Here is a 47819-nt window from a genome sequence, read left to right on the forward strand (position 1 = left end):
GTGGTGTGGCTCACCTTGGATGCCCCGGGGGACACCCGCGCCATGGACAGCGGCACGCCACCCGAGGTGACCGCCTCTTCACCTGGCCCGATGGCAGCAGAGGCGCCGGTCATCAATCAGGCCGTTGTCGCCGAGGTGATGACAGGTCAACAGGCCGCAGCCTCGGAAATCGAGCGCCAGCCGGCCATCCAGCCCCTGTCCGGTCCCATCACGGAAAGGCCGGCCTTTGTCTCTCGCATGGAATGGGCCATGCTGCAAGGGGTTGCCCAGCAACATGCACACCCGACGCAGGAGCTCACCCGCCTGGTCAATTCGCTGCGCTTCACCAAGCAGCTGGAGCTGTGGCAAGACATGTCGTCCACAACGCCCCATGCCAAACGCCAGGCCCTGGCCAACGAGCTGCTCAGTGATCTGCCACAACGGCTGATCAACGACGAGATGGACCTGGAGGCGGCCAAGAAGCTGCAACTGGCCTTGCTCAACGATGCCGAGCCCGATCCCGGGCGCCGCAGCGTGCGCGCAAGCAAGGAAGCCAGACGCCTCATCGTGCCGGCCAGCAGCGAGGCGGCGTCGCGATAAGATCCTTGGGCAGGGTCGGCAGCCGGATGCGACACCACTAGAATGATTTTTCCCCACGTGTCCTGTCGTTCAGCCAGTCGCCCGCTGCCCATGAAGTCTCCCTCCGGTCCTCCTGTTCTGGCCCGTCCCTACCGAGGCATATCGGCCGAGGAACGACGGCGCCAACGACACGAGCAGTTGATGGACGCCGCCTTCGAGGTCTTTGCGACCTTGGGGCTGGCCCGGGTCACCATGCGCGACATCTGTGCCCAGGCCCGCTTGACGGAGCGTTACTTCTACGACTCCTTCCGCAGCACGGAAGAGGCCTTTGACGCGGTCCACCAACGGCAGGAAGAACTCCTCTTTGCGCGCGTGGCTCAGGCCATGATGACGGCGCCCAGAACCATCGATGGACTCGCGCGCGCGGGTCTGCGCGCCTTCTATGAGTTCATCCAGGAAGACCCACGGCGAGCCCAGGTCTTGCTGATCGACGCCTTCAGCGCCAACCAGCAAAGCATCGATCGCTCGAAGAAGGCCGTGGGACAGTACGTGAGCATGATCGAGCATCTGGCTCGTGAGCTTTTCCCGAGCCTTCCGTCCGGCATCCACATGGACATGCTGGTCTGGGGCCTGCTGGGCATGGCCATCCAGGTCGGCACGATCTGGGCTCGCGACCAATTCCGGCAAACCATCGATGAGGTCCTGGAATACAACCTCTACGCCTGGCAGGGGCTGCAGGGCCTGGCTGAACGCATGAGTGCCCAGGCCGCGTCATCCGTCGACCGCGCCCCCTGAACGCCTGGCACGCGCCAGGCAGGATAATGGTCTCCGTTGCCATTTCATCCATCTGCCATGTGCCAACTACTCGGCATGAACTGCAATGTCCCCACGGACATCATGTTCAGCTTCTCGGGTTTTTCTCAGCGTGCCTGTGAGCACGCCGATGGCTTTGGCATCGCCTTCTTTGAAGAGCGCGGCGTGCGCTGCTTTGTCGATGCCCAACCGGCCAACCAATCGCCCGTGGCCGACCTGATCAAGGCCTACCCGATCCACAGCAAGCATGTGGTGGCCCACATCCGCAAGGCAACCGAGGGGCATGTGGCCCTGGAGAACTGCCACCCCTTCACGCGGGAACTCTGGGGGCGCTACTGGGTGTTCGCTCACAATGGCGACCTCAAGAACTATCACCCTCGTCTGCATGGAGCCTTCCGCCCGGTGGGTGACACCGACAGCGAACGGGCCTTTTGCTGGCTGCTGCAGGAGATGGCCAAGAGCCACGCCAGCCTGCCCTCGGCGCAGGAGCTCACCCGCACGCTGCGTGAGCTGGTGCCCCAGGTGGCACAGCACGGCACCTTCAACTTCCTGCTGAGCAACGGCGAAGCCCTGTGGGCCCATGGCACGACCAAGCTGCACTATCTGGTGCGTCAGTATCCGTTTGCCCAGGCGCGCCTGCAGGACGCCGACATCACCATGGATTTCGCGCAGATCGCTCAGCGCGACGACCGTGTGGCGCTGATCGCCACGGAACCCCTCACCAGCAACGAGCCCTGGACGGCATTCCAGAGCGGTGAGCTCAAGGTCTTTGCCCAGGGTCAGCTGCTGGACAGCGACTGAGCGGTCAGGTACAGGCGCAGGTCGAACTCCAACTGGTGGTAGTGGGGCTCCATGTGCAGGCACAACTGGTAGAAGGCCTTGTCATGGGCTTTCTCTTTCAGGTGGGCCAGCTCATGCACCACGATCATGCGCAGGAAATCGGCTGGCGCCTCCTTGAACAGGCTGGCCACGCGGATCTCGCGCTTGGCCTTGAGCTTGCCGCCCTGCACACGCGAGATCGCCGTGTGCGTGCCCAAGGCATGCTGGATCACCTTGAGCTTGTTGTCATAGGCCACCTTGCTGATGGGATCGGCGTTGCGCATGTAGCGCTGCTTGAAGTCCATCACGTAGTCGTACAGGGCCTTGTCCGTGCGCACCTCGTGCGGATCGGGGTAACGCCGTGCAAGCGTCTCGGCCAGCTTGCCCGCATCGATGAGGGAGCGCACCTGCAGCAGCAGATGCTCGGGGTAGCCGCCCAGGTACTTCAGCGCCCCCGCCGGGTCTGCCGCGCTCATGGGGCGATCTGCTCGGCGTAATCGTAGAGGGCGCCCAGGATCTCCTGGCCGCGCTCGTCGTCGTCGCTGAGCTGCTCACTCAGGGCATCGATGCGCTCGAAGAAGCTGGCCAGCGACAGGCCGCCACCCGCCCCCTCGTGCAGCCGCCGGCTGCAGTGCTCGCGCCAGCGCGTCTGGTCCTGCTCATTGAGGGTGTCAGGAAAGTTGCGTGCGCGGTAGCGAAACAGCAGCTCTTCCAGGCGCTCGTCGGCAAAGGCCGGCTGGCGGTCTGCCAGCTTCTCGGCCAGTTGCCCGGGGCTCAAGGCGCGCAGGCGCTGCAGCAGGCGGCGATCGTCCGGGCCAACGAAACCGCCATACAGATCTTCATCGACATCCGGAGCCTCGGCGGGCGTCTCACGCGCAAACACATCGGGCCAGATGCCGGCCATGGTGTGCCCCTGGGCCGCCGCGATCTCGGCATGGTGCAGGGCCTGATCGACATCCAGCCCCCAGCGCGCACGCACCTCAGCCGTCAAGGTCTTGAGGTTGCCGATCACAATGGGCGACTTGTTGATGTGCACGCTCTTGACAGGCAGACGGCTCACGCCTTCGGGCAGGTCTTCGGCCCGCGTGTACATGCGCTGGCGGATGGTGGCCGCATCCAGAGAGAACAGCTCGCTGGGGTCATGGGCCAGATCCCACACGATGATCTCGTTCTTGTTGGTCGGGTGCGGTGCCAGCGGCCACACGATGCCAATGCAGCCACGCTCCACACCGTACATGCCCGAGATGTGCACGAAAGGCTTGCCCACGCCGATCTCGGCCAGCACGGCATCCTTCTTGCGCAGCTTGAGACAGAAGTCCCACAGCTTGGGCTGGGCCTGCTGGATCAGGCGTGCCAGGGCGATGGTGGCCCGCACATCGGACAAGGCGTCGTGCGCGGCCTCGTGGGTCAAGCCATTGGCTGCGCTGAGGTGCTCCAGCTTGAAAGACGGGCGGCCGTCGTCATGCTGAGGCCACTGGATACCTTCAGGGCGCAGGGCCCAGGTGCAGCGCACCACGTCCAGCAAGTCCCAGCGACCACAGCCGTTCTGCCACTCGCGGGCATAGGGGTCCATCAGATTGCGCCAGAAGAGGTGACGCGTCACCTCGTCATCGAAGCGGATGGTGTTGTAGCCCACGCCAATGGTCTGAGGCTGGGCCAACTCCTGCTCGATGCGCTCGGCAAAGCGGTGCTCGGGCAGGCCCTTTTCCAGACAGGTCTGGGGCAAGATGCCCGTCAGCAGACAGGCTTCCGGGTTGGGCAGGTAATCGGGTGCCGGCTGGCAGTACACCATCACGGCCTCGCCAAGCTCGTTGAGGTGGGCATCCGTGCGCACGCCGGCAAACTGCGACGGGCGGTCGCGGCGGGGCACGACACCAAAGGTTTCGTAGTCGTGCCAGAAAAAAGTGAAATCGCTCATGCCCGAGACGATACATCACCAGGGAAACACGGGGCCTCACACAGGCCTGTATCCGTTAAATTGCTGGTTTTAGCCGTACTGCCCATGTCCAAGATCCCGTCACAACTGGTGTCCACCAAAGTCCTCAGGAGCGGCGTGCAGTGCGAGCAGCAGTACCTCTCTGGTGTGGACATCCTGACCTCGCACATGGGCATCCCCGTGATCCAGGTCTACAAGCACGGCCTGGATGTCGAGGTCCTGGAACGATCCCTGGTGACCACGCTGGCACGCTACCCCCTGATCACCGGGCGCATGAAAAAGGACGCCCAGGGCCTGCCCTACATCATCGGCAACGATGCAGGCATCACCTTCACGGTACGGCGCTGCAAGGGCCCCCTGCCCGACTACGGCCCGCACCACCACATGGCCGATCACCTGGGCAGCTTCTACACCCCCATCTACCCCTGGCAGGTGTTCAAGGACAGCACCGCCCTGGCGCATGTCAACATCTACCAGTTCGACGACGGCGGTGCCATCCTGGGCATCTGCATGGTTCACTCGCTGATCGACGGGCAATCCTTCTGGCAGTTCATGGTGGACTGGGCCGATGCGGCCAAGGGCAAGGACACGCCGGCACGCCCGATGGACCGCAGCCAGATCATCCAGATCGGGCAGCAACACATCGACCAGCCCTTCACCAAAGGCTATGCCTATCAGGCCACCTGGAGCCAGTGGCTGCGCACCGCCGCACGGCTGGGCTGGGGCCACCTGTTCAAGCTGGACAAGGGCGTGTTCCGCATCCCGGCCAGCACCGTGCAGCAATGGAAGGCCCAGGCTCAGGCTGAAGGCCAGGGGGCCGAGGGTGTGATCCCCTCCGAGCTGGTCACGGCCCACTGTCTCAAGGTACTCTCACCGCTGTGGGCGCCAGACAAGGTCCGCTATCTGGGCATGGTGATCGATCTGCGCTACAAGCGCAGTCTGCGCATCCCGCGCTACTTCTTCGGCAATGCCCTGGGGCACCGTGATGTGCCTTACACAGCACAAGAGCTGGCCCAGGATTCACTGGCCACCATCGGACTCAAGAGCCGCACCTCTCCCGAGGGGCTGGACACCCAGGATCTGCAGGCTTACCTGGGCATGATGGAGCGTGCACGCCAAGCCAAGAAGGCTTCCCTGCTGATGATGCGCTCGGTGGCCAGCTCGCCCGATGGGGGCTTTGTGCTCAACAACTGCAGCCACTTTCCCATCTATGACATCGACTTCGGCACGGGCAAGCCCACCTGGCACGACCCGATCCGGGTGGTCTTCCGGATGCTGATGGTGATCGGCACGCCCGAAGGCGATGGGGGCTTTGACATCCACCTCACAGGCACCCGCGCAGAGCTCGCCGTGTTCAAGAAGCTCTACGGCTGAGGGCTGAGGTGGGCGCCGGTTCAGCGCTTGCGCACGACCACACTGCCCACCGAATAGCCCGCGCCGAAAGAGCAGATCACACCCAGGTCCTGGGACTGCAGACCTGCCCGATGATGGTGGAAGGCAATGACGGAGCCCGCCGAGGCGGTGTTGGCGTACTCGTCCAGGATCAGGGGGGCCACATCCTCCGTAGCGTCGGTGCCGACCAGCTTCTTGATGACGAACTGGTTCATGCTCTGGTTGGCCTGATGCAGCCAGTAGCGACGCACCTGCGTGGTCTCGAACTGCAGGCTGGCCAGGTGAGCTTCGATGTGCGCCGCCGCCATGGGCACGACGTCCTTGAACACCTTGCGCCCTTCCTGACGGAAGGTCTTGTCGCGGGCCAGCGGGTCGCTGTCCTCGCTGCGGTTCATGAAACCGAAGTTGTTGCGGATATTGTTGGAGAACTGGGTGACCAGGCGGGTGCCCAGCACGTCCCACTGATCGCTGGATGTGGCCGTCTCGGCGCGCTCGATGATGAGGGCCGTGCACACATCACCGAAGATGAAGTGGCAGTCACGATCACGCCACTCGTGGTGGGCCGAGGTGATCTCGGGGTTGACCACCAGCACACAGCGCGCCGTTCCGGCACGCACGGCGTTGACGGCTTGCTCGATGGCGAAGGTGGCCGACGAGCAGGCCACGTTCATGTCAAAGCCATACCCACCGGCGCCCAGGGCTTGCTGGATCTCGATGGCCATGGCCGGGTAGGCTCGCTGCATATTGGCCGCCGAGCAGATCACGGCATCGATGTCGGCACCCTGCTTGCCCGCCTGGGCCATGGCCTGGCGGGCCGCCGCCACGGCGATCTCGGCCTGCAGCGACAGCTCGTCATCGGCACGCTCCTGGAAGCGCGGGTACATGCGCTGCGGGTCGAGCACCCCGTCCTTGTCGATCACATAGCGCTGTTTGATGCCCGAGGCCTTCTCGATGAACTCCACGCTGGAGGGTTGCAATGGCTCGCGACGGCCATCGGCGATTTCCTGGGCGTGCTGGGCGTTGACCTGCTCGACGTAGGTGTTGAACGAGGCCACCAGTTCGGCATTCGAAATGGTGTGCGGCGGCTGGTACAGGCCTGTACCGCTGATAACAACAGCGCTCATGTCAATTCCTGCCTGCAGCACCGCATCGACCAGACGACACCCGTGCAACAGGCCATGTTGCAAAGAACCGCAGCACACGCGGTGCTGCCAGAAACCCCATATGGTAGCCGGCAAACCCGCCCATATCGTGAAAACCGCCCGCTGGCACAACCTCCGTTCAGAATGGGTTGACCGAGCGCACATCCAGGCGCTCCCCGCTCACCGGATGCGGCAGGCTCAGCGCCGTGGCATGCAGCATCAGGCGCTCACAGGCCTGGCGGGAGGCGTCGGGGCCATACAGCGGATCACCCAGGATGGGATGACCGATCGCCAGGCAGTGCACTCGCAATTGGTGCGAGCGTCCGGTCAGTGGCATCAGATCCAGCCGGCTGCGCCCCAGCACCGTGTCCCGCATCAGGACGCGATAACGCGTCTGCGACGGCTTGCCATGTACCCGGTCCACCATCTGACGGGGGCGGCTGGGCCAGTCGGTGATCAGGGGCAGATCGATCTCGCCCTCGTCATCGGGCACGATGCCCTGCACCAGGGCCACATAGCGCTTGTCGACCTGACGGTGCATGAACAGACCACTGAGCGCGCGCTGCATGTCACCACCCCGCGCCAGCAGCACCAGGCCCGAGGTGGCCATGTCCAGACGGTGCACGATGAGGGCCTCGGGAACATGGCGCTGCACCCGATGGATCAGGCAGTCCTGCAGATGCTCGCCACGCCCGGGCACCGTCAGCAGGCCGCTGGGTTTGTCAACCACCAGCAGATGCTCGTCCAGGTAGATGGGCTGCAGTCCGCGATCCGGCGGGGGATCATAGACAGCGGCCTGGTGGGCAAAGGGTTCGTCGTTCATGGCGGGGCGAGCATAGCCCAGAGACTGTCAAATTAGGTACAGATGAGGCCCTTGATCGCTCTATGCGAACCACGGCCTCGGTGTCACGATGTGCGAACTCATCACACACCCCAGGCTGAGGGAGGTCGCACCATGCGCATGAATCTGCCCGTCACAGGCCAGGAGCACGGTCTCCCAGAGCAATCCATGCTGGTCTCCATGACGGATCGGCAAGGCAAGATCACCCATTGCAACGCGGCCTTTGTGGAGGCCAGTGGCTACAGCTATGAGGAACTGCTGCATCAGCCGCACAACCTCATTCGCCACCCGGACATGCCACCCGAGGCCTTCAAGGACATGTGGGCCACAATCGGCAACGGTCGCCCCTGGGCTGGCGTGGTCAAGAACCGCCGCAAGAACGGCGACCACTACTGGGTGCATGCCCATGTCACCCCCCTCATGAGCCAGGGCAAACCCACAGGCTACATGTCCGTGCGGACCACCCCCAGCCGGGATCAGATCCGCTCGGCCGAAGCGCTCTATCAGCGCATCAAGGACGAGTCGACATCCGGACGCCCGACGTTTCGCATCCATGCCGGACGCGTGCGCCACTTTGGCTGGCGTGACCTGGTCGGCAAGCTCGGACGCATCCATCTGACCGGTCGGATGATGATCCTGCTGGGCACACTGTTTCCCGTGATCGTGCTGACCCATGCCCTGGGGCTGTCTCCCCAGGCCTTGCTGTGGATTCAGATGGTCGTGATGGGTCTGTGGGGGCTGGGCATGGTGGCCTTGCTGCACCACGCCATCACCCGCCCCCTCAACAAGTCCATCCGCTTCATCGCCGGGATCGCCGCAGGTGATCTGACCCACACCATCTGGTCCGAACGCACCGACCAGATCGGCGTGCTGATGCGTAATCTGCGCCAGGCCAACCTCAATACCCGCGCCTTCGTGCACGATGTGCGCGTCGAGACGGTCGGGATCCGTCATGCCATCAGCGAAATCGCCACCGGCAACAACGACCTGTCCTCGCGCACGGAGTCTCAGGCCAGCAATCTGGAGCGCACCACGGCCGCCATGTCCACCCTGACGGACAACGTGCGCCAGACCGCCGACACGGCCCGGGAGGTCGCCCAGGTCAGCACCCAGACCTGCCAGGTGGCCGAACTCGGTGGCCAGGCGGTCGAGCAGGTGGTCCAGGCCATGCAGGGCATCCAGGACTCCTCTCAGCGCATGAGCGACATCACGCAACTGATCGAGAGCATCGCCTTCCAGACCAACATCCTGGCGCTCAATGCCGCCGTGGAAGCCGCCAGAGCCGGAGAACAGGGGCGTGGCTTTGCGGTCGTGGCCTCCGAGGTGCGCGCCCTGGCACAGCGCAGCTCCCAGGCCGCCAAGGAGATCCACGCCTTGATCGGGGCGTCCATCGACAAGATCGGCGATGGCTCGCGTCAAGTGTCGGAGACCGGCGCCACCATCCATCAGGTGGTCGACGCAGTCAATCAGGTGACGCAGTTGATCCAGGGCATCACCACGGCCACGGCCGCACAGTCCCATGACATCGCCCAGGTCAATCAGTCCATTGGCCAGATCGACAGTGGTACCCAGCAGAACGCCGCGCTGGTCGAGCAAGCCGCGGCTGCGGCCGAATCCCTGCAACGGCAAGCCGAGACCCTTGTGCGCGCCGCTCAAGTCTTCCGCGTTGCGTAGCGGCGCGCCATCACGGCGCACACGAACAGCTGGATCTGGTGATAGAGCATGATGGGCAGCACCAGCACACCCATGGCGGCGCTGCCGCCGAAGAGCAGCTTGGCCATGGGCATGCCCGAGGCCAGGGTCTTCTTGGAGCCGCAGAACACGGCCACGATCTCGTCCTCGACCGGGAAACGCATCCAGCGCGCCAGCGCACGCGTGAACCACAACATGGGCACCAGAAAGAGCACCGCGCCCACGGCCGCCTGGGCCAACAGGCCCCAGCCATGACGTGTCCACAGGCCGTCGGCCACGGAATCACTGAAGGCCGACCAGACCAGCAGCACGATGACCGCGCGGTCGAAGACCGTGGTCACCGGCTTGATGCGCGCGAACCATGAGGCCAGCCAGGGGCGCAGCAGGTGCCCCGCCACGAAGGGCAGCAGCAGCATCTGCGCCACCTTCAGCATGGTCTGCCCGACATCGAAGCTGTGCCCGGCACCGCTCATCACCAGGCTGACCAGCAGCGGCGTGAGGAAGACACCCAGCAGGGTCGACAAGGTCGCATTGAGCACCGCCGCCGCCACATGCCCCCGCGCCAGCGCCGTCATGGCCACCGACGACGACACGGTGGAGGGCAGCACCGCCAGGTAGAAAAAGCCCATGAGCAGATCCTGGGACACATGCCCGCCCGCCAGACGCGCCAACAGGGCCCACCACAGCGGGAACGCGACATAGGTGCACAGTTGCACCAGCAGGTGCAGGCGCCATTTGCTGGCCCCATCTCGCAGATTCGCGGTCGACAGGCCCATGCCATGCAGGAAGAACAGGGCAAAGACACCGATGTCGGTGACGGCATCCAGGTGCAGCCAACCACCGCTGCGGCCGATGTCGGGGGCCAGGGAGGCCAGAGCCACGGCACCGATCATGCCCATCAGGAACCAGTCCATGGCGCCATGGCTGTGGCGGGCAGATGGGTGAGGGCAAGGGCGGCGAGAGAACAACATCGGCAATGCCCCGGCAGCAGCAAGGGGGCTCAGGCAAAAACGCAAGCCTACCGCACTCGGGCCTGGACTGCTGTCCAGCGCGCGCGTTGTCCGCACAGCGCCTGGTGGTGCGCCTGCTGTGCCTGCGCCGCCTGATGATCGCCTGCGGTGGCCAGGGCCACACTCAAGAGGCGTGAGAGCTCGATCCAGGCCGGACTGAGGGCCTGGGCCTGCCTCAGGGCAGCGATGGCCTCCGGGCCCTGCCCTTGCCGCTCGCAGGCCTGCGCCAGATAGACCAGGGCGGTGACCCGGGTTTCATCCTGATCCAGGGCCTGCGCCAGCCATGGCAGCGCCTGATCGGCCTGGCCCGAAGCCAGACACAGTCGAGCGATGTCGACCGACAGTTCCGCATGCGCCTGCCCGGTGAGGGCCTGGAACTGACGGGCACAGGCCACGGCCCGCTCCGTCTGGCGGAACGCCGCGTGAAGCAGGCCCAATGCGGCCCAGGCCAGGGCCTGTCGGTCCGGTGGGCCGGACAGGGTCTGGACACGGCGCGTCAGCGCCAGGACCTGACCCAGATCACAGGGCAGGCGACGGGCCCGGATCTGACAGATCTCGCGCAGGACATCGGGGCGATAGGCCTCGCACCGCACCTGGGCGGCCGCCAGCCACTCAGCCGCCTCTGCTGCTGCGCCCGGCGTCTGGGCCAGGGCCAGAGAAAGCAGGTACAAGGTGGCGGCGCAGTCGGGATGGGCGGTCTGTTCGGCGCGGCAGCCCGTGACGGTGGCATCAGTCTGCCCGGACTGGAGCGCGCGATCCAGCGCCAGCAGGCGGCCCAGGTGCGATGCCTGCACCTCGTCACCCAGCCACAAAGCGGCCAGCAGATCACCCACAAAGCGATGCCGCAAGGGGGTGAAACCGCTGCTGACCGAGCGGCTGACCGTCACGCTCAGCGGCTCGACCGGCAAGGCGCGCAGCACACCCATGACCTCGGCCGGATCCGCCCACACGGCATCACCGGGGATGGCCACGAAATAGTCCACATCGATGTCCAGCACCCAGGGATGGGCCAGCGACAGGCTCGGCACGTGCTCCAGCCGGCCGATGAGCAGGGACAACCCCAGCAATTGCCCCTCGATCCAGCCATCGGGCCGCCGCACGAAAGAGCAGAGGTCCTCCGGGCTCACCCCTTCCATCTGCTCCAGCCGCGCCAGGGCCCGTCCCAGATCGCTGAGGTCCACGTGCGGCGGTGCCACCCAGATGAGCCGACCGATCAGGCCCAGTTGCACAGCAGGGTAGAGAAAATCTTCGATGCCGTAGGCACCCTCCGCATCCAGGCACAGGGGATGCGGCTTGACCAGGTCGGCCACCGCCAACGCTGAGGTGCAGGCCCGCAGTCGCGCCAGGCGCTGCGGGTTCACGAACTGAAGATCCAGGTGTGCGTCCAGGTACAGCACATCCAGGGGGCCCTGCGCCTTCAGCGCCCACCAGTGGGCCAGCACGGCCGCGTGCTCTTCAAAGACCTGCACCTCGCTCACGCGGGCTGCTCCGGCTTGCGGGCCACGAAGCGCCCCACCGTGAAGGCCCCGGCCTCGGTGGCCTCGCCCAGACGCAACAGCCCGTCCATGATGACGCGGCGGATGGGGTCTGCCGTGGCGCGCATTTCCATCGCCACGACCGCCCGGTCGCGCGGATGCACGATGAAGCCTCGGTGCAAAGCCATCTCCTGGCGCATGTCCACGGCCTCGGTCACCGTCAGGCCTGCCGCCTGCATGTCGGCGGCATAGTCCGACAAGGTGCCCAGCGCCGGGATGCACCAGGTGTGGCCGATGGCGCGGACATGGCGCTCGATCAGCGATGCGCTCAGCCCCTCGCTGGCCAGCCAGTCCTCACCCGCCAGCCGCCCTCCGGGCTTGAGCACCCGATGGGCTTCCCTGAAAAACGCCCGCCGGTCGGGGAAGTGACAGGCCGACTCGAAAAAGAGCAGGACATCGACACTGGCATCCGGGCAAGGCAAGGCATCCGCCCGCCCCTGCACGAAGCTGACACGCTCGTGCACGCCCTGCTGACGCGCCAGCTCGCACGCCAGATCCAGCTGCACGGCATTGGGCGTCACCCCCAGGATGTGGGCACCGGTGAGACGCGCCAGATGGCAGGCCGGACCGCCCATGCCACACCCCACGTCGATCGCCCGATCCGTGGCCGACAACTGCACGCTGGCGGCGATGACCGCCTCCATGCGCCACTGATCGCGCGGCCCGATGGGCCCCTCGGCCTCATAGAAGCCGGTATGCCAGTGCGCCCCGAGAAACTCTCGGTAGAAGGGAATGCACAGGGTGTAGTAGCGGTCCACCACCTCTGCCGTGCGCAAGGCCGGATCGGCCATGCGCGCCAGCAGATCGTCGATGTCCGGCGATGTCACGGCCACATCAGCGCCGCTGGAGCGACACCGGCACCGTGGACGCCGGCAGCCCCGCGAACGCCACCTTGCATCGGATGCCGGCAGGCAGGGCGCCCTTGGGGTTGGACAGCTCCAGACGCACACCGAAGGTGCCACTGGCCGAGTCGAACACGCTGTCCACGATGGACACCGTGGCCGTGTACTTGCCGCCCAGCCCTTCAGGCGTCACCTCACCCTTGGCCCCGACACGAACCTTGCCCCAGGCTGACAGGGGCATGACCACCTCGACGCGCAGGGGTTCGACCTGGGCCAGCTTCAGGATGGGCTTGCGGCCATTGCCCGACTCTGCCAGATCGCCGACATTGAGCATGCGGTCCACCACGACCCCATTGAAGGGACTGCGGATGGTGCGGCGATTGAGCTGATTGAGCGCATGCTGATATTCGCGCTTGGCCAGCTCCTTGGTCTCGGTGGCATCGACCACATCGGCCGCCGCGATCTGACGCTCGGCATGGGCCTCGTCGGCGCTCTGATCGGAGATGAACTTCTGCTTTTGAAGGTCTTGCGAACGCGATGACTTCTTGAGCGCATAGTTCAGGCGGCTTTGTGTCGCCTCCACCCGGCCCTGCATCTGGGCTCGGTAGCGGGCGGTTTCCACCGCCGATTGCTCGGCCGAGGATTCCAGTTGCACCAGCACCTGGCCGGCCTGCACACGGTCACCCCGACGCACATAGAGGTTCTGGATCACGCCTTCGGCCTGGCTGCGCACCTCGACCACCTGGTTGGGCTCGATCAGGCATTCATAGGGATTGGCCAAGGCCATCGGCACACCGCCCGTCATGGTCATGACCAGGGCCACGGCTGCGGCCCTGCCCACCGACTTGTTCGTGTCGCTCACTCACTGCTCCCGGAAAACGCCAGCATCTGGTTGAGACGCTGGTCCTGCTTGAGATTGTGCATGCGCATCTGCGCATGACGTCGCTCGGCCGTCCATTGCACATGGGCCTTCACGGCCTGGAACAGCCAGGGTGGCAGCGGGCGCCCCATCGCCATCCTGCGCCTCAGGCGAGCGCTCAGGGTGGGCGCGCCCACCTCGAAGAGCTCGTCCTGCAAGGACACCACCGCCTGGCAACTGCCTGGATCACCCTGGCGCGCGCTGCGCCCGAACAGTTGACGGTCCACGCGACGCGAGTCGTGGAACTCCGTCAGGATCACATGCAGCCCGCCACGCTCGGCCACACCGGGCCCGAGCTGGATGTCGGTGCCGCGCCCGGCCATGTTGGTGGCCACGGTCACGCGGCCCATCTCACCCGCTCTGGCGATCACTTCGGCTTCGGTCTGATCCTGCTTCGCGTTGATCAGGGCATGCGCGATGCCCCGCTCCGTCAGGATGCGACTGATGTCCTCCGAGGCCTTGACCGAGCGCGTGCCGATCAGCACGGGCCGCCCTTGCCTCAGGGCCAGATCGGCCGTGATGTCGGCCACCCGCTGCCATTTGCCCTCCAGGTCGGCATGGACCTCGTGGGGCAGATGCTGCCGGACCGAGGGCTTGTGCAAGGGCACCTTGACCACCTTGAGCCGGTAAACCGAGGCGATCTCGCGGGCCACCTCCGTGCCCGTGCCGGTCATGCCCGACAGGCGCAGATAGCGCCTGAACAGACGCTGGTAGGTCACCCGCGCCAGGGTTTCACGGCGGGCCGTGGGGTCGACCCCTTCCTTGACCTCGATGAGCTGATGCAGCCCCCGCTCCCAGGAGCGATCAGGCATCACCCGCCCGGTGGATTCGTCGACGATCTGCACCTTGCCATCGGTCACCACATAGTGATGATCGCGGGCATACAAGCATTGGGCGCTCAGGGCCTGATGGATCAGTTCCTCTCGCCCCCGCACCGAGGTCCACACCCCACCCCGCTCCTCGGCAAAATCGGCCAGCTTGTCGCAGCCGGCCGGCGTCAGGCGCACACGCCGCTCCATCAGGTTGACGCTGTAGTCCTGACCTTGCACCAACTGGCTCGCCAGCGCCAGGGCCGCTTCCGCATCGGCCGATTCCCGCGCCGCATCCCGGCTGACGGACAGGATCAGGGGCGTGCGCGCCTCGTCGATGAACACGCTGTCGGCTTCGTCGACGATCGCGAAATGCAGGCCCCGCAACACCAGATCGGGCTCATCCCGGGCATCGCCGCCCAGTCGCTGCAAGGCCAGATGCATGCGGCTGGCCCGCTTCTGGGTGGCCACCCGGTCACGCAGGTAATCGAAGGCCAGCTCCTTGTTGGTGCAGTAGGTGATGGCGCAGGCATAGGCCTGGCGGCGCGCGGGCCGGGCCATGCCCTGCACCACCACGCCCACCTCCAGACCCAGGAAGCGGTAGAGCGGCGTCATCTTGGCGGCATCGCGCTCGGCCAGATAGTCGTTGACCGTGATCACATGCACCGGGCTGCCCGACAAGGCCATGGTGGCTGCCGCCAGGGTGCCCGCAAAGGTCTTGCCCTCGCCCGTGGCCATCTCGGCCAGATGGCCTTGCAGCAGGGCCCAGCCCGCCATCAGCTGCGTGTCGTGATGACGCAAGCCCAGGGTGCGACCGGCCGCCTCGCGGATCAGTGAGAAGCACTCGCCCACCAGCGGCAGATCGAAGCCCTGCCGACGCAAGCGGGCGCGCAGCCCCGGCAGGCGATGGCGCAGTTGCTCGTCTGTCTCGGCCTGCAGGATCGGGTCATGCCGATGGGTGGCTTCGGCAATGGCGCGCATCATGCGCTGCTCATCGGACGACAGGCGCTGGCGCAGAGGCTCGACCAGGGTGGCATGCAGACCCAGTGCCAGCCGATCGTGCCAGGGCGTGTCGATGTCGGCCCGCTCGGCATAGGGCCGGCCATGCGCCAGCACCGCATCGCCCCCCAGGATCGCTGGCCTAGACATGGAAATGCGACAGGAAGAGCCGACGGATGCCCCGATACCACTGGAAGGCCAGAGGCTCGGCAGCGTGCTCAAAGCGCACATGCACCCGCTCACCAAAAAACAGGTTCGTGCCCGGGCCCGAGCCCCCCGCCAGGGCCACATCGAACTGGAAGGTACGCTCCAGCGTCTTCACGCCCTTGGGATCACGCGGGTCCACCGCCAGGGTGCCGCCCCCCTCGGCCGCCAGCGCCTTGCTGGGCAGGTACTCGTCGCCCGCGGGCACTTCTCGCACGATGTGCCCCACCAGGCTGACCTCGGGGCGATGCGCATGGCGCACCTCGACCTGCGCCGTGGACTGGCGCACCAGGTCCACCGACTCTTGAGGCACGACCACGCGTGCCAGCGGCGTGGGCCGGTCGATCACATAGGCCATGACGGTGCCCCGGCCCACGAAGCGCCCGGGCATGTCCGCGGCACGTGGCAACACGAAGATGCCAGCGCTGGCGGCACGCACCTCCAGGGCCTGCATCCGCCGGCTCAGCGTGTCCAGCGTCTGCTGCTCGGCCAGCCATTGCGCCCGCGTGATGCCCGCCTGAACACGGTCACTCACGTACTGCGCGCCATACAGGGCCTCCAGCTCGGCGACCTTGGCCTGCGCCACACGCCAGGCGGCCTCCAGTTCGGGTTGACGCATGCGCATGAGCGCCTCGCCAGCCCGCACCCGCGAGCCCGAGGGCACCAGCAGGTCCGTCACGAAGCTGTCCTCGGGCGAGCGCACCATGGCAGATTCCGGCAACCACACCACGCCTTCCGACATCGTGCGCAGATGCACGGGCACGGCGGTCAGGGTCACCAGCAACACCAGCACAAACGCCGCCGACACCCCGATGGCACGCCGGCGCTGCGCGCCCAGGCTGGGGCTGCCCGCCAGATGCTTGACCGCTTTGACCAGCGGCATCACAACCATGGCCGCCACCGCCCACAGGGCCAGCACCACCCCGATGAAAAAGAACTGCCCGGCGATGAACAGGGCAATCGAGATCGACACGAAGATGCGGTAGATCGCGGAAGTCAGACCATAGAAGGCCAACCAGGCCTTCTCGACTGCGGTGTCGTCCGGCGTCTGCGCATCCTTCACCCCGAAGGCGTAGCGCTCGATCAGATAGGCCCAGTAGCGTGTGGCCTGCTGGGCCAGATTGGGCATCTCGATCAGATCCGAGAGCATGTAGTAGGCGTCGTAGCGCAGCAAGGGGTTGCCGTTGAACACCAGGGTGGACACCCCTGCCACCAGCATGATGTTGAACAGCGCAGAGCGAAACACCGAGGGCTCAACCAGCATCCACAGGTAGAAGGCCAGCGCCGCGATGAACAGCTCCACCGCCATGCCCGCGGCCCCCACCAGGGCCCGTTCGTACTTGGACTTGAACACCGTGGAGGCCGTGGCCTCCACATAAGGCACGGGCAAGGCCACCAGCAGCATGATGCCCATGTCGTGGACCTCGCCCCCGCCCCGCTTGACCGCTGCGGCATGCCCCAGTTCGTGGAGCAGCTTGATCACCGGAAAGATCAGCCACAACAGGAGCAGGTTGTCGACCGCCAGCACCCGGTCGGAGAAGTTGTGCCCCAGGGCATCCCAGTGCTGAGGCAACAAGACCAGCGCCGGCACGACCACGGCCAGCCACAGCCAGCCTCCCCAGCGGCCAAACAAGGCATCCACCAGGGGGCGACAGCGGTTGAGCAGCGCATCCGGATCCCACAGGTGCAGGCGGATGGACAAGGGGTTCATGTAGGAGCGCCGGGTCGTGGCGCGCGCATGGCGCTCCCCGCGGTCAAAGGCCTCGGCAGCATCGGGCGTGACATCGCTTTGCAGCAGATCCGCCTCATGCAGGGTGCCCAGCAGCTGGATCACCTCATCTTGCGTCGGCGCCAACTCGCCCAACTGCCGGTTGGCCATTTCCCACAGCTGAGCCACCGTGCGTTGCCCATCCATGGCCGCGATCAGCACCCGGGCCGACGGCGTGAAGCGATGCACCCGGTTGGAGGCCGGGTCCTGCAGCAGGTACCAGACCTGCCCCCGGTAGCGCATGCGGTGCAGGCGCGCGTGCGGTCTCAGCCGGGGACGCAGGTCCGCGACCCGATACCAGGAACTGGAGGTCAGGCTGGCGCCACTCATGGCGTCCACCGCCAGGTCCACAGGCGCAGCCAGTCGACGAAGGAGTGGGTCCAGATCCAGATCAGCTTGCGCTCACCGGCCTGCACCTTGCTGATGCCCTCCATGCCTGGGCGCAGACGCTCCAGGCCCTTGTCGAGGGTCGCCTCGACTCGGAAGAAGTTGCGCCCATCCTGTGCGGTGGCCATGGGGGTGAGCTGGCTCACGCGCACATCCAGCGTCTCATATGGGATGCCGGAGAGGGCCAGCTTGCCGCTCTGCCCCACCTGCACGGCGCTGATGTCACGCTCATCGACCTGCAGGATGACGCGGTAGGCCTTCAGCGGCGCCACCTCGAAGAGCACCTTGCCCTGCTCGACCGGCGCCCCTTGCTGCTGGCTGAGGTCGCCCTCGACCACCAGGCCATCAAAGGGGGCACGGATCACGGCCCGCTCCATCTTTTCCTCGACCAGGGCCAGTTGGGCCTGCGCCTGATCCGATTGCGCCGAGGTCACGGCCATGGCGGCGCGGTCCATGTTGGCCGCTGCCTGCCGGTAGCGGCGCTGCATCTGCTCCAGCTCTGCGGCCCAGCGTGCGCGCTCCAGCCGAAGCTCTCGATCGTCCAGCCGGGCCATGATCTGCCCCTTGCGCACCGTGCTGCCCGCACGCACATGGCTCTCGGCGATGAAGCCGGCGAACGGCGCGGCAGCCGCGTGCTGCACCTCGCCTTCGATCACGGTCCGCGCCGTGACGCGGTAAGTGCCCGTGGCCAGACTGAAGAAGACCAGCACCAGCACCGCGAGCGCGGCCATCAGCTTGACACCGGGGTGGTGTGGGCCAAAGAGTGCCGCCGCGCCGTCGTGCAGGGCATCCCGCCCGCGGCGCCAGAAGCCCCGTTCATGCTGCTGTTTGAGATCGATCACCGGGCCCAGCATCAGACCAACCGCCTGGCAGACCTCGAACTCATGCTGATCGAAGGCCTTCCCCCCCACCCGCTCCAGGGTCAGGACACCGATCGCATGTCCGGCACTGACCAGCGGCACCGAACACACGGCCGTGTCGGCGTGCTGCTCGGCCAGATCGTCATGCGCCGTGGTCGCGGCGGCATCGACCGACAAGGGCGGCACCACCACGGGGGCGTCCAGATCCAGTGTCTCGTCCATGGCATCACCGATCAGGCGCACCAGGTCCGAACGCCGATCGAACGTCGCCGTGTGCGAGATGGCCATGACCTCGACCTGTCCATCGCGCTCCAGCCCCAGGCTGACACGATCACAGGCCAAGCGGCTGGCCAGATCGTTGACCACCGACAGCGCGGAGGGGCCCAGGCGGGGCTCCTGCAATGCAGTGGCCAGGACATCGTTGACCAGGGTCTGACGCTCGGTGCGTCGGCGCTGGTCCGCCAGGGCCTGCTGCCGGAACTGATCGATCAGCCAGGCACTGGCCCAATGCAGCAGGCGCAGGGCCTGCTGCACCTTGGCATCGGAGCGGCTCTGCAGATCCAGCACGACCGCGCCGCGCAGATCCCCCGACACATCGATGGGATAGCCCACAAAACACGCCGCCGTGTCCTTGACACCCGAGGTGCCAGTCTGGACCAGGCCACGGCGCTCCTTGAGCACCGCCTCGGCCGTGGGCCCCAGATACTGCACGTTGACCGAGGGATCCGGCCACACACCGGCTGCGCTGTAGCCCCCATCGGGGTCCGGCCCGAGCACCACCAGGGCGGCATTGACCTGCTCGATCTGGCCACACAGGATGGACAGCCAACTGGCGCAGAACTCCGCCGAATCCTTGGGCGCGGAAAACTGCGCCCAGGCGATGGCCTCGGCCTGACCCTTGTGGTCCAGCGAATAGATCGGTGCGGCGCCTGTCATCGGGCCTTCACTGCAAATGCCATGAATTGTTCAATCCGTACTGCCATGAGCGCCTCCCGGTCCATGCGTCCCTTGGACCGGGATGATTCTATCGAGCGCCACCGCCCAGGGCCATCCCTGAGACCGATGTCGCCTGGGCGATCGCTCAGCGCTTCTTGCCGCCGCTGGCCTTGACCGGTGCGGGGGTCTCGACCGCCGGTGCGGCCTCTGCAGCCGGCGTCGCAGGCGCCGCTTCGGATTCCGTCTTGCCGCCCTGGATCAACACCAGACGGTTCTTGACCTCGGTGAAGTTGCGCATCGACTGCAGGTGCAGATAGATCAGTTCCAGCTCGTCGGTGCGGGCCAGCTCGGCCAGGGTCTCGCCAGACAGGGCCTTGAGCTTCTTGCGGTCGACGGCCAGGAAGCCGCCCAGGGACATCTTCTCGCCGGTGTTCATCGAGAACTGGGCCTGCATGGGCTCCAGCAGGTCCAGCGCCTTGAGCTTGCGACAGAACGCCTGCGTGCGCACGAACTGCGCACGGTACTCCTGCAGGAACTTCAGCACATTGTCGACGTAAGGCGTGTGCTTGCCATCGTCGGTGAACAGCGCCTGGCCCTTGCCCTGGTAGTTCAGGCCCGGGAAGGCCTCGTCCACGCACAGGGTGAAGGTCTTGCCATCATCGCTGGTCGAAAACACAAAGGGGTAGCGGCGCACGAAGGCCGGGATGTAATTGCTGGCCCAGGCCGCATCGTCCTGGACATAGAGGTTCTCATCCTTGCGGGCGCCCAGGATCACCACCGGCACGATCTCGTCGCCGTTGGCGGCAAACACGATGGCGTACTCGGGTGCGGCCTGCGGAAACTCCACCGCCATCAGTGGCACCGAGTTCACATGGCGTGCGAACGCATAGGTCTTGCTGGCTTCGATCGAGCACTTGCCATGGCGGCCATTGGACACAGGCACCACGGTTTCATAAATCAACATCTGTGCAGTCATGATCTTCCTTGCGGGTTAGCGTTTTTGATCGAGAGAAGACAGCGAGGGCGATGCCGAAGCACTGACCTCAGGCTGAAGGGTGATGCGCAGGCCGGCATTGGGCTTGCGCTCCGCCTCGCTGCGAGCGAGGTGGTTGACGAAGTCCTGTTGCCACTGGCCGGAGCTCACCGGAGCGGGTGTTGACGACAGCGATGGCGAGGCGCCGACACTGCGCGACCAGTCGATGCTCGGTGCCCGTGCGGCGGATGCGGCCGGGCCGACCGCCGTCGTGGCCTGATGCCAGGGCAGGGTCGCGAACAGATCGACCGGCACCGAAGGCTTGGCCGCGCTCACCGGGGTGACACGCACGCCCACGTCCAGGGTCTCGCCCATGAGGCCATGGTCGTCGTGACCCAGGCCCACGGCATGCCCCAGCTCGTGAGACAGCACCGACAGCAGGTCCACGTGACCGGCGGCCGCACCGGAGTGCGCGAGCAGTCCCTCGCTGCCGCTGCTGCGGAACTCGCGGTCATCCGTGGGTGTGGCATCCACGAACCAGCCATGACCTGCCGCATCGCGGTCGATCACGATCTGGCCATCGACGAAGGCCCCCAGTTGCAGACCCGGCAGATCACCGATGGTGACATCCACCTGGGCCAGGGCCTGCGCCAGCAAGGCATCCTGGCTCAGCGACCAGCGACGGATCGCCTCGTTGAGCACCGGCTGCATGGCCTGGCTGTCCAGGGCCGAGGCCACCGTCCCTGCCGCCGGCGCTGTGGCCGCCAGCAGGGCCGTGGCCTGCGCCGCCACCTCGCTGTCATTGGTCTTGACGGTGATGCTGTCGAAGCTGCTGGCGCCGCCCTTGCTGAGCAGACCGAACTGGCCATCCACCGCCACGGCGTTGTAGCTGAAGCCCACCACCGCCGAGCCGTTGACCGTCACGCTGACGGTCGAGCCCTTGAGGCTCACGCCCAGGGTGTAGTCGACCCCGGCATCGATGACCTTGCTGGCCGAGGCATCCACCACCCAGCCCGACTTCTCGGTGCGGTGGCCGATGATGACCTTGTCGGTCACTGCGTCCATCACCACGAACTTGAAGTCATTGGGGCCGTAGCGATCGAAGATCACACCGCCCTGAGCCGAGGTGCTCAGTTTGGTGTTGAGCTCCAGCAGGGCCGAGGCCTGGATGGCATCGACGCCCAGGGTCACCAGTTGCACGGCATGGTCGGTGCCCACGGCAGGTGTGGCGGCCAGGCGACCTGCACTGTTCGTCCAGGTACCCGTGCGAGCCTGACCGGCCAGCAACTCGCCCGAAATCGTGGTGAGCTCGTCGGTCTTGACCGTCGTGGCCTCGGGTGCCACCACCTGCACGCGCACATTGTCGAAGGTGCCGCGCGAGTTGTCCGAACCCACCCCCACCAGGCCCCAGTTCAAGCCATAGGCGTAGCCATCGACCACACGCGGCGGCGTGTAGGTCTTGGACAGCGAGGTCTTGTTGTTGAGGTTGATGGTGGCCACCAAACCATTGACGGTCAGTGTCAGGTTGTAGGCGGTACCGGCCTTGACCAGCACATTGGTCTGCGTGTCGACATGCCAGCCGCTCGCGTCCCGGTGACCGATCACCAGCTTGTTCGTCGACACATCAATGCCTGCGTACTTGAAGTCCTGGGCGTTGATGTAGTCGAAGATCAGGTAGGCATCAGCCTTCCAGCTGCCCGTGGGCTTGACGACGTTGACCGTGGCCATGAACTCGTAATAGCTGGGCAGCGCATCCCCGATCTGGAAGACGCTGACAGCATCGGCGTTCGGCGAGGTGGCCGACACCTGCAAGGCGCCACCGCTGACCTGCCATTGACCACTGTCGGCCGCAAAGCCACTCAGCGGCACGGCCGGGTCGTCGAAGGAGGCCGTGCGCAGCACATCGCGCTTGCCGCCAGGCAGGTTACCGGCCTGCGGGTCACGCGGTCCACCGGTCTGATCCTGCCAGGCAAAGTCCTGCTGACGCACCACACCCAGTTCGCCTTGCGGCTCGCCGTTGCGGGCCGGGTCTGAGCCAGTGTCTGCCGCCCGGGTGAAGTCCGCGCCGTCGGAGGCCGACAAGGCGTAGAGGAACTCGGCCAGTTGTGGCTGCAAGGTGCGCGACACCGTGCCCAGACCGAAGGGTGCAAACGGCACGATGTAGCTGTTGAACTCGCCCACCCAGTCGATCAGACGATCGCCACCGGTGTTGCCGATGAGCACATCGCGGCCCGCACCACCATAGGCGCGGTCTTCGTAGCTCGGTGCCGTGTCGGGCGCATCGTTGGTGCCGCCCGTGGTCTCCAGATTGTCGTCGGCATTGAGCAGGTCATCGCCCCAGCCACCGTAGAGGTTGTCACGGCCCGTGCCGCCCACGATCCAGTCGTTGCCGTTGTCACCGAAGATCTTGTCTTCGCCATCGGAGTAGATGGCCGTGGCCCCTTGCTGCACGCCTTCGAGGGCATCGAAGTTGAGCAGGAAGTTGGCGATCTTGGTGCGCGGTGCGTACTCGTCGTAGAGCGCGAACTCGGTCGTGTTCGGGTCATAGCCCAGCACGTCGCCCGTGTTGACCGGCTTGGCGTAGAACACGCTCAGGGCCTCGGCGCCCGACATGGCGTCGTCGCCCGAGCCACCGTGCAGAGAGTCGTCGCCCAGACCGCCGTAGATGATGTCATCCGAAGTGTGCTTGGACACCCCGTTGAACTCGTCCGCGGTGCCCTGCCAGTTGACATCCTGGCTGAAGGGCGTGAGGTCCACCGACTTTTTGAGCGTGCCGGTCACGTTGATCGTGGCCTGCTGCACATTGCCCGGTGTGGTGATGGCCGACTGCGTCGTGGCGGCGATGCCCGACAACGATTCGGCCGTGCCATTGCGGCTGGTGAAGATGCGGCCATCGTCGCCAATGACGCCATCCTTGCCCGTGCCACCCGAGATCCAGTCATTGCCATAGCCGCCGACGATGTCGTCGTCCTGGCCTTCGCCGAAGATCACGTCGCTGCCGACGGTGCCGTAGATGAAGTCGTCACCCGACTCGCCATGCAGCTCATCGGCCGCGCCGATGTCGTGGATCGCATTGGCGTTGACGTCGATGCCACCCGGGGTGTAGTCCAGCAGCTCGGCACCACGCACCACGATGCGCAGGGTGCCACGGTCCTCGGCCGTGGAGGTCTGGTCGTAAGCGAACTGCAAGAAGCCATTGCTGCCCACACCCATGCCTGCCGTGCCATTGAGACCCACCAGGCGGTAGATGTTGCCGTTGTCACCCAGGATCATGTCGGCATCACGGGCATGGCCGGTGGTGGCCGTGTCACCCGCATCGTTGCGGGCGATGTCCGTGCCCGCTCCACCGAACACCAGATCGCTGCCATCCGGACGGCGCGTCGGCGTGCTCAGCGAGAACAGGCTGGAGCTGCCACCGATGATGTCGTCCTGACCCAGGTTACCGAAGATCACGTCGTTGCCGCCGTTGCCTTCGATGTAGTCGTCGCCATCGCTGGCGGCTTCCACCGAGGCCGTCACCGACAGGCTGCCGTCAGGCAGACGCACCGCCGTGGCGTTGACCGCCAGGCTGCCATCGCCCTGGATGCTGTCGTTGCCCAGTTGACCGAAGATCTGGTCGCTGCCAGCGCCACCGGCGATGACATCGTGGCCGAAGTTGTTGAGCCCGGCCGTCTGCGTGGCCAGATCGTGATCCAGGATCTGGATGTCGAAGTTCTCCCAGGAGGTCACGGCACTCGGATCGGACTGCGATGCCCCCGTGACCAGCACACTGCCCGCTGAGCCGGCCGTGGTGCTGTAGATCTGCGTGCCCGACAGGGTGCGGAAGCGCGGGTTCTTGGCCGCATCCGCCGCCGGGGCCGTGCGGTCCAGCAGCACGTTGTCGCCGAAGATCAGATCCTGGGCCGTGCCGCCGTCGATGTGGTCGCCTGCGGCGCCACCGACCAGCACGTCCTGCCCGTCGTCGCCGTAGACCGTGTCGTCGCCACCGATGGTGTTGGCGATCGAGGTGATCCGGGTGACCACGCGGCTGGCCGACAGCAGCGCCTCGGCGTTGTCGCCAAAGACCACATCGTCACCAGCGTTGCCGTGGATCAGATCGCCTGCGGCACCACCGATCAGCAGGTCCTGGCCCTCGCTGCCGCTGAGGTTGTCGCTGCCGCCCACCGAGGGCTGTGTCGACACCACCTGGCTGATGAGGCCCGCCGTGTAGCTGACCTCGGCATGGTCGCCAATGACGATGTCCTGGCCCAGGTTGCCCTGAACCACATCACCCTGCGCACCGCCCAGAATGAGGTCGTCACCCTCGTTGCCTTCGATGACATCGGCGCCACCGCCGTCGTCCGGTGCATTGGTGCGCACCAGATCGACCGTGGCCAGATCGCCATCGCCAATCACGTAGTCGATCACACCATGGTCGCCCAGGATGATATCGCCTTCCGTGCCGCCACGGATGAGGTCGCCACCCTGGCCGCCCAGGATGCGGTCCACCCCCTGATCACCATCGATCACGTCGGCCGCGCCCACGGCGGGCTGATCGCTGGCGATGCGGGTCACGTTGCCCGTCGTCAGGATGCGCAGGGTGCCTGCGCTCTGATCGATGATGCCGTGGTCGCCAAAGAGGATGTCGTCGCCACCGTCGCCATGGATGGCATCGCTGCCCACCGTCAAGGCGTCATGGTTCGGGGTGGCGCTGGTGTTGACTGTCGGCACCGTCAGCACGCGGGTGTTGACGTCGACATTGAAGCCGGAGTCACCGTAGATGTGATCCACGCCGCCCTGGCCGCTGATGACATCGTCACCCGAGCCACCAGCGATGTGGTCACCGGCCTGGCTGCCCCAGATCGTGTCGTTGTTGCCACCACCGTAAATAGTCAGGCCGCTGCTGGCGTTGCGGGCATCGATGATGTCGCGGCCGGCGAAGTCGAACTCGATGGCCAGGGTCGAGGCCACGCCCGACTCACCGGCATAGCGCTCGCCATCCTGGGCCGTGTCGCCATAGACCACCAGCGGCGAGCTGGCACCGCCACCGCCGTTGATGATGATGTGATCGCCCGCTGTCAGGCTGCTGTTGCCGCCACCATGCACCACCGTGAGGCCACCATGGTTGGCGGTGGTCGTCAGGGTCGCGTTGATGGTGAAGGTGTCATCGCCCTGGCCCAGCATGACCTCGGCCACGTCGACATCACGGTAGGTGATGCCTCCGGCAAAGGTCTGCAGGATCGGCGCGGCATCGGTGCCCACATTGAGCGTGAGGTCACCGGCCATGCCCAGACCGGAGATGTTGGTGGATGCGGGCAAGCTGCCCACGTCCATCACACCCGTGTCGTTGAAGACGCTGGAATCGTTGTGGACATTGAGGGTGTCAATGAAGGTGGCCTCGTCGCCACCGGCCGTGATGACGGGCAGCGCCGGATCGATTTCATCGGGCAGGATGACCGCACGCACCAGCGAACGATCGGCGCCCTCACCCACATTGCCCTCAATGAACAGCGGCCCGGCGATGCGGTTGACCACATGCGGCTGGATCGGGAAGGCCTTGAGGGGCTGCGCCTCGGGATCGACCACATAGGCCGGATCGGCGTTGACCGTGACGGTCTGCGGGATCCACCAGTTGGCGGCCGTGAAGACCAGCGAGGTCGGCGCCGTCAGGGTCTGACCATCGGTCAGCATCGTGACCGTGACGTCGGCCGTCGGGGCCTTGGTCAGGCGCACCGTGTAGGTGTCGGCCAGGGCCTCGTTGGCGGCCGTGCCCGGATCGTCGGCCACAACGATGGTGCTGTTGTTGGTTTCGTCGATCAGGATGCCGGCGGTGTCACCATCGACCACCGCCATGCTGAAGCTCGCGCCCGCATAGCCATGGGTGGCCGTGTGCGAGATGTGCGAGAGCAGGCGGTTTTCGGCGATGCCATCGGCCACGGCCGTGACCACCATGGTCACCGGGATGTCCCAGTTGCTGTCGTCGAAGCTCAAGGTGCCCAGCAAGGCGTTGTAGCGGCTGTCCAGGCTGGACAGCGTGACCTGCGCATCGTGGCTGAGGGTGACCGTGACGGTCTGGCCCGCCAGCACGGGCTTGCCCAGTTGCACGGTGTAGGTGTCGGTGATCTGCGTGGTGGCATTGCCCTCCAGCACCTCGTCACTGTCGCCCGTGCCCTTGACGATGATCTCGGGCTTGTCATTGTCGAAGACCGTGACCTTGACGTTCTTGATGGCCACGTGGTTGAAGCCGGCCGACTCGCTCTGCGAGCTGTGGCTGATGGCGTAGACACGCTCGCCTTCGGCGCGACCGTCGTCCACGGCCTTGACCCAGATCTGCTGTGGGCTGGTGCTGCTCAGCTCCAGCACCAGATAGCGGCTGAAGGTCACGCCATCGGTGGAGACCAGGACCGAGTCGCCTGTGGGCAGGCCGTCTTCTTCTTCCTGGGTGGTGCGGGCGGCCGACACGTTGATGAACACCGGCTTGCCTGCCTCGGGGGCCGTGGCCAGGCGGATGGTGTAGGTGTCGACGGTGGCACCGTTCTCGCCCACCTGGGTGCTGCCATCGGACTGCTCGACCACGATCTGACCGCTCTGGGGATTGGCCACGTTGAGGTCCAGGCCCGGAGCGAGCATGCCGTCGTACGCCAGATCACCCGCGGAGCTCACCTGATGGTTGATCAGGCCGCTGCGGCCTTCCAGCTCCATGCTGACGATGGGCTCGGTGACATCACCGGCCACATCGAAGGTGTCGCTGCCATTGCCGCCGATGATCGTGGTGATCACGCCAGCCTTGGTGCTCTGCACAAAGAAGTGATCGTCGCCTTCCAGCCCGTCGACATCCACCGCTTCGATGTTGTCGTACTTGACGTTCAGGCCCGCGCCGAACACGCCCTCATCGCTGATGGCGAAGTTGTCATTGAACTCGGTGCCGATGACCACGACCTTGTCGAAGCCCGCACCACCGTCCAGGTCCACCGGCGCATTGACGTTGTAGAGGATCACGTCGTCGCCGGAGCCACCCAGGGCTTCGGTATCCCCTTCGGTGGACACGCCGTCCTGGCCCACCAGGGCAAAGGCACGGATGACGAACTCGTCGTTGTCGTCATTGCCTTCCAGGCGCAACTCGGCTTTGTTGCTGTAGACGGTGAACTTGTCGTTGCCCGTGCCACCGTAGGCCGTGATGCCCACGCTGGCGCCACGGCTGAGGAAGCCTGCCGTGGTCTCGATGGTGTCGAAGGCATCGCCGTCGGCCACCGAGGCGGGGTCGCTGCCCGCCGGGATGGAGATGCGTGGCGAGCCATAGATCTGGCCGATCTGGAACTCGTCAGCGCCCGCGCCGCCATCCAGCGTCGTGATGGCGCTGTTGTCGTCGCTGGCGAAGTAGTCGTCGCCACTCAGACCGCGCACCACCAGGCGAGAGTTGATGTTCTCGTCGTAGTTGATGCGCTCGACATCCTGACGGCGGTTGGCCGCGTTGGGGTCGCGCACCTGATCCAGCGTGCCATGCAGCAGGGCCACAAAGGCCGGATCGTTGTCGCTCATTGGGGTCGACTGGCCTTCGACCAGGGCATCGACCTTGCGCAGCAGGAAGATGTCGTCGGCCGCCGTGCCGTCGATGTTCAGGGTATCGAGACCATCGTTCTTGGCGCCCGAATCCAGCACATTGAGGATGTAGTCGTGGGTCCCGACAGCATCGCTGCCATGGGTGTAGACCACATAGGTGTCGGTGCCACCCCGGCCATCGAGGTCCACCGTGTCGCGCACCTGCGCCGAAATGGCGTCGTCCAGGCGGTCATGCGTGGTCTGCATCGTGGACATGCGGTCCACGATGATCAGATCGTCGCCACCGGCCAGGCCGTCGGTGTCACCCAGCACGCGGGTGTGGCCGACGATCAAGGTGGGACGCAAGGTGATCACGTCATCCTGACGCTCACCGGCGATCTCGATCGCCACGGCATCCAGGGTGTTCTCGATGGTGATCGTGGTGCCCACGGCATCCACATTGCCGGTGTCACCCGTGCCACTGTGGACGGTGATGCGGGTCCCCGCCACCACCGTGCTGCCGGCATCGAGCGCGACGTTGTCGCCGGCCTGCAGCAAGATGGTGTCGCCCGCCGTGATGTCGGCGGCTGCATCCATGAGCAGGTCTTCACCGCTGAGCAGGGAGTCACGCACGGACAGGATGACATCCCCTGCGCTGGCGTGGACCTGGCCCACGTTCAAGGCCCCGCTGATCTCGGTGAGGTTGATGCTGTCGGCCGCCGTGGCGTGCACATGGCCCGCCGTCGGGTTGGACGAATCGATCTCGACCGCATTGCCGGGCGTTCCGATGCTGCCAGCGATGGCATTGAGCGTCACATTGATGCCGGTGACGTTGAGGTCCAGCGCCGCATTGGCATCGAGGATCGAGCCTGCTGCCACCAGGGTCACATCGTCTGTCAGCGAGCTGACCTCGTCGACACGCATGTCGCCCGAGGTTTCGATCAGGAACACGCGGCCGTGGGCCAGCGCATTGACCGTGCCCGCCACGGTGTAGGAGGTGTCGATGTCGAAGGGGTTGGCATCGGTGCCGATGCTGCCGGTGTCGGCCGTCAGATCGACACTGTTGGCCTCGATGTCCGCGCTGCTCTCGTCATCGCGGTCCACGATGGAGCCCGTGGTGTTGATCTTGACCGTACCAGTGCGTGCCTGGATCAGGCCCACGTTGGTATCGCCTTCCACGGTCAGGGTGACGTTGCCCAGCGTGGGGATGCCCGTGGAGATCAGCGTGCTGATGTTCAGCGTGGCGGGGCTGTTGATGAAGACATCGTCACCCACGAGACCGGACAGATCACCCGAGACCAGGACATCGACAAAGTTGCTGGACGAGCCCACGTCGTTGCCGGCCTGCACATGCAGGTTGGCGGCGCTGACGTTGACGATGGGGCCGCTGGCGTCGTCGAAGGCATCCACGATCGAGTTGTCCGCCACCAGGGTGGCGGTGCCACCGGCGTTGATCTTCTCGACGATCATGTCGCCCTGAGCCACCTCGATGGCCACATCGACATTGGAGTTGACGTTGGCCACATAGAGGCTGTTGACCACCACGGGCAGGCCGTTGACCGTCGCATCGGCCGAGACCTGCAGCAGGTCGATGGCACCCGGTGTTTCAGCGAACAGGCGGCTGTCGGTCGACAACTGGATGCGCAGCGGGTTGGCCGCGTTGTCGCCGCGGATCACGCCGCTGCCCGTCAGCACCAGGTCACCCACCGCCGTGATGGCAGCCGCCGTGCCGCCCACATAGGCATCGGTGATGTCACCCGCGCTGCGGATGCGCACGTCACCGCCCGACTCGACATGGTCGATGGACAGGTTGGCCTGTGAATCCAGGGAGATGTTGCCGTCGGCGATGGCCTTCAACTGTTCGTTGACCAGTACATCGACATCGTCCTGCAACTGGATGGCCACACGCTCGACCGCCAGCCTGTTGGCGACGATCTGGCCATGGATCAGGTCAGCGCTGCTGGCGTCGTCGGTCGAACGCTGGGCGCTGACTTCGGCCCAGCGGGCGTTGTTGGCAAAGTTCTCGACCGACAGGTTGAAGGTGCCTGCGCCACCCAGGTACTGGTACAGACCGTATTCGGACTGACTGAACTCGACCAGCACGTAGTCACCGTTGCTCAGGCTGCGGTTCACCACCACGGCCTTGCTCACGCCCGTGCTCGTGTAGCTGATGTGCTGCCACTTGGCCGCGTTGCTGAAGTCCTCGTTGACGAGGTCATCCCCTGCCGCACCCGACGCACCAATGAAGCGGTAGGTCGCGTGCTGCACGCCCAGCACATCGCTGACGCCTGCCGAAGCCAGCAAGGCCTTCTCGTCCGTCGTCAGGCTGGCGAAGCCGCCGGTGAGCGCGATGGCCTGCGGGGCCTGGCTGCGACCGATCTGGCCATTGCCATCGGCGATCAGGGTCACATCGCCGCCCACCACATTGGCGACCTCGGGGGCCACCTGCACGGGCGTCAGGCCCATGAACTCGGCGTGCGGATACAGGAAGCTGTAGAGCCCTGGCGAAACCGGGTATTTGAAGGAATCGGCCGTGATGTCATTGGTCGGATCGGCATCCGAATTCAGGGCCGCCATCAGGGCCAGCTGCTGCGCCGTCAGAGGCGCATCGTTGATCAGCAGGTCCAGCTCCAGGGTCTTGTCCAGGATGGAGCCCGCCGTGGTGCTCAGCGACACATCGCCGCCGCCCTCGACCGACGCATCGGTCGCAAAGTCCTGTGCCCGGATCAGGTTCAGGACGCCATTGATTTCCTTGAGCGCGATGTCACCACCGGCCAGCGCGGCCAGGCCGCCCGTGCCCAGGATGTGGCTGTCGATGCGCAGGGTGCCGTCGCCACCGATGTCGCCACTGGCCGCCGACAACTCGATGCGGTTGCCCTTGATCAGAGAGGTGGCGGCGTTGCTGGCCTCGATGCCATCCTTGGCCACCAGGGTCACATCGCCGCCCGTCGTGACCACCTGGCCAACGGTCAGGCTGCTGTCCACATCTTCGGTGATGGCCGTGATATGGATGTCCTTGCCGGCAGTCACCTCCAGGGTGCCATTGCCGCCTTCGACCAGCAGGCGCACTTCGCCCGCCACGGCCGACACGGTCGGCGCATCATTGAAGATGGCCGTCTGCTCGGCGCCCAGCACGTTCTCCTGCAGTGAGGTCAGCGTGATGGTGCCGCCATCGGCCACGCTCACATCGCCCTGCAGCAGCAGGTCCTTCTTGCTCTGCAGGTTGATGAAGGGAGAGGACGAGCCGCCGATGAAGCCCACATCGATGGGGTAATCGGCCTTGAGGGTGTGGGTGTAGTAGTCCTTGAGACCCGTGATGATGGTGATCTTGGTGTGGTAGGTCTTCTCGCGCAGCCAGCCGCCGCCCGTCTCCCACTCATCCACCGTCATGGTGTAGTTCTTGAAGCTGCTGTTGTAGGTGGCATTGCCGTCGGTGATGCCGGCCTCGTACTGCCAGCGGGCAGCATCCGAGAAATCTTCGCCCGGCAGGATGGTCTCGGTGTTGACCGCACCGATATAGCGGTAGCCACGCACGCCCTGACCGGAGTAGTTCAGATCGTCCCACACGGTGGTGACGCCGCTCTCGAGGTTCACATCCGGATCAGACACCTGCTCGTAGGCCACGGTGTAGGCCTTGTCGTCGGCATAGACCGGCGCGGCTGTGCCACCCGATCCGCCAATGATGCCGGCGGCTTCGGACTCCAGCAGCGGGGTCTCGTCGGTGTAGTTGACGGTGCGCCACTTGTAGGAGTTGTCGCTGGACAGCCAGTCTTCGAAACCGGTGTTGCCACCGAACAGATTGAAGCTGTTCTTCTCGTACTTGGTGACCTCGGTCTTGACCTTCTCCTGCCCTTCCACCCACACATAGTGCAGGCCATCGCGCGGAGCGAACTGGATCACATCGCCCAGGCCATGGTTGATGGTGTTGACCAGGGTGTACTGGATGCGGCTGTAGGAGCCATCGCTGCCGCCCACGGTGGAGACCAGATCGCCGTCATAGACGGTTTCTGTCACACCCGAGCCCGTCACCGTGTACTCGCGCTTGGCCTGATCATTGCCGGCACCATCGAGGATGCGGGCCGTGTCGATGATGGTGATCTTGCCCACGCGGTCGCGCGTGGCATCCACGCGGTTGACGATCAGGTCGTAATTGCTGTCGTTGACGATGTCGACATTGGCGTAGCCATAGGCCGCGCGGATCTTGCCGTTGCCCGTGCTCATGACCTGACCGGCCAGGATGACACGGCCGCCCTCGGGCACCAGGTCATCGATCACGATGGCCTGGCGCTGGGCATCGAAGTAGGCATCGACCGGCACATTGTCTGTCCCGAAGGTCACCCCGGTCACTGCATTGCCGTCGTCATCGACCAGGGAGCCCGTGGCATTGGGCACGAAGGTGTTGTCGATGTGCAGACTCACGGTCTGCACGCCGCTCTGCACCAGGCCATTGATGTTGAGGTAACGCGCCGTGATGGCGATCTGGCCCTGCGCCAGGATCTTGGACTCGTCCTGGGCGATGGAGTCGGCCAGGGTCTGGCTGCCATCGCTGACATCGGCCGCGCCGTTGAAGACATCCAGATCGGGCAGTCCGCCGCTGTTGAACACGGCCGCGCGCAGCACGTCGTAATTCAGGTACTGGCGCGGATCGCGGTTGGTGTGGAACCAGTCGTCCGTGTTGAGCGAGAAGTCACGAGCGGCCACGATGTTGACGTTCTCGGCGCGGATCTCGCCGGACACCGTGATGCTGCCCTCGTTGTTGACGATGGTGACATCGCCCACCTCGTTGATGATGTCGCCGACGATGTACATGTCCTGGTCGGGCGCGCTGGTGAAGCCCGGCAGGCTGCTCGTGTCGATGCCGTAGCTGGCCAGAGGCATCGCATCCTGGGTGATGGTGACCGTCTTGGCCGCGTTGTCGGCCTCGTTGGTCACCGCCGCGTCATTGAGATAGACATTGCCCGGGGTCAGCACGGTGTAGGCGCCATTGACCACCGCGACGCGCTTGGTGTCGCGGATGATGGCGTCGTTCACCTGCATGGTGAAGGGGGTGTTGTTGACGATCTCGATCTCGGCACCCGCCCGCGCGATCACGGCACCAGCCGAGATCAGCGCATTGACGGTGGTGGGCACACCCGAGCCATTGCGCACGGTGTCGGCCGTGATGAACACAGAGCCCGGGGTTGCATAGATGTTGGGCAGCTCCAGGAAGAGCACGTCCAGCTCGCGCTTGATCAGCGTGACGCCATCGACCACCTCGACCAGACCTAGCTCGTCCAGGGCCTCGTTGATCAGGTCCAGCTGCACCTGGTAGCGGGCCACGGCTTCGGCATCGGAGCCATGGCTCTCGATCCAGGCCAGCACGGTCTCGCGCTGCTCCAGCAGCAGATTGCCCAGGTTCTTGTAGACAAAGGACGGTGCGTCCATGTCCACCGGCTTGATGACGTAGAACTTGTCGGTCAGGGCATCACGCAGCTCACCGGTCACATCGCTGCGGTACACGGTGTTCTCGGAGGGATCGGGCGCCACGGCACCCAGATCCTGCCAGCGCGAGGCATTGCTGAAGTCCTCGGTTTCCAGCACCACGTTCAGGGAGATGTCGGAGACCGGCAGGAACTTGTAGTAGTGGCCGACCGTGCCGTTCAGGCCCGCGCCGGACACACGTTCGATGATCGTGCCCGTGCTGATGCTGAAGGGAATCGCATCCAGATTGAGGCGGCTGTACTCGTAGTGCAGATCGGGCGACAGGCCCAGGGCGGTTTTCTCGGAGGCACTCAGCTCGGTGTCCAGCGCCACGGGATCGGCCACCTGAGAGCGGATGTGCACCAGGGCCTGGTTGTTCACGCCCGCATCGACGCGGGCCGTGGTGGCGATGCTCACCGTGTTGCTGCTGCTGGCGTGGGCGCCATCGGGCACCGACACGCCGTAGGGGATCAGCGACAGCGAGAGCACGGTGCCATCCGTGGTGCCGCGCTCGTCGCCACCCAGGCCTTCCTGGGCGCGGATGACCACGTCTTCCAGGGCCTGGACCTTGGAGTTGCCCAGCACGCTGATGGCATTGACCTCGGCGATATTGACCGTGGGCGCCGGCACCGCAATGTTGGGCAGCAGCGAGTAAGCCTGCACGTCGGCGTTGGCGAAACCGTCGATCAGGTTGACCTGACCGAAGGCGTCGGCGCCTGCCATCAGGCTGACATCCTGCCCCTTCACGGTGGCGTTGTTCAGCGTGATGCTGTTGTTGGCGTGGATGTCCGTTGGCGCGATGCCCGTGGCCGCGCCACTGACCAGCACGGCGATGGTCACATCCACATCGGTGCGCACATCGGTGTTGGTCTTGGTCGTGACATCGACATCACCGGCCTTGTTGTCCAGCGTCGCGCCATTGAGGTTGACGGTGGCGGTGGTGTCGGTGGAGATCTCTGAGCGGCCCACCGTGACGGCAAAACCGCCATAGGCTTCGACCTCGACATGGTCGAGTGCCCGCACGTCGGTGAGGGCCTCGACACGCAGGATGCCCTGGCTGTCGTTGTCACCGATGGAGGTGAGCTTGGCGCCATTGCCGATGTTGACCTCGGAGCCGAACTTGTTGCCGCCCGTGCCCACATCGGTGTTGCTCAGCAGCACGCTGACATTGCCCAGTGCGGCCGAGGCCGAGGACAGGTTGGTGCCGTAGTGTTCCTTGTCGAACTCGCCACGCGCGGCCAGCACGATGTTGTTGGCCGTGATCTCGGCACCGCTGCCCAGATCGATCAAGGCTTTGCCCGTGGCCCGGTTGGAGGCCGAAGCCCCACCGCCCGTGGCCAGGCCGATGGACAGTGCATCCGACGTCGAATCCAGGCTCTGGTGGTTGTTGGAGCTCAGCGTGACGGACTGCGCCACGATCTCCGAGCCCGTGCCCATGCGCACGGCCGTGGACTGGTCGCTGTCGGTCGACGTGGCCGCGCCCAGCACGGCCACCAGGCCGCCGCCCGCCGCTTCACCATCGGCCAGCAGCAGATCGTTGCTCTCCGCCTTGATGGTCACGAAGCGCGCATCGTCGATGCGGGCGTTGTCGTCCACCGAGGCGATCACCTCATCCACCCCATTGCCCTGACCCAGATCGACCTCGACCACCATGCCGCCGATGGCAATGCCACCCACGGTCACGCCATGGCCCTTGGCCTTGCCGGTGTTGTTGGCCGTGGCCAGCACCTGCACGTCATTGAGCGTGTCGGTGAAGGAATTGGCACCCAGGCGGGACTTGACGATGCCTGTCATGTCCACCGTGGCGTAGTTCAGGCCCACGGCCAGCAGACCGCCTGCCAGCGCGAAGGTTTCGGCCTCTGCATCGTTCGTGGCGGTGCCGCGCACCAGCAACGAGGTGCCGGTGACGCTGCCATCGGAATGCGCATCGACCAGGCCGCCCGTGCGCGCCGAGCTGAAGCTCACGCCAATGCCCACCGTGCCGCCACCCAGGCCAGCCGACTCGGCGTTGCTCTGGTTGATGGCATCGGCCGTGATCTCGACCGCGCCATTGGACTGGATGCTGCCGTTGAGTTCGGTCTCCAGGCCGGCTGCGGCGTCGGAGATCGCGATGGCACCCGCGGCCCCCAGCAGCAGGCCGCCCGACACCGCCGTGGCGTAGGCATCGGCATCCACGTCCGCATTGGACTTGAGCTTGACCGACCCGGACCCCGTGGTGCGCAGGTCGCCGTTGACGCGTGTGGTCAGTACCGGTTTGACCGACGCCACCGACAAGGACAGGCCCATGGCCCCCACGCCGGAGAAGGTCACGCCCAGCGCGTCAGCGTCCACATCGACGGTGGAGCCGCTGCTGATGGTGATGTCTCGCGTGGCCTTGATGTCGCTGTTGACCCCTGTGGATGCCAGGATGGTCGGATCGAAGTTGACCAGAGCCACCGCGCCCGTCAGGCCCAGCAAGCCCGTGATGGCGCCCTGGGTGGACTCGGCCACCAGCGTGCCACCGGACGAGGCCGTGATCTGCACGTCGCGCACGGTCTGGCCACCGGCCTGACCGATATCGCCATTGACCCAGGCCGAGGTTTCGCCGCCGACATTGACCGAGGCTACCGACGCCCCCAGGGCCACGCCAGACAACTGCGCCCCGAAGGCCTCGGCCGTGACGTCGCGATCTGCGCCCGCACGCACCAGCACCTTGTCACCGGCCTGGTTGATGTCGGCACCGGCATCGATGTGGGCCAGCACCTGACTGTCGTCATTGATGACCACCACCTGGGCACCCAGGCTAACCAGACCCGCCTGGCCACCCCAGGCCTTGGCGTTGATGTCGGTGACCAGATCGGCCTGCACCGACACACGGTCGCTCAGACCGGTGCCCGCCACAATGGTGGCATCGCCGATGAAGGCATCCACCGTGCTGCCGATGTTGAGGATGGCGATGCCCGCACCGATGCCCACGGCACCCACCGTGCCGGTACCGGCCAGGGCGTTGAACTCGATGCGCTCCTTGGCGATCACGTCGATGCTGTCGCCCGCGATGACCACGGCGCCATCGTCGATGGACGCCACGGTGCCGGACTTGGCCGCATTGCCCGTGGCCGACAGGGCCGCGTCGCTCTTGCCGCTGCTGCTCTTGGCGCTGATCTTGGCCGAGGCGCTCTGCGTGATCATCGACTGCTGATAGGCACCATCGTCGGTGGCGTCACCCGGGGCATCGCCCGCGCTCTCGTAGCCCTGCAGACTGGAGGCGAATTCGTCGGTCTGGCCTTCGGCGTGCGAGGCCGAGCTGCCCGTGCTGGAGCCTTCCAGCTTGTGCGACACGCCCGTGGCCGCCGCGCCATTGAGCGTGATCTCCGTGCCGGCCAGGGCATCGTCGTTGTTGCGCGCCAGCTGGAAGCTGTTGTTGCTCAGCTTGATGACGACATAGGTCTGCCCGTCGCGCAGGCCACCGATGTCGGCGCCGTCCGTGCTGCGGTAGACCACACGGTCGCCCGTGTCGTAGCCATGGCCCGTGATGTTGAAGGTGCTGCCCGACAGGGTCGAGCCCGGGGCAAAGGTGTGCACCGGCACCTCGGTATCGCTCTTGAGTGCGCTGTCGGTTTCGTCGCCGGTCTTGTTGCCGTCTTCGTCACGCTGCTCGACGCTGTAGTCGGAGCTGAACTCGGCACCGATGTTCCACACCGACACCGAGCCCGCAATGGCGGCCACGCCACCTGCGCCGCTGATGGCGATGGTTTCGATCTCCTTGTTGGCCAGGGCGTTGACATCCACATTGCCGCGGGCAGCCACTTCGGTGTGGGTGCCGATGCTGGCATTCACATCGTTGCGGATGATGCCCACGTTGACGCCACCGCCGATGCCGGCGATGCCCACGCCCACGCCACCCGCGAAGGCAAAGGCGTCGACATCATTGGTGGCCGAGACATTGACTGCCTGATCGGCATGGGCCGTGGCGGCGTTGTCCACCGCCTGGTTGATGTCGGCACTGTCGCGGATGGTCGCGCTGGTGTCAGAGTCGATGACATCGACCGCCACGCCACCGGCCACGCCGGCGTAGAAGCCAAAGCTGCCCGAGGCACCCAGCACGAACATGTGCTCGGCGGAATCGGCCGTGACGGCCAGGCCGCGCAGGCTGCCCTGACCGAAGTTGCCATTGCTGTCCAGGGTGCCGTTGGAGACGCCCGACAGCAGCGTGCCGCCCTTGGCATCGATGCTCGCGTGCTCACCCACATAGGCGTCGGTGTCCTTGCTCACGGTCACCACGGTGACCGCACCGCCCACGCCCACGGCACCGGCCGCCACGCTGCCCACGATGGCAAAGGTGTCGGTGGTGTTGTCCGCCGCCACCAACACACTGCCGCCGGCCAGCACCTCGGTGCCCGCCGCATCGCTGGCCGCGTTCTGACCAATGTAGGCCTGGGTAGTGGCATTGACGTCCATGACGGACACGGGCGCACTGACCCCCACGAAACCACCGGCGATGCTGAAGGCGAAGGACATCACGTCCTCGTGGCCCGTGGCATCGACCTTGACATCCCCGGCTGCGCGCACATTGGCGCCATCGTCGATGTAGGCCGAGGTGTTGGTGTGGCTGACCGTGACATCGGCATTCAGTGCCACGCCCACCATGCCGCCCGAGGCGGTGGCCACGATGGCCATGTGGTGGTAGTCATTGGCGGCAGAAACCAGCACGTTCTGGCCCGCATCGATGGTGCCCGTGGTGTCCTGGTTGACCTGGGCGTTCTCGCCCACGAAGGCGTTGGTGTTGGCGGTGATGGTGTTGACCACGCCGCTGACATTGACCCCCACAGTGCCACCGCCGCCCGAGGCACCGATGGTCTCGATGTTGTCCTTGTTGGTGGCTGTCACGGCCACGCCACGCACGCTGCCCTGGGCTGCCTCGATGCTGCGGTTACCCGTCAGCGAGGGGCTGGAAGGGGTGTCGTTGCTGCTCTCATCCGACGGATCCTCGACGCCGCTGGCATCGGGTGGCGACAGGTCGATGTCGCCGCTGTAATGGCCCTCGGAATCCAGGCCGGAAAAGTCGGACGAGCCCGTATCGGGCGCGTAGGAGGCTGCCGCGAAGGCGCCCAGATTGGCCACCGTGCTGGTGTTGCCCTTGCCGGTGACGTCCGCATTGCGGCCCAGATAGGCTTCGGTGGTCTTGTCGACCACGGTAACGGCCGCCGAGGCGCCCACCGCCACGGTGCCCGCCACAGCCACGGAACCGGCGATCAGGTCGATCTCCGAGCCGCTGTCGGCCGTGACGATGACGTTGCCATCGGCCACCACATGGGCCACACCCGCTGTGCGTGAACTGCTGTCCGTGGCGGTGTCATCCCCAATGAAGGCCACCGTGGTGATGTCCATGACGGTGACCCCGGCCGATCCGGCCACACCCACCGTACCACCCCCGCCGATGGCAGCGGCCACAGCCGCGATCTCTTCATCCGACTCGGCCACGACCGAGACGTCGCCCTTGGCGTTCACGGTCGCGCCGCCGATGTAGGCCTCGGTGTCCTTGTCCAGCGAGAGCACTTCGGCCCCCGCGCCCACACCCGCCGTGCCGCCGAAGGCCACACCACCGCCCACACCGATCAGATCGGTCGTATCAGAGGCATGCACCGACACGCTCTGCGTGGCCGACGCCGCTGGCAGAGCCGCATCGGCCGGGTCGGCATTGATGCGCGCACCATCACGGATCTTGGCGCGGGTCTTCTCGTTCATCACCTGCACCGGTGCCGAGCCAGCCACACCGGCGGTCGAGCCACCCGCGCCCGCGACCACGACGGTCAGCAGGGTCTCGGCGGAGGTCGCATCCACCGACAGCCCCTGCGCGCCCTGGGTGATCACCACCGAGTCCGCACCCACATAGGCGTCCACCGTGTCGTTGTGAACCAGGGTGGTGTTGGACACGCCCACGCCCGCAGAGCTGGTGCCAATGGCCGCACTGCCCGCGATCAGGTTGAAGTCGGCCGTGTCGTCGGCCGCGATGGTCAGATCCCCGCCTGTCTGCACCGTGGCATGGCCAGCCAGCCCGTCACCGATGTAGGCGGCCGTGTCGGTGTCCACCTTGTAGACGCCCGTCGACACGGCCACGGCAAAGCCGCCCACGCCAATGTTGGCAGCCACGGAGAAGACGTCCTCATCCGATTGGGCCAGCACGCGCATGTCGTCACGAGCCTTGACCGAGGCGGTGTCTTCCACGAAGGCCTGGGTGTCCTTGTTGATCACGCCGATGTCCACACCGGCGCCCAGACCCCCCGTGCCGCCATATTGGGCACCACCGGCGATGGAGAAGACATCGGTGCCATCCTTGGCGCGCAACAGCACGTCCGCACCGCTGTGACTGCCCGCCAGGCTGCCATTGATCGTGGCGCCCCGGCCCACGGAGGCCGTGGTGGTTTCATTGAGCACATTGACCGTGATCGAGCCACCGATGCCGATGGACGAGGCACCACTGAAGCCGGCTGCGATGGTGCGCAGATCTTCGAACGAGGTGGCCTGCACCGCCACACCGCGCACGGCCTCGGTCGTGCGGTTCTTGTCGCCATCGCGCTCGCCACTCTGGATGGTCGTGGTGCCGTCGTTGCCGCGTGCCGTGACCTGAGCGTCGTCTTTGATCTTGGCGAGCACCGTGTCGTTGTGCACCACGGTGGTGTTGGACACGCCCACCGCGCTGGAGCTGGTGGACACGCCCGCGTTACCCGCGATGGCCTGGATCTCGCTGTCGCCGATGGCCTCGACGATCACATTGCCGCCCGCATCCACCTGGGCGGCCTCGCCGATGGTGGCGGTGGTGTCGGTGTTGTCCACCAGCACCGACACGGCCCCACCCACGGTGACGCTGCTGTTGCTGAAGCCCACGTTGGCCGCGACCGAGAACTGGTCGTTGTTGCTCTTGGCCTCGGCCACCACGGTGCCGCCGGTGTCCACCAGGGCGCCATCGCCGATGGTGGCGCTGACATGGCCCGTGAGCACTTGCACATCGACGGCGGCGCCGATCCCCGCGGAATCCAGGCTGCCTGCCAGCGCGCCGGCGATGTCGGTCAGCTTGACCTCATCGAGCGCACGCACGCTGAGGTCCTGCGCCGTGGTGGCGGCATACAGACCGCGTTGGTTGATCTCGGCGTTGTTGCCGATGGAAGCCTCTGTGGTCTCGGTGACCACGTTGACGATGAAGGAGCCGGCAATGGCGGCGCCACTTTGCGACACGGCACCGCCCATGGCGATGGCCGAAACGTCCACGTCCGGCAGCACCGGCAGGTCCAGCGTCAGGGGCTTGACCGACGCATCGGCCAGCACATGGATCGCCTTGGCCGCATCCATGTCGACATTGCCAACGGTGGCTTGGGTGTCGTTGTTGATCACGCTGACGGACACGGCTGCGCCGACCGCTGCGCCACCATTGCCACCCAATGCAGCCGCACCCGCGCCTGCGATGTTCTGCTGACCGATGTCGCCACGGGCCGTGATGTCCACGCCTTCCGACGAGCGCACATCGGCACCCGTGAGAACTTCGGCGTCGGTGCTGGCATTGACCACGATGATGCCCACGCCACCGGCCACCGCCGTGCTGCTGCCACTGCTGCCGCTTTGCTTGGCGCCGGCACCCGCCAGACCCCAGGCAATGAAGTCGTTCGATTGGCCAGCACTGTTACCGGCTTCCACCTTGACCCCAGCACCTTCCACATCGGCATTGCCGATGCGGGCCACGGTGTCGATGCTGCCCACGTTGACGGCCACACCCGCAGCCACGCCCACGTTGGAGCCACCGCCGCCGCCACCACCACCTTCATCACCGCTGTCGGCCATCGCCAGGCCCGAGGCCTTGACCGTGGAGTCGGTGTCGTTGAGGGCCTTGACCGACACTTCGCCAGCCGATGCCGTGACCGATGCGCCATCGCTCACGATGGCCGAGGCACCGGTCTCCACATAGCTGACGCCCACAGCGGCAGCCACCTTGATGGACGATCCCTGGCCCTGACCGTCACCCGTGCCGGAGCCCGTGTCATTGTTCTGGGCATCGGCACCGGCGGCGCTCGCATTGCCACTGCTGATGCTGTCGTTGGCGTTCGGGTTGCTCGCACTGCGCGAGCGTGAATCGTTGGACGTGCGGCTCTTGCCGTAGTCGGCGCTTTGGGCACCTTCCTCGTCGGCCGACTTCTTGTCGTTGTCGCTCTCGCCGCCATCGGCGCCCTTGGCGCTGCCCTTGACGACATTGGTGCTGGTGACACTGGAGGTTGCCTCCACCGCCACACCATCGTCCGACGACACAGCGCCCTCGATCTTCGCGGTGGTGGTGTCGACCACCACGGCCACGCCCACGGCCACACCGATGCCCACGCCCTTGCCACCGGCCTCACCGTCGGATTGCGTGTCGATCACATTGACGTGATCGGCCGTGACACTGGTCGAGCCCGACATGCTCAGGTCGACGCCATTGCCCAGCAGGGCCGTCGTGTCGCGATCGGAGATGACGATGGACACGCCACCGCCAATGGCCGTGCCATCGGTGCTTTGCGCACCGGCCTTGGCCACGGTGGTCATCGTGTCTTGGGACTGGGCATCCACCACGACATCGTTGCCGGTGACGCCCGCATCGGTCTCCAGCGTGGCACCGTTTTCGGCGGCGGCACGCGTGTCGGCCTCGACAATGTTGAGCGCGAACGACGCGCCCACACCCAGATCACCCCCCGATGCCACGCCATTGGGCTCGGCCTTGACCAGGCTGGCCGAGTGGCTCTCGGCCTTGAATTCGACGTCCTGTGCGCCGGTGATGAGCACCGATGCGCCCGAGGCCAGCGTGGCGTGTGTCTCGACATCGGCAATGCCAATGGCCACCGAGCCGGCCACGCCGGTGTCGCCACCGCTGGCACCCGAGGTCGCTTGCGTCGCAAACGCATGGGTGGTGTCGGTCAGGGTGTGCTCAGCCAACGTGCCCACACTGCTGAGGTTGATGGCCTTGCCGGCCAGCGCGTCTTCACGCGTGGCCGCCAGTTGTGCCGTGCCGTCGCCCAGCAGGATGACGAAGTAGGCCGTGCCATCGGTCAGGCCCCCGATTTCATCCCCCGCACCGCTCTGGTACACCACGGATTCACCGGTCTGCAGATCGCTGCCTTCGTCCAGGGTCAGGATCACCACCGATGCCGACGGATCAAAGACCACGTCGTCAGAGAACTCCAGGAAGTCTGGCTCCAGCTTGTGCCCCGTGCCCGTGCCGGTCGATGTCAGGTCGATGGCGGTGCCGGCTTCGGCATCTTCTTCAGACGCAGCCAACTTGATCTTGCCGCCGTCGGCCACGATGACGTAGTACTCGTCGCCATCGGTCAGACCGGCGATCTCGTCATTGCCACTGTCACCCTTGTCGTAGGTGAGCTTGTCGCCCGTTTCCAGGCCATGGCCCGCGCCCAGGAAGATGGTGTCATCGGCCGTGCTGACCACGGTCTTGGACTCGGGCGTGATCTCGACCTCACGCTCGCCCATGCCTGCAGTGATGCTCAGCCCATCGGCCTCGATCTCGGCGGTGGACGCAATGGTGGCGCGGTTGACCACATCGGCGACGTTCACCGACACGGCGACGCCCACGCCCGTGCCGCTGGAGGCCACCGTGGCGCTGCCATCGGCGACGGCGCTGGCATCGGTGTTGTTCTCGGCGTGCACGCTCAGCGTGCCATCCGGCGTGCTGGTGCCGGCATGGATGGTGCGGCCCGAAGGAATGGAGGCATCGGCCACCGACTCGACCACCGTGATCGACACGGCACCGGCCACGCTGACCTTGGTGCCGGAGCCGCCACTGCCTTGCGAGGTTTCGGCAGAAGCCTTGTCCGTGCTGCCGGTGGTGCCCGCTCCGGCACCAGCGCTGTCGGCACGGCTGTTGGCCGTGTCGCGCTCACCCTGGACCTTCTGGTCCACGCCATCTTCTGGCGTGTTTTCGTCTTCCTCTTCACCACCGGCCACGCTGGCCTTGGATTTGGTCTTGTTCGACGAATCGCTCTTGGCGTTGAAAGCCACCGAGCCACCAGCGCCAATGTCGCGGTGGGTGGTCACCACGGCACTGTCGGTGATGATGGCCAGGCTCAGGGAGATGCCCACGCCCGTGTCGCCAGACTCGGTGTCGCCCTTGGCATCGGCCAGCGAGGAGCCCGTGTGCGTGGCGCCCACGGTGACATCGCCCGTGACGTTCATCATGCTGGGCGAGGTGCCCAGTGTGGCCTTCGTGTCGTTGTGGGCCACCACCGTGGCCACCACGGGCGTCACGGCCGTCTCACCCTTGGAGCCGCCCTCGCCTTCGGCGCTGATGTCGTTCTTCGATGTGGCATTCAGGGTCAGGTCGTCCGCACCGCTGATCGTGGCGCCATCGCCCACCATGGCCTGCGTGTCGGTCTCACCGATGTTGAGCGCCAGCGAAGCACCCACACCAATGCTGCCGCCGCCCGTCTGCTTGCCGGTGGCCTTGACCTCGTTCTTGACGTTGTTGGTGGCCGTGATGCTCACGTCGCCGCCACCCGTGATGGTGATGGCCGCGTTGTTGGCCACCTTGGCGACTGTGTCGCTCATGCCCACATTCACGGCCAGCGCACCGGCCACGCCAGTGTCTGCACCGCTGGCACCCGACGTGGCTTGGGCTTTGAAGGTGTGCGTGGTGTCACCCGACACGTCCTTCATGCCCGCGTTGACGATCACGCCATCGGCCGTGACGGTGCTGTCGCCGATGGTGGCATGGTTGACCGCCTTGGCCACATTCACGGCCACGGCAATGCCCACGCCCGTGCCGTTGCTGGAGCTGCCGCCCTCACCGGTCACCACCGTGCTGGCATCGGCCACGGCTTCGGCATCCGTGTTGTTCTCGGACTGGACGGTCAGCGTCTTGTTGGCACCGGCATTGCCGACGATGATGTTGAGGCCATCCAGAATGGCCGCCTCGGACGTGGACTTGGCCACGGTGATGGCACCGGCCCCGGCGACTTGCACCTTGGCGCCGCCACTGCCTTCCGCCGAGGCCCCATCGGTGTTGCCCACCGTGCCCGCATCCGCCCCTTGAGCGGATGCGCGGTTGCCAGCAAAGTCGGTCTGCTGACCCACTTGCTTGTTCACCCCGCCTTGATCGGCATCGGCTGAACCGTCTGCCGGCGCGTCGTCTTCGTTGCCACCAGCCACGCTGGCCTTCGCATTCGATTTGCTGTTGGACACCGTGGTGCCGGAGATCAGCGCCGCACCACCGACCGTGATGTCGCGCGCCACGGTGGCCGAGGCCACATCGGTGGCGATGGTCAGGCCCAGCGAAATGCCCACGCCCGTGTCGCCCGCTTGCGTGGCGCCTTCCACGTGCGTGTCGGCCAGGCCGGTGTGGGCGGCCTTCACCGCCAGATCACCACCCAGCGTCAGGGCCGAGGCGGAGGCCTGCAGCGTGGCCAGGGTTTCATTGTGGGTCACGGTGGTGGCAAACAGCGGTGTGACGCCGGTGTCACCGCCCGAGCCACCGTCCACCACGGTCTTCACATCGGCCTTGGACTGGGCGTCCACCGTGATCGCATCGGCGCCCACGATCGAAGCGCCAGTGCGCAGGATCGCGTCGGTGTCCGTCTCGGCGATGTTGAGGCCAAAAGATGCGCCCACTCCCAGATCGGCACTGTCCGTCTGCTGGCCACTGGCCTTGAGGGTGCTGTCCACCTTGTTGATGGCCTGCACGATCACATCGCCCGCGCCGGTCACATTCACCGTGGCACCGGTATCGACTGAAGCAGTCGTGGTGCTGCGCGAGACCTCCAGCGCCAGGGAGCCCGCCACGCCGGTGGTGCCGCCACCCGCGCCCGAGGTGGCCTGGGTCAGGATCAGGCTCTGCTGGCTGGCATCGGTGAAGCGGTGGCCCGTGGCGCTGCCGGCATTGGTGATGTCAACGATGTCGGTGCCCGCCAGCGCATGCGCCTTGGAATCCGACAACTTGATCTTGCCGTTGGCCAGCACCACGGAGTAATAGGTCTGGCCATCCGTGAGACCGCCGATGGCGGTGGCGGCGGCATCCTTGTGATAAACGATGGCGTCGCCCGTCTGCAGATTGTGACCACCCCCCAGCAGATCGATCTCATTGTTGCCATCGTTCACCGAGGTCTTGATGAACTCCAGCGTGCGATCGGCCATGTCCGCCTTCACATCGAGCGCGCCCACCGTGTAGGTGCCGCTGCCAGCGATGTGAGCATCGTTGGTGACCAGGTCCACACCGATGGCCACGCCGATGCCGACGTTGCTGCCATTGGCCGAAGTGTTGCTGCCATCGGCCACGGTGCTGGCCTTGGAGACCGTGCTGGACGACACCTCCAGCTTGCCTGTAGAGACGATGTGCCCCGAGGTGTTGACAAAGGCGGTGGCATCGCTGACGAGCGTGCCCACGGCCACGGCGGCGGCCAGATCGACGCTACCGCCGCTCGTGGCCGCATTGTTGTTGGCCAGCGCCTGCTGTGTCTGTGTGGGCGCACCACCGCCATTGGTGGCACCGCCGGACGTGGACTTGGCCAGCGCCGTCAGGGTGTTGGCGGTGTCGGCATGCACTTTGACCGAAGCGGCATCGATGGTGGCCGAGCCATTCACCGAGGCTTCCGTGTCCCCGGTGATCACGGCCAGACCCAGCGTCGCCCCCGCGCCGCCGGGCGTGCCGTCCGCCAGCGCCGTGGCGATCGATTCGTTGGTGGCCAGGATGTGAACATGGCCGCCTGCATTGATGTCGGCATTGCCCGTCACACGGGCCTTGGCATCGCTGACGATGGTCACCCCCGCCACGGCCGCATCGGCTGACGCGTTGTTGTTGGAGTTGAGCGATGCCATCGAGGCATTGGCCGTGGCCCGCGATATGGCGGCCACCTCCACATTGCCCGACGCCGTGATCTGGGCGCCGTTGCCAATGTTCACCTCGGCCTTGGAGTTGGCATAGATGGCGGCAAACTGGAAGCCGCTGATGCCCAGGCTGTCGTTGTCGACGTCGATCGTCGAGGTGGCGTTCAAGGAGATGTTGGCGCCTTGGAGCGTGCCGTTGACGGTGATGTCCGCATCCGTGTCGGCAAAGAACTCGTCGCCCACCGGTGGCAGACCGGTGTCGGTCATCGACACATTCAGGGAAATGTCATCGGCCGTCAGGTTGACCGAGCCCGGCACCGAGATGTCGGCGTTGGACTGAAGGGTCAGGTTGTAGTTGAGGATGCCCGAGCCCTGCAGGATCAGCTCGTCGCTGAACACATCCTGCAAACCCCCGTCGAAGTTCAGCGTCAGGGTGCCGCCATGGGCGTTCACGAAGGTATCGAGCAAGGAGAAGGTGCTCAGATCCAGGTGAATGGTGTCCCCAAAGGCCGCGCCCACGTCCAGTGCCCGGCCGATGTTGACCTCTTCGTCGCCCGCACCATCAAACTCGACCGAAGCCACCTCATTGGCGAGGTTGGCGGTCTCGTACAGCTTGAGGAAGAGCCCCCCGGAATTCTCGACTTTCAGCGTGAGCTCGGTCACCCCGACATCGCCCACATTGGACAGGCTGGGGTAGTCGATGTCTGCCGACAGCAGCACGCGGGGCTCGATGGCCTCCAGACCGAAGCCATGCCGATCCGCCCGAGCCGGTTTTCGGCCCACCTCACCCGCCCCGGCAACGGGGTCTCGTCCCTTGAAGACATCGCCCAGCAGGCGAGACAGAGAGGAACGAAGGGTGGAGACCGATTGACGTGCGGATCGGGGGTGTTGCTTCATGGCGTGGCCTATCTCGGCAAAATTGAAACGGCATCGCCCTACAACAGAATGCACGTACAGTCTGGACGATGAGTCCGTGAAATCTAGCGCAGATCGTCCGATTTCCCTCCTGTTGCACCCCCCCTAGGATGACAGGGGGTCCACCCCCCTGAGTGGGCGCCATCGAGGGATAACCCCGATCACACCCTACCCGACCACCGCCTGGACTACCCTGCACGATGCCCTTGAACGAGTGCACACAACTCACTGAATTGATTGAGGATGCAGGCCTGCCATATGGGCGTGAAGACTCCTTCAAACTGCTCCCGTCCGGGCTGCTGGAGGGTCGGACCCTCCTGGGCATCCGTACAGCTGAACTGAACCTGAGCAGACTGCAAAACATCGCCTCGATCCTGGGCATGCCCCCGACCTATGCCCCGCTGCTGGCCGAACTATTCCCTCAATCCAATATGGCTTTTGTCGGTGTGGAGTCCAGCCCCGGTGGCACGGTCTGGAAGGTCTACCTGGAATTGTGGGAAGCCTTGCGGCAGCGCCTGCGGGCACACCCTGGCGGCACACCTGCGCCAGGCCTGCTCAATGTCGGCGTCAAATGGCAGCCGTCTTCGGGCATGCATTGCCGAGCCGACTACCTGTGCCACCCCCTGCTGTCGACGGCGGGCATCCTCGGGCGCATCAGGCAGC

The 47819-nt window shown here is 65.6% G+C and carries 19 protein-coding genes; 6 read left to right on the forward strand and 13 right to left on the reverse strand.

Annotated elements, in window-relative coordinates; translation table 11 throughout:
• The 3 genes from VFW84_RS00770 to VFW84_RS00780 all read left to right on the forward strand — a co-directional run.
• Window positions 1-579, forward strand: a 579-nt coding sequence (locus tag VFW84_RS00770) for a hypothetical protein (RefSeq protein ID WP_329678516.1), incomplete at its 5' end; no start/stop codon positions are given.
• A 90-nt stretch (window positions 580-669) separates the two neighbouring features.
• Window positions 670-1353: a TetR/AcrR family transcriptional regulator gene (locus VFW84_RS00775; RefSeq protein ID WP_329678517.1), complete on the forward strand. Its 684-nt coding sequence runs from the start codon at window positions 670-672 to the stop codon at window positions 1351-1353.
• A 57-nt stretch (window positions 1354-1410) separates the two neighbouring features.
• On the forward strand, window positions 1411-2172 hold the full coding sequence (locus VFW84_RS00780) for a class II glutamine amidotransferase (RefSeq protein WP_329678518.1): 762 nt from the start codon (window positions 1411-1413) through the stop codon (window positions 2170-2172).
• Here VFW84_RS00780 and VFW84_RS00785 read toward each other — a convergent pair.
• Entirely contained in the window at window positions 2151-2666 is a 516-nt protein-coding gene (locus VFW84_RS00785) for a M48 family metallopeptidase (protein ID WP_329678519.1), read from the reverse strand. The genes VFW84_RS00780 and VFW84_RS00785 overlap by 22 nt on opposite strands.
• Window positions 2663-4108, reverse strand: a complete 1446-nt coding sequence (gene sbcB, locus VFW84_RS00790) for an exodeoxyribonuclease I (protein WP_329678520.1) — start codon at window positions 4106-4108, stop codon at window positions 2663-2665. The genes VFW84_RS00785 and sbcB overlap by 4 nt, the downstream gene beginning before the upstream one ends.
• Before the next feature lie 84 nt (window positions 4109-4192).
• On the opposite strand from sbcB, the gene VFW84_RS00795 reads away from it, so the two are divergent.
• Complete coding sequence (locus tag VFW84_RS00795) at window positions 4193-5500, forward strand: acyltransferase (RefSeq protein WP_329678521.1); 1308 nt, start codon at window positions 4193-4195, stop codon at window positions 5498-5500.
• Window positions 5501-5520: 20 nt separating this feature from the next.
• On the opposite strand, the gene VFW84_RS00800 is transcribed toward VFW84_RS00795, so the two are convergent.
• Both VFW84_RS00800 and VFW84_RS00805 read right to left on the reverse strand, forming a co-directional pair.
• Window positions 5521-6642, reverse strand: a complete 1122-nt coding sequence (locus VFW84_RS00800) for a beta-ketoacyl-ACP synthase III (protein WP_329678522.1) — start codon at window positions 6640-6642, stop codon at window positions 5521-5523.
• A 157-nt stretch (window positions 6643-6799) separates the two neighbouring features.
• Window positions 6800-7483, reverse strand: a complete 684-nt coding sequence (locus VFW84_RS00805; protein WP_329678523.1) for an RluA family pseudouridine synthase — start codon at window positions 7481-7483, stop codon at window positions 6800-6802.
• Window positions 7484-7615: 132 nt separating this feature from the next.
• Here VFW84_RS00805 and VFW84_RS00810 point away from each other — a divergent pair, with 132 nt between their 5' ends.
• Window positions 7616-9175 carry a methyl-accepting chemotaxis protein gene (locus VFW84_RS00810; RefSeq protein WP_329678524.1) on the forward strand — a complete coding sequence of 520 codons (1560 nt, stop codon included), beginning with the start codon at window positions 7616-7618 and terminating at the stop codon, window positions 9173-9175.
• Here VFW84_RS00810 and VFW84_RS00815 read toward each other — a convergent pair.
• From VFW84_RS00815 to VFW84_RS00855, 9 genes are all read right to left on the reverse strand, one after another.
• Complete coding sequence (locus VFW84_RS00815) at window positions 9154-10107, reverse strand: bile acid:sodium symporter family protein (protein ID WP_329678525.1); 954 nt, start codon at window positions 10105-10107, stop codon at window positions 9154-9156. The genes VFW84_RS00810 and VFW84_RS00815 overlap by 22 nt on opposite strands.
• Before the next feature lie 104 nt (window positions 10108-10211).
• Window positions 10212-11681: a tetratricopeptide repeat protein gene (locus tag VFW84_RS00820; RefSeq protein WP_329678526.1), complete on the reverse strand. Its 1470-nt coding sequence runs from the start codon at window positions 11679-11681 to the stop codon at window positions 10212-10214.
• Window positions 11678-12565, reverse strand: coding sequence for a methyltransferase domain-containing protein (locus VFW84_RS00825; RefSeq protein WP_329678527.1), 888 nt, complete (start codon window positions 12563-12565; stop codon window positions 11678-11680). The genes VFW84_RS00820 and VFW84_RS00825 overlap by 4 nt, the downstream gene beginning before the upstream one ends.
• A gap of 7 nt (window positions 12566-12572) precedes the next feature.
• Window positions 12573-13442 carry an efflux RND transporter periplasmic adaptor subunit gene (locus tag VFW84_RS00830; protein WP_329678528.1) on the reverse strand — a complete coding sequence of 290 codons (870 nt, stop codon included), beginning with the start codon at window positions 13440-13442 and terminating at the stop codon, window positions 12573-12575.
• Entirely contained in the window at window positions 13439-15457 is a 2019-nt protein-coding gene (locus VFW84_RS00835) for a preprotein translocase subunit SecA (protein WP_329678529.1), read from the reverse strand. The genes VFW84_RS00830 and VFW84_RS00835 overlap by 4 nt, the downstream gene beginning before the upstream one ends.
• Window positions 15450-17609, reverse strand: a complete 2160-nt coding sequence (locus tag VFW84_RS00840) for a hypothetical protein (RefSeq protein WP_329678530.1) — start codon at window positions 17607-17609, stop codon at window positions 15450-15452. Before VFW84_RS00840 ends, VFW84_RS00835 begins: the two co-directional genes overlap by 8 nt.
• The gene (locus VFW84_RS00845) at window positions 17606-19462 is read right to left on the reverse strand and encodes an HlyD family efflux transporter periplasmic adaptor subunit (RefSeq protein WP_329678531.1); all 1857 of its coding nucleotides are present in this window, start codon (window positions 19460-19462) and stop codon (window positions 17606-17608) included. Before VFW84_RS00845 ends, VFW84_RS00840 begins: the two co-directional genes overlap by 4 nt.
• Window positions 19463-19607: 145 nt before the next feature.
• Window positions 19608-20438: a SapC family protein gene (locus VFW84_RS00850; RefSeq protein WP_329678532.1), complete on the reverse strand. Its 831-nt coding sequence runs from the start codon at window positions 20436-20438 to the stop codon at window positions 19608-19610.
• A gap of 15 nt (window positions 20439-20453) precedes the next feature.
• Window positions 20454-47138 (reverse strand): LEPR-XLL domain-containing protein, encoded by a 26685-nt coding sequence (locus VFW84_RS00855; RefSeq protein ID WP_329678533.1) that lies wholly within the window; start codon window positions 47136-47138, stop codon window positions 20454-20456.
• 224 nt (window positions 47139-47362) lie between these two features.
• Between VFW84_RS00855 and VFW84_RS00860 the strand changes: the two genes are divergently transcribed.
• Window positions 47363-47819 (forward strand): hypothetical protein (locus VFW84_RS00860; RefSeq protein WP_329678534.1); only part of this gene is annotated, 457 nt, incomplete at its 3' end.

It is taken from the genome of Aquabacterium sp., assembly GCF_036279655.1.
Taxonomy (GTDB): domain Bacteria; phylum Pseudomonadota; class Gammaproteobacteria; order Burkholderiales; family Burkholderiaceae_C; genus Aquabacterium.

What these genes read in the sequence shown, in the direction of transcription:
- VFW84_RS00840 (WP_329678530.1), bottom strand. Translation starts at nt 17,609, where the DNA reads ATGAGTGGCGCCAGCCTGACCTCCAGTTCCTGGTATCGGGTCGCGGAC.
- VFW84_RS00775 (WP_329678517.1), top strand. Translation starts at nt 670, where the DNA reads ATGAAGTCTCCCTCCGGTCCTCCTGTTCTGGCCCGTCCCTACCGAGGC.
- VFW84_RS00800 (WP_329678522.1), bottom strand. Translation starts at nt 6,642, where the DNA reads ATGAGCGCTGTTGTTATCAGCGGTACAGGCCTGTACCAGCCGCCGCAC.
- VFW84_RS00855 (WP_329678533.1), bottom strand. Translation starts at nt 47,138, where the DNA reads ATGAAGCAACACCCCCGATCCGCACGTCAATCGGTCTCCACCCTTCGT.
- VFW84_RS00780 (WP_329678518.1), top strand. Translation starts at nt 1,411, where the DNA reads ATGTGCCAACTACTCGGCATGAACTGCAATGTCCCCACGGACATCATG.
- VFW84_RS00785 (WP_329678519.1), bottom strand. Translation starts at nt 2,666, where the DNA reads ATGAGCGCGGCAGACCCGGCGGGGGCGCTGAAGTACCTGGGCGGCTAC.
- VFW84_RS00835 (WP_329678529.1), bottom strand. Translation starts at nt 15,457, where the DNA reads ATGTCTAGGCCAGCGATCCTGGGGGGCGATGCGGTGCTGGCGCATGGC.
- VFW84_RS00850 (WP_329678532.1), bottom strand. Translation starts at nt 20,438, where the DNA reads ATGACTGCACAGATGTTGATTTATGAAACCGTGGTGCCTGTGTCCAAT.
- VFW84_RS00845 (WP_329678531.1), bottom strand. Translation starts at nt 19,462, where the DNA reads ATGACAGGCGCCGCACCGATCTATTCGCTGGACCACAAGGGTCAGGCC.
- VFW84_RS00815 (WP_329678525.1), bottom strand. Translation starts at nt 10,107, where the DNA reads ATGGACTGGTTCCTGATGGGCATGATCGGTGCCGTGGCTCTGGCCTCC.
- sbcB (WP_329678520.1), bottom strand. Translation starts at nt 4,108, where the DNA reads ATGAGCGATTTCACTTTTTTCTGGCACGACTACGAAACCTTTGGTGTC.
- VFW84_RS00810 (WP_329678524.1), top strand. Translation starts at nt 7,616, where the DNA reads ATGCGCATGAATCTGCCCGTCACAGGCCAGGAGCACGGTCTCCCAGAG.
- VFW84_RS00805 (WP_329678523.1), bottom strand. Translation starts at nt 7,483, where the DNA reads ATGAACGACGAACCCTTTGCCCACCAGGCCGCTGTCTATGATCCCCCG.
- VFW84_RS00795 (WP_329678521.1), top strand. Translation starts at nt 4,193, where the DNA reads ATGTCCAAGATCCCGTCACAACTGGTGTCCACCAAAGTCCTCAGGAGC.